General features: G+C 46.4%; 38 protein-coding genes and 1 pseudogene. 11 read left to right on the top strand and 28 right to left on the bottom strand.

Annotated elements, in window-relative coordinates; all coding sequences use genetic code 11:
- Positions 1-118: 118 nt before the first annotated feature.
- The 10 genes and pseudogenes from RID09_RS10200 to RID09_RS10155 form a co-directional block, all read right to left on the bottom strand.
- Positions 119-1,159: a tetratricopeptide repeat protein gene (locus RID09_RS10200; RefSeq protein ID WP_446335833.1), complete on the bottom strand. Its 1,041-nt coding sequence runs from the start codon at positions 1,157-1,159 to the stop codon at positions 119-121.
- A 97-nt stretch (positions 1,160-1,256) separates the two neighbouring features.
- Positions 1,257-1,340, bottom strand: a pseudogene (locus RID09_RS10195) (PIN domain-containing protein); the annotation flags it as partial.
- 106 nt (positions 1,341-1,446) lie between these two features.
- A complete protein-coding gene (locus tag RID09_RS10190; RefSeq protein WP_446335832.1) occupies positions 1,447-1,671 on the bottom strand; it encodes a hypothetical protein in 225 nt (74 codons plus the stop codon).
- Between the two features lie 112 nt (positions 1,672-1,783).
- Complete coding sequence (locus RID09_RS10185; RefSeq protein ID WP_446335831.1) at positions 1,784-2,416, bottom strand: cytochrome c oxidase subunit 3; 633 nt, start codon at positions 2,414-2,416, stop codon at positions 1,784-1,786.
- Between the two features lie 116 nt (positions 2,417-2,532).
- On the bottom strand, positions 2,533-4,218 hold the full coding sequence (gene ctaD / locus RID09_RS10180; protein ID WP_446335830.1) for a cytochrome c oxidase subunit I: 1,686 nt from the start codon (positions 4,216-4,218) through the stop codon (positions 2,533-2,535).
- A gap of 66 nt (positions 4,219-4,284) precedes the next feature.
- Positions 4,285-5,310 carry a cytochrome c oxidase subunit II gene (locus tag RID09_RS10175; protein ID WP_446335829.1) on the bottom strand — a complete coding sequence of 342 codons (1,026 nt, stop codon included), beginning with the start codon at positions 5,308-5,310 and terminating at the stop codon, positions 4,285-4,287.
- Between the two features lie 261 nt (positions 5,311-5,571).
- Complete coding sequence (locus RID09_RS10170) at positions 5,572-9,270, bottom strand: PAS domain S-box protein (protein ID WP_446335828.1); 3,699 nt, start codon at positions 9,268-9,270, stop codon at positions 5,572-5,574.
- Between the two features lie 443 nt (positions 9,271-9,713).
- Positions 9,714-11,036, bottom strand: a complete 1,323-nt coding sequence (locus RID09_RS10165; protein WP_446335827.1) for a CO2 hydration protein — start codon at positions 11,034-11,036, stop codon at positions 9,714-9,716.
- A 122-nt stretch (positions 11,037-11,158) separates the two neighbouring features.
- Complete coding sequence (locus RID09_RS10160; protein ID WP_446335826.1) at positions 11,159-12,673, bottom strand: NADH-quinone oxidoreductase subunit M; 1,515 nt, start codon at positions 12,671-12,673, stop codon at positions 11,159-11,161.
- Between the two features lie 306 nt (positions 12,674-12,979).
- Positions 12,980-14,842, bottom strand: coding sequence for an NAD(P)H-quinone oxidoreductase subunit F (locus RID09_RS10155; RefSeq protein ID WP_446335825.1), 1,863 nt, complete (start codon positions 14,840-14,842; stop codon positions 12,980-12,982).
- A gap of 311 nt (positions 14,843-15,153) precedes the next feature.
- Between RID09_RS10155 and RID09_RS10150 the strand changes: the two genes are divergently transcribed.
- The gene (locus tag RID09_RS10150; protein WP_446335824.1) at positions 15,154-15,441 is read left to right on the top strand and encodes a hypothetical protein; all 288 of its coding nucleotides are present in this window, start codon (positions 15,154-15,156) and stop codon (positions 15,439-15,441) included.
- A 254-nt stretch (positions 15,442-15,695) separates the two neighbouring features.
- Here the strand turns inward: RID09_RS10150 and RID09_RS10145 are convergent, their stop codons facing one another.
- The 4 genes from RID09_RS10145 to RID09_RS10130 form a co-directional block, all read right to left on the bottom strand.
- Positions 15,696-17,234, bottom strand: coding sequence for a hypothetical protein (locus RID09_RS10145; protein WP_446335823.1), 1,539 nt, complete (start codon positions 17,232-17,234; stop codon positions 15,696-15,698).
- A 19-nt stretch (positions 17,235-17,253) separates the two neighbouring features.
- Entirely contained in the window at positions 17,254-19,059 is a 1,806-nt protein-coding gene (gene proS, locus RID09_RS10140) for a proline--tRNA ligase (RefSeq protein ID WP_446335822.1), read from the bottom strand.
- Positions 19,060-19,475: 416 nt separating this feature from the next.
- Positions 19,476-20,315 (bottom strand): hypothetical protein, encoded by an 840-nt coding sequence (locus RID09_RS10135; RefSeq protein WP_446335821.1) that lies wholly within the window; start codon positions 20,313-20,315, stop codon positions 19,476-19,478.
- A 163-nt stretch (positions 20,316-20,478) separates the two neighbouring features.
- On the bottom strand, positions 20,479-20,961 hold the full coding sequence (locus RID09_RS10130; RefSeq protein ID WP_446335820.1) for a hypothetical protein: 483 nt from the start codon (positions 20,959-20,961) through the stop codon (positions 20,479-20,481).
- Between the two features lie 367 nt (positions 20,962-21,328).
- Between RID09_RS10130 and RID09_RS10125 the strand changes: the two genes are divergently transcribed.
- Positions 21,329-21,571 (top strand): helix-turn-helix domain-containing protein, encoded by a 243-nt coding sequence (locus tag RID09_RS10125; RefSeq protein ID WP_446335819.1) that lies wholly within the window; start codon positions 21,329-21,331, stop codon positions 21,569-21,571.
- Positions 21,572-21,595: 24 nt separating this feature from the next.
- Here RID09_RS10125 and RID09_RS10120 read toward each other — a convergent pair whose 3' ends face one another.
- Together RID09_RS10120 and RID09_RS10115 are read right to left on the bottom strand one after the other, a co-directional pair.
- The gene (locus tag RID09_RS10120; RefSeq protein ID WP_446335818.1) at positions 21,596-21,736 is read right to left on the bottom strand and encodes a hypothetical protein; all 141 of its coding nucleotides are present in this window, start codon (positions 21,734-21,736) and stop codon (positions 21,596-21,598) included.
- 99 nt (positions 21,737-21,835) lie between these two features.
- Positions 21,836-22,318, bottom strand: coding sequence for a hypothetical protein (locus tag RID09_RS10115; RefSeq protein ID WP_446335817.1), 483 nt, complete (start codon positions 22,316-22,318; stop codon positions 21,836-21,838).
- 301 nt (positions 22,319-22,619) lie between these two features.
- Between RID09_RS10115 and RID09_RS10110 the strand changes: the two genes are divergently transcribed.
- The 4 genes from RID09_RS10110 (at position 22,620) to RID09_RS10095 (ending at position 27,203) form a co-directional block, all read left to right on the top strand.
- Positions 22,620-22,862: a helix-turn-helix transcriptional regulator gene (locus RID09_RS10110; RefSeq protein WP_446335816.1), complete on the top strand. Its 243-nt coding sequence runs from the start codon at positions 22,620-22,622 to the stop codon at positions 22,860-22,862.
- Between the two features lie 19 nt (positions 22,863-22,881).
- On the top strand, positions 22,882-23,106 hold the full coding sequence (locus tag RID09_RS10105) for a helix-turn-helix transcriptional regulator (protein WP_446335815.1): 225 nt from the start codon (positions 22,882-22,884) through the stop codon (positions 23,104-23,106).
- A gap of 277 nt (positions 23,107-23,383) precedes the next feature.
- A complete protein-coding gene (locus tag RID09_RS10100; protein WP_446335814.1) occupies positions 23,384-23,548 on the top strand; it encodes a hypothetical protein in 165 nt (54 codons plus the stop codon).
- Positions 23,549-24,023: 475 nt separating this feature from the next.
- On the top strand, positions 24,024-27,203 hold the full coding sequence (locus RID09_RS10095; RefSeq protein WP_446335813.1) for a beta strand repeat-containing protein: 3,180 nt from the start codon (positions 24,024-24,026) through the stop codon (positions 27,201-27,203).
- Positions 27,204-27,606: 403 nt separating this feature from the next.
- Here RID09_RS10095 and RID09_RS10090 read toward each other — a convergent pair whose 3' ends face one another.
- Complete coding sequence (locus RID09_RS10090; RefSeq protein ID WP_446335812.1) at positions 27,607-28,173, bottom strand: PEP-CTERM sorting domain-containing protein; 567 nt, start codon at positions 28,171-28,173, stop codon at positions 27,607-27,609.
- A gap of 235 nt (positions 28,174-28,408) precedes the next feature.
- Between RID09_RS10090 and RID09_RS10085 the strand changes: the two genes are divergently transcribed.
- Both RID09_RS10085 and RID09_RS10080 read left to right on the top strand, forming a co-directional pair.
- Positions 28,409-30,133: a flavin monoamine oxidase family protein gene (locus RID09_RS10085; protein ID WP_446335811.1), complete on the top strand. Its 1,725-nt coding sequence runs from the start codon at positions 28,409-28,411 to the stop codon at positions 30,131-30,133.
- A gap of 202 nt (positions 30,134-30,335) precedes the next feature.
- Positions 30,336-30,836, top strand: a complete 501-nt coding sequence (locus tag RID09_RS10080) for an FxLYD domain-containing protein (RefSeq protein WP_446335810.1) — start codon at positions 30,336-30,338, stop codon at positions 30,834-30,836.
- A gap of 129 nt (positions 30,837-30,965) precedes the next feature.
- On the opposite strand, the gene RID09_RS10075 is transcribed toward RID09_RS10080, so the two are convergent.
- The 5 genes from RID09_RS10075 to RID09_RS10055 form a co-directional block, all read right to left on the bottom strand.
- Positions 30,966-31,568 (bottom strand): Uma2 family endonuclease, encoded by a 603-nt coding sequence (locus tag RID09_RS10075; protein WP_446335809.1) that lies wholly within the window; start codon positions 31,566-31,568, stop codon positions 30,966-30,968.
- A gap of 188 nt (positions 31,569-31,756) precedes the next feature.
- Positions 31,757-32,812, bottom strand: coding sequence for an S-methyl-5-thioribose-1-phosphate isomerase (mtnA, locus tag RID09_RS10070; protein ID WP_446335808.1), 1,056 nt, complete (start codon positions 32,810-32,812; stop codon positions 31,757-31,759).
- Positions 32,754-32,879 (bottom strand): hypothetical protein, encoded by a 126-nt coding sequence (locus RID09_RS10065; protein WP_446335807.1) that lies wholly within the window; start codon positions 32,877-32,879, stop codon positions 32,754-32,756. The genes mtnA and RID09_RS10065 overlap by 59 nt, the downstream gene beginning before the upstream one ends.
- 29 nt (positions 32,880-32,908) lie before the next feature.
- On the bottom strand, positions 32,909-33,817 hold the full coding sequence (locus RID09_RS10060; RefSeq protein WP_446335806.1) for an Rpn family recombination-promoting nuclease/putative transposase: 909 nt from the start codon (positions 33,815-33,817) through the stop codon (positions 32,909-32,911).
- A gap of 222 nt (positions 33,818-34,039) precedes the next feature.
- Positions 34,040-35,269 carry an NAD(P)/FAD-dependent oxidoreductase gene (locus RID09_RS10055; protein ID WP_446335805.1) on the bottom strand — a complete coding sequence of 410 codons (1,230 nt, stop codon included), beginning with the start codon at positions 35,267-35,269 and terminating at the stop codon, positions 34,040-34,042.
- A 318-nt stretch (positions 35,270-35,587) separates the two neighbouring features.
- On the opposite strand from RID09_RS10055, the gene RID09_RS10050 reads away from it, so the two are divergent.
- Positions 35,588-36,175, top strand: a complete 588-nt coding sequence (locus RID09_RS10050) for a TetR/AcrR family transcriptional regulator (protein WP_446335804.1) — start codon at positions 35,588-35,590, stop codon at positions 36,173-36,175.
- A 134-nt stretch (positions 36,176-36,309) separates the two neighbouring features.
- Here the strand turns inward: RID09_RS10050 and RID09_RS10045 are convergent, their stop codons facing one another.
- From RID09_RS10045 to RID09_RS10035, 3 genes are all read right to left on the bottom strand, one after another.
- Complete coding sequence (locus tag RID09_RS10045; RefSeq protein WP_446335803.1) at positions 36,310-37,260, bottom strand: DUF1517 domain-containing protein; 951 nt, start codon at positions 37,258-37,260, stop codon at positions 36,310-36,312.
- A gap of 272 nt (positions 37,261-37,532) precedes the next feature.
- Positions 37,533-37,754 carry a sulfur carrier protein ThiS gene (gene thiS / locus RID09_RS10040; RefSeq protein ID WP_446335802.1) on the bottom strand — a complete coding sequence of 74 codons (222 nt, stop codon included), beginning with the start codon at positions 37,752-37,754 and terminating at the stop codon, positions 37,533-37,535.
- Positions 37,751-38,830: a thiamine phosphate synthase gene (locus RID09_RS10035; RefSeq protein ID WP_446335801.1), complete on the bottom strand. Its 1,080-nt coding sequence runs from the start codon at positions 38,828-38,830 to the stop codon at positions 37,751-37,753. Before RID09_RS10035 ends, thiS begins: the two co-directional genes overlap by 4 nt.
- Positions 38,831-39,013: 183 nt before the next feature.
- Between RID09_RS10035 and RID09_RS10030 the strand changes: the two genes are divergently transcribed.
- Together RID09_RS10030 and RID09_RS10025 are read left to right on the top strand one after the other, a co-directional pair.
- On the top strand, positions 39,014-40,606 hold the full coding sequence (locus RID09_RS10030; protein WP_446335800.1) for a DUF1565 domain-containing protein: 1,593 nt from the start codon (positions 39,014-39,016) through the stop codon (positions 40,604-40,606).
- A gap of 51 nt (positions 40,607-40,657) precedes the next feature.
- Positions 40,658-41,605 carry a putative 2-dehydropantoate 2-reductase gene (locus RID09_RS10025; protein WP_446335799.1) on the top strand — a complete coding sequence of 316 codons (948 nt, stop codon included), beginning with the start codon at positions 40,658-40,660 and terminating at the stop codon, positions 41,603-41,605.
- A gap of 47 nt (positions 41,606-41,652) precedes the next feature.
- Here RID09_RS10025 and RID09_RS10020 read toward each other — a convergent pair whose 3' ends face one another.
- The 3 genes from RID09_RS10020 to ndhN all read right to left on the bottom strand — a co-directional run bounded on the left by RID09_RS10020 (position 41,653) and on the right by ndhN (position 43,651).
- Entirely contained in the window at positions 41,653-42,105 is a 453-nt protein-coding gene (locus RID09_RS10020) for a salt stress protein, Slr1339 family (protein ID WP_446335798.1), read from the bottom strand.
- Positions 42,106-42,359: 254 nt separating this feature from the next.
- Complete coding sequence (locus tag RID09_RS10015; protein ID WP_446335834.1) at positions 42,360-42,965, bottom strand: vWA domain-containing protein; 606 nt, start codon at positions 42,963-42,965, stop codon at positions 42,360-42,362.
- 203 nt (positions 42,966-43,168) lie between these two features.
- The gene (gene ndhN / locus RID09_RS10010) at positions 43,169-43,651 is read right to left on the bottom strand and encodes an NAD(P)H-quinone oxidoreductase subunit N (protein WP_446335797.1); all 483 of its coding nucleotides are present in this window, start codon (positions 43,649-43,651) and stop codon (positions 43,169-43,171) included.
- Positions 43,652-43,998 lie beyond the last annotated feature (347 nt).

Below are 43,998 nucleotides of genomic sequence, written 5' to 3'. Positions count from 1 at the left end.
CTCTGGAGTTATCTAAATTAGGCTCAATACTTGGTAGTTTTCTACGGGTGTTTGGTTTAAGTATTGCCGCAAGGATAGATAATTGTAAGGTGTGTCGCGGAACTAAGAATCCCCGCACTTATAGGGCGGGGAGTGTCAATTGTCTAATATTATTGAGAGTTCTGGCTTCTCCCTCTCTATCTCCCACCGCCTGAAATAGGGGCAGGGCTTGATTATAGTAGTCTAAGGCTTGCTGCTTTTGTCCTAATGAGTGGTAGATATAGCCAATATTATTGAGAGTGGCAGCTTCCCCCCCTCTATCTCCCACCGCCTGAAATAGGGGCAGGGCTTGATTATAGTAGTCTAAGGCTTGCTGCTTTTGTCCCAAATCGTCGTAGACTGCGCCAATATTATTGAGAGTAGTGGCTTCCCCCCTTCTATCTCCCACTACCCTACTTAGGGGCAGAGCTCGGTTGTAGTAGTCTAAGGCTTGCTGCTTTTGTCCCAATGAGTCGTAGACTGCGCCAATATTATTGAGAGTGGCGGCTTCCACCCTTCTATCTCCCACCGCCTGTAATAGGGGCAGAGCTTGATTGTAGTAGTCTAAGGCTTGCTGCTTTTGTCCCAAATCGTCGTAGACTTTGCCAATATTATTGAGAGTGGTGGCTTCTCCCCCTCTATCTCCCACCGCCCGTCTTAGGGGCAGAGCTCGGTTGTAGTAGTCTAAGGCTTGCTGCTTTTGTCCCAAATCGTCGTAGACTCTGCCAATATTATTGAGAGTGGTGGCTTCCCCCCCTCTATCTCCCACCGCCTGAAATAGGGGCAGGGCTTGATTGTAGTAGTCTAAGGCTTGCTGCTTTTGTCCTAATGAGGAGTAGACTCTGCCAATATTATTGAGAGATACAGCTTCCTTACCTTGATTACCCGCTTGGCGATAGAGTCTGACGGCTTGCTCAAATTTAGGGATTGCCTGTCGCAATGATTCGGCTGTTCCTTGTTCAAAGAGTTCGACGGCTTCGCCATATATTTGGTCAGCCGCATCAGAGTTAGCCGTCTGTTGGGCTATCCTGGGAGCTATTGGCTCAACCGTTGTGGCGAAGGCTGGTGTGCCTAAGAGGAGACTGGTTATCCCCGATAGTGATATGAGTCCAATTAACCCTAAATGTCTGTGTTTCACCATAGAACCTGATCTCAATTAATTAAGTATTTTTACGGTTATATAAATAAGCTGTTGCTGCATTTAGATTAGAATACCTCAATCCCAAGAAAGGCAACACAAAAACTTCACTAGCTAGCTGAAAAAATGGCTCCCGTTCCAGAAAGAAATCGAGAATAATGTTTGTATCCAGAAGAACTCTCACTTGAGGTAAGCTGTAATGCATTTAAATTGGGTATGAGTAGCGAGCAAGATGCTCGCACTACAAGGATTGCGCCATTATTGATATTAAGGTTTAAATGCCGAACAGCTTACTTCTCCACTAAGCGGTCTTCTCGCATCAACTCAATATCTGTATCGGTTAGGACGGGCTGACCGGGTTTTTTCAGACAACCTCGTAGCTGATTAACAAGGGTACGACGTTCCGATTTTGATGGGTGTCTAACTTTCAACGCTTGAACTAAGGTTTCCAGCAGAACGAATTGCTCTTCAACAGATAATTGGTAAATAGCTCGCTGTAGCTCTGGTAAGGTCATAGCTGTGATTCAAGAACGTTTGTTCAAGGGGTAAGGCAATAGGCAACAGGGAATACACAATTTAAATGGGTTTTAGTAGAGACGTTGCATGCAACGTCTCTACATCTTCGCTTTAAAACAGTGTCAGAATGTAAAGCAGTGTAAACAGAATAATCCAGATAATATCGACAAAATGCCAATAAATTTCTGCCATTTCAATGCCAACATGCTTCGTTTCACCGTAATGTCCGGGACGACGCGATCGCCACAAGACGCCGAGAATCAGTAAAACTCCGATGGTGACGTGCAATCCGTGGAATCCGGTCATTAAATAAAAGCAGTTGGCAAACACATTGGTGGTCAAACCATAACCCAAGCTTAGATATTCATACACCTGACCGCCCAAGAAAATCACACCCATAACAGCGGTAATGATATACCACAACCGCATCCCGGAGAGATTATTCTTTTTAATCGCCACATCTCCTTTATGGATGACAAAACTACTCGACACCAGAATAATCGTGTTAATCGTCGGCAACAAGAGTTCCACCTCTGTGCCTTCGGGGGGCCAGGTTGCGGATACGCCTCTATAGATTAAGTAAGAGGCAAACATCCCGCCAAACATCAAGGATTCAGAGGCGAGGAAGACTATTAGCCCCAAAACCCGATAATCGGGATGTTCCTCATGTGCCGCCACAGTTACCTCAGCCGAGGGTTCTGGGCTTGGCGAGACTTGATATTCGTCAATGGTTGAACCTTGCATAATTTTTTTCCCTATCGCTATATACAACTGATGAACATTAAGTCGGGGCGGGTTTAGTTACATCTGGGTAAACGGGAAACGATAACGGTAAAACCCGCCCCTACAACCTGCAAAATTTACTTCGCTTCTACAACAGGTTCTCCCGATGTCGGCGCACTGGGATTGAGTTTTTTGCCATTGCGACCATTCATGCCATAAGCATAAGGACCATGGCTCAAAACTGGCAGAACTTCCCAGTTTTCGATCGCAGGTGGAGAACTGGTTGTCCATTCCAGGCTCAAGGCATCCCAGGGATTATCACCCACCTTGGGTCCATACATCCAGCTCCAGATTAAATTAATCGCGAAGGGAATGACAGAGAACCCCAACAGAATTGCACCGAAGGTACAAAGCTGATTAATTGCTGTGAATTGAGGGTCATACATCGCCACCCGTCGGGGCATTCCTTTTAAACCCAATTCATGCATGGGTAAAAAGGTGAGATTCGCCCCAATAAAGGTGAGAATAAAGTGAACCCGTCCCCAGGTTTCGTTGTACATCCGACCCGTCATTTTGGGGAACCAGTGATACATTCCGGCATAAAGACCAAACACGGAACCGCCAAAGAGAACATAGTGGAAGTGAGCCACAATGTAGTACGTGTCATGGACGTGAATGTCAAAGGGTGCGGTTCCCAGGGTAACGCCACTTAGTCCGCCCAAGACGAACATACCTAACAAACCAATAGCAAATAGCATTGCTGAGGTGTAGCGGATTTTACCGCCCCAGAGAGTCGCCACCCAGCTAAAGATTTTCACCCCTGTGGGAACTGCCACAATCAATGTGGATATGGTGAAGAACATCCGCATCCAGGGCGGGGTGCCACTGGTAAACATGTGGTGTACCCAGACGAATAGACCGACGATACAGATGGCTAGGGATGAATACGCGATCGCTTTATAGCCAAAGATCGGCTTACGGGCGTGAACGGGTATCACTTCTGACATAATCCCGAAAATCGGCAGAATCATCAGATACACCGCCGGGTGGGAATAGAACCAGAACAGGTGCTGGTACACCACCACATTTCCCCCAGCCTCGGGGCGGAAGAAGCTGGTGCCAAAGTTGATATCAAACAACAGCAGGGTTAATCCAGCCGCTAACACTGGCGTGGAAAACAGGGCTAATAGGGATGTGGCTAAAATCGCCCAACAGAACAAGGGCATCTGATCCCAGCGCATACTGGGAACCCGCATTTTAAAGATGGTGATGATAAAGTTCACCGAACCCAAAATTGAGGAGGTTCCCACTAAGATAATGCTGAGAATCCACATCGATTGAGCTGTACTGGCGGTAATCAGGCTCAAAGGGGGGTAGGATGTCCAACCCGATTGAGCGCCACCGAAGAAGAAACTGCCCAACAGCAAGGCACCTGCTGGGGGGACGAGCCAAAACGCGATCGCATTCAGTTTCGGGAACGCCATATCCCTGGCACCAATCATCAGCGGGATCAGGTAGTTACCAAACCCGCCAATGGCAGCCGGAACGACCCAGAAAAAGATCATGATCGTGCCGTGATTGGTCAGAAAAGCGTTGTAAAGATTGGGATCAAGTAAATCTGAATCGGGGGTATACAGTTCGGCTCGCATGGCGACTGCCATTAATCCCCCGATCAAATAAAACACAAATGAGGTAACTAGGTATTGAATCCCAATGACCTTATGGTCAACGTTGAAGGTGAAATAGTCATACCACTTCCATGCCGTGGGATGGGAGCTGTGTGAAGTGGCTTGAGATTGAGGTGCAATTTCGGTTTGGGTCATCAGAATTTCTTGTGACAACTAAAGAAGCCTGTCCAGATGGACAAATTGAGTGTTATGTGCTTCTGTTTAGGATTCATGCATTGAGTGTAACTGGGTTAACGTTTTTTCATCAACGCCCAGGTTAGCCGCGTAAGGTTCCAGAAACTCGGACTCGGATAAATCAGCCGGATTCACAGCAACGGTTTGATTGGGGTTTTGCTGCTGTGCTATCCGATTTTCCTCTAACCAAGCGTCATACTCCTCTGGGGTATGAACGATAAGCTGTGTCCGCATCGCCCCGTGGTAACCACCACAGAGTTCAGCGCAAACCACGGGATAGGTTCCAGTTTTGGTCGCAACAAACCGCAATTCCGTTTCTTGACCGGGAATGGCATCTTGTTTGAGGCGGAACTGAGGCACCCAGAAGGAGTGAATCACATCTTGGGCGGAGAGGTTCAGTTGCACGTCTTTGCCAATGGGAACATGTAATTCGCCAGCGACAACGCCACTATCGGCATAGTTAAAGATCCAAGCAAACTGCAAACCGGTGACATTAACCACCAAGTCAGCCGTCTGTCCTTCCCGTTGGGGTGCTGCCCCAAAGCCGTATTTAGCCCCCTTGGGTGCTACCGCTTGATCGGACTCCATCCCCTCAGTATCGGCAACTAAAGGCGCCGCCATAGCACTTCCGGGCATACTTGCAATATGCGCTGGGGTATCGGCTTTGGCGACATGGTGATGGGCGGGTTCAAAACCGCCCATGTCTCGATAAACTTCGACGCTGTAGATCCCTAGTCCAATGACGATAATGGCAGGAATGGCTGTCCAAAAGGCTTCTAAGGGTAAATTGCCGATGATGGGTTCGGCATCGGTGTCATCCCCTTTGCGTCGCCGAAATCGGATCATGGCAATCACGATGGCGCCTTCGACGACCAAAAATAGGGCGGTGCCGATAGTCATCATCACGTCAAAAAAGTTATCGACTAACGGCGCTTGTTCTGATACCTGTTCTGGCATCAAGCCGTGGTTTTGACCAACCCACAGACTGACCAGGGTGATAACAATACCAGCGGTCAGCGTGATAATGGCACTTGGTACTTTTTCTTTTTCCATGGCTTATCTCCTTGGCAGCAGTAGCTCTCCACTCAGGTTCGGTGAAATTGCTGCCTGATTCTAACTTGACTAAATTGATCCTAGTTCACATTTCTTTATCGCGCTTGTTTGGGCTATGGCTTTGGTTAAGCTATGATTTTTCAACGCAGAGGGGCGCAGAGGGTTTCGCAGAGGGGCGCAGAGGTGGTTAAAGGATTTGGATGTATAAGACTTAAGAGGTAATTTCTACCTCCATCGCTAGTTTTATTCAGCAGCGCCTAATTATTCCCGTCGATTAATGGTTGCACCCCAATGTGAATTGCCCTGTTCCCTTAACCAGGCGATGGCTTGAATTAAATCCTTGGGGGCAATGGGCTTGGCTAGATGCTGTTGAAATCCGGCGGCTAGGGCTTTTTGCTGATGGGATTCCCCCGCATAAGCCGTCAGTGCGATCGCAGGTATTTTGGCTTGGGTTGAGGGCATTCCCCGAATCTGTTGCAATAGACAGTAGCCATCCATCTGGGGCATACCAATGTCACTCACTAGGATATCAATGTTTAACTGGCTTAACTGGGATAATACCTCCTGTGCGGATGCCATGGTGATTACCTCTGCCCCAGCTTGTTGTAATATGAGCGCGATGAGTTCTCGTGTGTCTGGCTCATCATCGACAACTAAGACTCGTATCCCCTTGAGACGAGGGGTGTCAGACTTTCTTGGGTAAGTATGGGCGTCATGTCTGATTCGTTGCTTTTTATCTGGGAGGAGGGGTAATCTAACTGTAAACGTTGCTCCCTGTCCTTCACCTAGGCTATCTGCCTCGATCATGCCACTATGTAATTCTACAATATGACGCGCGATCGCAAGCCCTAATCCTAATCCTCCAAATTGGCGCGTTATTGAACTGTCCGCCTGACGGAAATAGTCGAAAATATGAGGGAGGATATCAGCAGAAATTCCGATACCTGTATCGCTGACTATAATCTGGGCAAACTCATCCACCGCCGCTAATGTCACCTCAACCTGTCCCCCAGATGGGGTAAACTTAACCGCGTTGGAAAGTAAATTCCAGACCACTTGTTGTAACCGCCCGGAATCACCCTCAACGCAACCCACTGTACCCCTAAAATGGGTCTGAATTTGAATTGATTTCGCTTGTGCCGCCAACCGCACTGTCTCAATCGCCGCTTTAATTGTGATGGATAAATCAACCCGATGACGGGTTAGGGTAACTTTTCCCCGCAGAATTCGGGCGACATCGAGTAAGTCGTCAACTAACTGAATTTGAATCGTAGCATTCCGCTCAATGGTTGCCAATGCCCGATCTGTTGCGGCTTGATCAAACTGACGAGAGCGGAGTAGCTTTGTCCATCCCAGGATGGGATTCAGGGGAGAGCGTAATTCATGAGACAAAATTGCCAGAAATTCATCTTTAATCCGGTTAGCCGATTCTGCCTCTTTACGAGCGGCTTGTTCTCGTGCTAAGAGTTGTTCACGCTCTCGTTCTGCCTGTTTTCTTTCGGTGATATCCACAAATGCCCCAATCACGCCGCGCACTTCACCGGAGTCGTGGTACAGGGGAACGGCTTTGCCATAGATGAAGCGTACTGTTCCATCCTCAAAGACAAATTCTATTTCATCGATAACCTCTTGTCCGGTTCTGGCTGCACGCTGCATCGGTAAGTCTTGGGGGAGATATTTTTGTCCATTTTTATATTGTTTAAAGGGAAGGGAATAGGAACCATCGGCAGGGGTTGCGGTTGCTACTGAACCTGGTGATATGCCCATTAAGTTGTACGCGGTACGGTTAGCGGTCATAGTGTGACAGTGGGGATCATGGGCAATCCAAAGCGCAACTGGAGTAATTTCCATTAATGTTTCTAACTCTTGAACTCTGGCTTGGGCAAAAGATTCACTCATACGTAATGCGGCTTCTACCCGCTTAAGTTCAGTGATATCCATAACCGCGACACCCACTCCCAAAAGTTCACCATCGGGTAAGCAAACGGGAAAGTGATTGGCTAAAGAATGGCGACAAACACCCGGTTGAATTTCACCATTGAATTCAAAGTTCAGCTTAGGTTGCCGACGCTGTAAAACGTCATACAGCATTGGACCCACTTCAGAGGCTACATGGGGCAAAACTTCCCAGATAGTGCGACCTACATGTTGGCTCAGGGGGACTCCATTCATCGTCGCTAAGGCTTCATTGGCATAAAGATAACGCAGATCACGGTCAAAAAATGCCATGCCAATGGGTGAACTGGCAATAAAGGCATTGAGAACCGCCTCACTTTTACGCACCGCTAACTCGACTTGTTTTTGTTCGGTAATGTCGCTAAATGAAATGGCTACGCCATCATCTAACTTAACTGCCATATTCCGAAACCAGCCGACAATTCCCTCGGATTCGTAGCGCACTTCAATATCATGAGGTTCTCCTGTTTCTACGACTGTGACATAGCGCTCAAATAAGTCACTATTGGTTTGGTTTCCTGGAAGAACTTGGAGCAGGCGTTGATCCAGTAACCCAGCAACTGAGTTTTGCAGCATTTTTGCCGCCATGGGATTGACATAAGTCCACTCAAAATCAACGATTTTTCCGGCTGGATTGCGAAGGCTTTGCAGGATGGTAAAACCATCTAAAGAAAGGTCTTGGGCAACCTTAAATCTTTCTTTACTACGGCGTAGGGCTTCCTCTGCTTGTCGTCGTTCTGTAATGTCTCGGCAGATTGATTGAACGGTGGGCAAACCATTAAGTGTAAATAGAGTGGAACTGACTTCAACGGGAATTTTTTGACCGTCTTTGGTGCGATGTACTGATTCGATAACCACTCGTTTATCTTGTAACAATTTCTGGAAACTGATTTTAAGATCCGCTAAGGGTAAGTCCACTACATCCGCAATCGATAAGGTGAGGAGTTCTTGGCGGGTATAGCCTAGCCGTTTACAGGCTGGTTCATTCACCTCAATAAACTGTCCCGGTTGATTGTCGGGAGTGAGGGGATAAACGAGTACCCAGTCTTCCATGCCATTAAATAATGTGCTAAAGCGCTGTTCTCTTTCCCGTAAGGCGGCTTCTGTTTGTTTGAGATCGGTGATATCGTTAATGAAGGCATAGAAGCCTTTCACATTGCCTTGAGGATCAATATCTGGGATATAGTGCCTGCGAACGTAGCGTGACCCCCCCTTTTGAAACGGCATCCACGTTTCAACCTTTATGGGTTCGCCCTCTAGGGCGGCTTCAATATCCCGGCGCATGTATTCATAGACTGTTGCACCCACAAAGTCTGCCACAGATTGACCAATTAGGTGTTCGGCTGGATGTCCAAACCAGGTGGTAAAGGCGCGATTGACGAAGCGGTAACGGCAATCTGAGTCAACGTAGGCAATCAGCGCGGGAACTGCATCTGTAATTAAGCGTAATTCGGCTTCCCGTTGTTTCAGGGTGGCTTCTGTTTGCTGGCGATCGCTAATATCAATGGTGCTACCAATCACCCGAACGGGATTTCCTTGATTGTCTCGTGCAACCACCAGTCCTTGATCCAAGATATGAATGTAGTGATTGCTTTTGTGGAGAACGCGATATTCGATTTGATAGGAGTCTCCCTGACTCAACGCCGTTGCTGTCTCCTGATCCATCCGTTCCACGTCATCTGGATGGATGCGATCGCGCCACCAGTTGAGAGTGGGTTCGGCTTCGGTGAGGGAATAGCCTAAAATGCTGGTGAGTCCGTCGGTGCGTTCCACCCGATCTGTGGTAATCTGCCAATCATAAATTGCATCCTTCGTCGCCCGCAGGACTAAAGACAGGCATTCTTCGGTTTTCTGCAAGCTGGTTTCTAACCTCTGGCGAGTCGCCCGTTCCTGCGCCAGTTGCTGTTCATATTGACTAACCTTGTCCTCCAACTCGCCCACTCGTTGTTGTAATACCACCATTTGATCGAGAAGGGTGTTGTGTTCATTTTCTTCGTTTTTCATGGTTCAACTCTTTCTGACCAAATGTGTGATCACTCAAACTCGATGGGAGTATCTTATTTTAGATTTTAGACGCTTGACTGATTAGTTCATTAAGTCTAGTCATCTTCATACACAAGCCCATCTCCTTTTTTGGGATTGGTCTACTCAATACTTAGCGTAATCCTTTTTAGGACTGGAGAAACTTTGTTTTAAGTAGTTTTACCTATGTCAATGGATATATTTACCACAAATGCGATGTTGAAAGCCCCGGCGCTTTTTTTGCCCGGAGATTAACCATGTACGGGCTTGGTAACCAAGCCCCTACTCTCCCTCACCGTAATTATGGGTATTCAACCGGACATGATATAAATCTTTAACGTAATTTAAACGTTCAAATTCTCATGATAAATCCCCGACTTCTTTAAGAAATCAGGGATTAGGTAGAAGAATTTATCGCCAGTCAATTACCGATAATCCGCTGTCTGAATATTCCGTAACCGCGCCGCATCACGGATTCCATACTCTGGGCGACAGAATCGGTCTAATTGCGCCTCAAAAAACGCTCGATTTGCCTGCAAATGCTTGGGGTTGGGGTCATCTAAGGGATACAACAGTGCCGTTCGCAAGGCTTGAAATACCGCCGATGTTACACAATACATCGATCGTTGAAAGGTGATGCCAATCTGATTCAGGATATCACTTTCGCTGCGACAACGCTTTTCATAGAACCCTTGCAGATAGGGGGGCAGAAAATGTAACATATCCTGCATCAGCAATGTCGGCGGTACTCCAGCAGAACCCACGGGGAATTTATCCGCATAGAGGACACCATAATGGAAGTCCTTCTGATCACTCGGTACTTCCCCTGCTTGGGCATTATAGGACTTCGTACCCCTAAACGGTGCCGTGCGATAGAATACCGACTCCACATAAGGAAGCGCCGCTTCATACAGCCAGGTAAACCCCTTGGACTTGGGAATCACTTCATAGCATTCCCCCTTGACATAAACATGATGATAGATCGGACGACCTGCGATCGCGAATATCCCATTCACCAAAAAATTCATCGCCTCGGGGACAGATGTAATCTTCCCTTCATCATAGAGATCAGACACTTCAAAGAACACCGGCGCCATTACTTCCCAGAATAGCCCTAAGTTACTATAATACGACGCCTGACGACACTGCTCGATAAACATCTCTGGAAACAGCTTATGCCATCCCAGCATGACGGGATTGCCTTTAAAATACGCCTCAATTGCCCGATTCGCATTGTCCTTATATTCTTCAGTATCCAGATAGGGATCAAACTGATTCACCGGGGCGTACATATTTCGATGCCAAAGCATTGCCCGCATACAAGCTTCAGCAAACTCCATATTAATCCGGTCATGCCACAAGTGATGTAATAACTTAGGCATTTTCTGGGTTTCCCCTTTCTCAATAAATGCCACAAGTTCCGGATGCGCCGTCGCTTCACCGCGCCAAATGCGTAAATCCGCATCATCTCCGGCATAATGATTATGGCGTTCTAAATACTCTTTGGGCAGGAAATATTTAAAGAAAGGAAACGGATTTAAAAAGACTTGTTCCCCAATATAGAGCAAATCGCGCCAATAGAAATCCATGGGCACCGCATACGCCTTCCATATTCCGATAATTTGCATCAGATTTTCCGGCGTATCTGGAATCATCGCCCCCCCCGCTTCTAAGCGGTGAACAATATCCGCAAATTCATGCTGAGACGGCGGTAATTTAGTTGCAGGTTTTGTTGGAGTTTGTACCATGGTTAAATAGGTTTAAGTGTTGGCTTTTGAATTTTGAATATGTAGGGGCGGGTTTAACAACTATCGTTTCTTGCCCCACGCAGATGTAACTAAACCCGCCCTTTATTTACGTAAAAGAACGACTAATGACCAATGACTAATGACGCATCCTTCAGCGCCACGTTCTGCTCAACCTGAGTTGACGCGGCAGAAACAATCGAATTCGTCGTCGTTTCTGTCCACCGAACCAACCAAACTGGTTGAATACCCAGGAAGCAAATAATCACCGCCAAAATAATCGCAGGTGCTTTTTCATTCCAGAGAACTTTCGGATAATAAGCCGTACTATTATCCAGCTTGCCAAAACAAGTTCGATTCAGCAAAATCACAAAATAAACCGCTGTCAAACCCGAAGCAAAAATACATAAAATGGTTTGCCAAGGAAACACCACATAACTCCCTTGAAACACCAGAAACTCTGCCACAAATCCCACTAAACCAGGAATACCCGCACTTGCCATTCCGCCTAAAATCAGTAGCGCACTCACCAAAGGTAAACCACGGGTAGGATTCATCAACCCATTGAGCACATCCAACTCACGAGTTCCCACCTTAGTTTCCACTACCCCAACCAAATAAAACAGAATTGCCAGGATAATTCCATGACTCACCATCTGAGTCACACACCCCAAAAGACTTAACGGCGTTAGCGCAGCGGCGGCGACAACAATATACCCCATGTGACCAATTGAACTATACGCCACCATCCGTTTAATATCTTTTTGCGCGATCGCACTCAACCCACCATACAATACACTTACCACGCCAATAATCGACAGTCCCGGCGCTACCAAAGACCAAGTTTCCGGAAACAATTGTAACCCATAGCGTACCAACCCATAAGTTCCCATCTTCGCCACAACACCCCCTAACAGAATCGCCACCACGGGAGACGCTTCCACATAAGCATCGGGTAACCAGGTATGTAAGGGAACCAGGGGAATTTTAATCCCAAATCCCACCAATAGAATCGTCAGCAGAATCAACTGAGTACTTAACGATAACCCTTGGGTGTGAATTGCCTCATAATTAAAGCTAGTCGAATGACTCAGCCACGTAATCCCCAAAAACGCCGCCAGAATCAGAATTCCGGAAACAGCGGTATAGATAAGAAACTTCATCGCCGCATATTCCCGCTTGCTTCCCCCCCAAATTGCAATTAACAGGTACAAAGGAATTAATACCAATTCATAGAACAGAACAAACAGCAACAAATTCTGTGCCAAAAACGCCCCAGTAATCCCCGCATTCACCAACAAAATCAATGCATATTTAAGGCGAACTCGTTCAACATCAATGCGACTGCTAAAAATAACCACCCAATTCAACAAACCACCCAAAGCCAGCAACGGAAACGATAAACCATCCGCCCCCAACTTGTACGACAAACCCAGTTGAGGAATCCACATCAACTCCTCTTGAAATTGCCAACCGGAATAAGTAATATCAAACTTCGTAGCCAACCACAACGTCACCAAAACAATCGCCGTCGCCACCGCCAAAGCAATCGCCCGGAGTCGAGTTTTTGCCACCTTTCCCGGTAAAAACCCGATAACAATCGCACCAACAACAGGTAAACCAATCAGCGTACTCAGCATAATCCCGTCAAAAATTCCAACTCAAAACGCTTCCACTTAATTAGGGCGAGTTTATCAGTATCCAAGTAACCAGAAACCATTCAAATTAAACCCACCCCGAAAACCTCAAACCTCAAGACGCGCCATGGCACATCTCTACATTTAATATCCATCCAAACCGTAATCACATCCTTATCCTTAATCACCTCACTTTACACCTCATCCCAATCTTCCAAACCCCTCTGCGTTCCTCTGCGCTAACCTCTGCGAACCTCTGCGTTAAAAAAACACATCTTTCCCCACCAACAACTCCGACAAAAACGTCAATTATCCGCCAACAATCAGCGAAAGACGCGAAAGAATCGGCAAACTCAACAAAAATCCCAATAACGCCACACCCAACAAAATCGTCAATGCATAAAACTGAGTTTGACCCGAAACATTATACTTCAAGCTTTGCCCACTAAACACCGTCATAAACCCAACTAAATTAACGAACCCATCCACAATATAGCGGTCAACCCAGGAAATCGTTCTCGATATCAAATCAACCAGAAAAACCACCGTTACCCGATATAACTTCTGGGTATATAAATCGTAAGCAAAAAAGTCTTGCAGCGCCTTTGAACCAAATCGTATCGGCTTTTCAACTTGGTTACTCAGATACATATAAGCCGCCGCACCGCCACCAATCGCACTTGACAACACCAACGAACCCGCCACCGTCGGATTCAAGCTTACCCATTCCGGTAAAAGTTGCCAGGTTCCCAGGAGTAAAGGAACGTGCAGGGCAAACCCCATCAGCAGTATCATAGGGAAGACCATGGGCCAATGTACCTCAGGCGATCGCTGTGCCATTTGTTGAGGCTTTCCACCAAAGACTAAACCGAAGACACGGAATAGGCTAAACGAGGCTAAAGCATTCACGACTAACAAAAGGGCAAATAGCTTTAGGTGATTGGTAAACAAAGAGTCCCCCAACTGTAAAAACGCCCAAAATCCTCCCAAAGGTGGAACCGCAATCAAGCCAGCCGCACCCACCAGGTAAGACAACCCACAAGCAGGGCGTTTTGCCCATAACCCGCCCAATTGAGTCACATCCTGAGTAATACTGTTCCAAATAATCGCCCCTGTACTCATCACCAATAACCCCATGGCGACGGCGTAGGTCAACATTAATAACAGGGCGGTTTGGATTTGTCCCGTACCCACCGCAATAAACACCAATCCCAAATAAGCACTCACCAAATAGGATAGGGTACGCTTAATATCAACCTGTGCGATCGCGACCATCGTACCACCTACGGCTGTCACTCCACCAATCCAAATTATGGCGGATACAGCAACGGGAGATATAGCGATAACGGGTTGCAGTTTAATCAACACCCACGCCCCCGTACAAACCACCACGGCATTCCGTAAAATGGTGCTGGGAACAGGTCCTTCCATGGCTTCATCTAGCCACAAATGCAAGGGAAATTGGGCGCATTTACCCATGGGACCGGCAATTAATGCCAAACCCACCAATGTGGCTACTTTCGGATCAACATTAGCGGTACTTGCCCAGTCTGCCAATTGAGAAAAGTCCCAGGTTTTGGACAGGGGATAGATACCAATCACCCCCATTAATAGGACTAAATCTCCCACCCGTTTGGTCAGGAATGCATCTCTGGCACCGGTTACCACCAAGGATTGATTAAACCAAAATCCGACTAAAAGATAGGTTCCCAGAGTGAGAACTTCCAGGATAATGTAGCTAAAAAACAAAGAATTGCAAAGGACAAGGGCGCACATTCCCGCTTCAAACAATGCCAGAAAGGAATAGAACCGCGCCCATCCCCAATCGGTTTCTAGATAACCAATGGCATAAATTTGTGCCAAGAGGTTTAAGCCAGTAATTACCATCGTCGCCCCAATCGTAACGGCCGAGATTTCTAGGGGAATGGATAAATCCAAATCAACCACTTGTAGCCACGGAATCACAACCGATTGGGCAGGTTGATTCCAGATGGCGAGTAATGCCAATAGCCCATGCAAAAAAGCAATGAAGGTCATCAACAGATTAATATAGCCGGCGGGTCTAGGTCCAGTCCGATTGATAATCGCCGGTGACCAAGGGACGGCTAAAATTGCGCCTAATAGGGCATAGCAAGGTATTAACCAGGCAGAGTCAAGGAAAAACTGAGTCATCGGTATGATCTCGTGGGTGTATACAAAGCCTCTCTTCAGTGGTATTGAACCTGAAGAAACCCTGATAGACAGGTATTTTTACTTAACGATTAATTTTTCTTAAGTTTTCTAAGCTTACTGTATAGTGTAATGGGTCGAGGGTAAAGTTTAAACAAAGCAATTAGACAATTTGACAATCGCAGCGATAATCCCCATCTATCAAAGCGCGAGGGTTTACCAGACGCGCCATGGCACGTCTGGGAGTAGGCTAAGAGAACTCACCGACTCTGCCAAGATGCAGACGCGATCGCATAGAAGAAGACGCTTCAGATATGGGAAAATGGATAGGCTTACTGGGATTACTGATATTATCGTGGACTGTGGCATTTCCGGCTGAGGCGTCGGTGTGTCACATGATCAAGGATCACTCGATTTGTATCGTGAGTATCAAGCGCTCCGCCAAGTATTATTGGCAGTATCGAGCCGCCGTGAGTATTGATGGGGTAAAACGCCCGGTAGAGATTTATAATTGTCGCGATCGCACCCGGATTCGCCAGGATGGAATGGTTGTTTCATTTGAACCAGATGGCGCTGGAGAGTTTATTTGTAGTTTCTTTTAGAAAAACTCAAATCTATAATCAAAATGAGTAATAACGTTTTCACCAATTCTAATAATTGGCAGGATTGGCTCGTCGTATGTGGCTATATCAGCTTTACTATTTTTATCCTTTGGCAAGTTTTAAAACCTCGGTAATAAGGAACCCCTTTTTTGCCCTGGCGACTAGAAGTCGCAGCTACACAAACAAAGTCCGCCTGCGCGGACTAGCTTATAATGACACCAATAACTGACGTGCGCCCTACCCTGTGTTCTAGGCTAAGCGTCTTTGTGATCAGAACGTAGTATTTCAGAACCTACCGGATCATCAAGTTTAGGTAACTTGAGCAAAACCCCAGCAAAAAACCAATAATAAATTTCCACCGGCTCGACAGCCAGAGGATAATAATAGGTGTTATAACTAATAAATAAAACAAACACCCAAAGACACAACCCTAAACGTTGTAAAGACGCATCTTGCACCGACCGATATGTCTTAAACGTAAGAAACGTCAGCAATGAAACCAGCGCCAGAAAAGCCACAACCCCAACCGGACCAATTTCATAAAACAATTTGGCATAAAAAGTTTCAATCAGTTGAGTTTCCCCCAAGCGACGCGCCGCATTAGTCGCTCGTCCTAAACCATGTCCTAACCAGCCCTGTTGTTTACTCAACACCCACTGAAATTGATTCAGCATAAACGTAGGAGGTGGAGACGCCTCCCAGCGATCAACTAAACTAATCACCCGTTCTTCCACCTTTCCCAAGGTTTGAGTAATCCAAATCGCTAAAAGAACACCAATTCCTAATTTAATCGGTAGCCATCCTTTATGCTGATCTGTGAGTAATAATAACAGAACAAACGTCGCCGGAACGATCGCCAGAGCAATGCGTTGACCCGAAATTACCGCCACCGCCAAGACTGCAACCATCGCCACCCAACCCACGAGTCGCCACCGACGAGATGGATCACTGACACTCGCCCCGTAAGTGAAAAAAGCGCTGGAAATGAGAAACCAACCCCATTGCCACGGTGCAACAAATGTTCCAGGTAAACGAATTAACCCAACTTTAGGATTGTATAACAGAGAACCGCCGACTAAACATCTTGCCTGTAAACTGGCTCTGTAGACAGCTTCTCCGGTCAAACTATTGCTACTGGGACATAAACCGGTAACCAGCCACAGATATTGGAGAAACGCCAAGCTACAGCAGATAAGGATCACAATAACGTGTAAACGAGTCAGGAAAAATAAATCCGTGCGATCGCGAATGAGATAATATCCACACAGAAGTAGGGGAATATACCCCACCAGCCCTTTTAAACCCAGAATTCCCATCAGAAACGGACTTCCCTGAACCTGGGGATCGAACTGCTGCGGTAAATTAACCAAGCCGAAGGTGATTAACGCCACCGCTAGCACAAGTGCGATCGCGATTAATAAGGGTTTGAAAATCGATTGCGGTAGTAGTTTCCAGAAAGATTCCCGCGACTGAATCAGGGCGATTAGGGCGGGAAGGTAAAACGCATCTTTGATCAGATGAAATAGGGGATGATTTTCGGAGTAGGTGATTCTCTCACCCATTGATTGGTAAACATCGCCTAGAGAATAGATAATGCTACCACTAAAGGGAAGATAGATTAATAGTCCCCATAATCCGATTCGGGGATACTTATAGGAAAGAATTGAGAAAAAAACAATGGCAGTACAGGCAATACCTGTCTGAAATCCACCGACTAGACCCAACATGACACCAATAAAGGCAGAAATATAAAGTGCCACTATAATGAATCGAGTCAGTGCTGCCTTATTCATTTCAGTTTAATTGTGGAGGTTACGTTAATGCCGCATCAAGCCATTGTTTAACCGTAGAAGCCACCTGATCCAAAGGCAATTCTTGAGATTGGTGAGTTGCCCGTTCCACAACTTCCACTTTACCCTGTTTGAGCGATCGCCCAGTGACAATGCGATAGGGAATGCCAATTAGATCAGCGTCTTTGAACTTCACACCCGCCCGTTCATCGCGGTCATCGAATAGAGTTTCTACACCAGCTTGCCATAACTGTTGATAAAGTGTCTCGGCGGCGTCCATCTGTTTGGCGTCGGAGATATTGGGAACGGTAATAATCGCGTGATACGGTGCGATCGCGGGTGACCAAATAATTCCATCCTTATCATAGGATTGTTCAACCGCCGCTTGCGCCAGTCGCGATACGCCTACACCATAACATCCCATATAAAGGGGATTTTCTTCCCCGGCTTCGTTGGTGTACGTCGCCCCCATGGCTTTAGAGTATTTTGTGCCTAACTGGAAGATATGTCCGGCTTCAATTCCCCTGGCGCTGTGTAGAATTTGGCTAGCGTCATGAATCGCGCGATCGCCTGCTTTGGCTGTCCGCAAATCTACCAGATGTTTAGGTAAGGCGAAGGGTTCACCCCAATTCGCACCAACAACGTGATAGTTGGTTTCGTTCGCCCCAGTGACAAAATTTTTCAGTTCAACGGCTGTATTATCGACTAAGCGTAAAAATCGCGGCGCGACATCCCTAGCGGGGCGGATATAATCATCATCTAAATCTGGGGCGATATAGCCGACAGGGAGAGGTTTAGACGCCCATTTTGCCTGGGTGGTGGCGTCGGGAACGGTTAGGGCGATGAGGGCGTTGGCGTTATATTGATCGGCTAAACGAATTAACTCATTTTGTAGTTTCACTTCGTTAACCTCTTGATCGCCTCGGATACTGACGATTACCAGTACCGTCATCCCATTGTCATAAACGGCTTGATAGAGGACGTTTTTCAAGACATTGGTTGGGGAACAGTTGAGGAATTTACACAGGGAGTCGATGGTGGGTGTGTTTGGCGTTTCCCGTTTTTCGTAAGTCTCAAAGGGAGACGGTTCAGGATCAGCCGGGAGGGAACTGGCTTTTTCTACGTTGGCAGAATAGTTACCATCCTCAGTGTAGAGAATCTCATCTTCGCCGATATCCGCCAGAATCATAAATTCTTGGGAACCAGAACCGCCAATCGCCCCTGGATCAGCTTCTACGGCGCGAAAGGCTAAACCGCAACGGCTGATCATGTTGCGATAGGCTTGATCCATGTCCTGATAGGTTTTTTTCAGGCTTTCCTCATCGGCGTGGAAGGAATAGCCATCTTTCATAATGAATTCGCGTCCCCGCATCAGTCCAAAGCGAGGGCGGATTTCATCTCTAAACTTGGTTTGAATTTGGTAAAGGTGGAGGGGAAGTTGGCGATAGGAACGGATCATCTCACGGGCGATGGTGGTGATTACCTCTTCGTGAGTGGGTCCAAGTCCGAGTTCTCGTTCTTGGCGATCGGTGAGGGCGAACATGATCCCCTCTGCTTTAGTATAGGTGTCCCAGCGCCCGGATTCTTTCCAAAGATCTGAGGGTTGGAGTTGGGGAAGTAAGCATTCTTGTGCGCCGGTGGCGTCCATTTCTTCCCGGACGATTTGGGAGACTTTTTGGAGAACGCGCCACATCAGGGGGAGATAAGCGTAGATTCCGCTACCGATGCGACGGATATAGCCGGCGCGAACCAGGAGTTTATGGCTGGGGATTTCGGCTTCGGCTGGGTCTTCCCGGAGGGTGACGAGTAGCATTTGAGAGAGTCGCATCGTTAGGTTCCCTTTTTTGTGATGATCGATCTCTCAGTTTAGAGTATTGGCTGTCCGGGTTAGGCGGGAAGGGGGGATTGGGTCTTTTTTTCTACAATATATGGCGCAATGAAGGGAGATTGTGTAGGGGCGGGTTTCACTACTATCTTTTCGGTTGTACCCAGATGTGACTAAACCCGCCCCGACTTTCGCCGGTTTAGAAACTTCCCCTGAAAAGTCATGATGAGGTGCGGTGCGATCGCAAGTTAGCATGAGTGTAGTACACTGGCAAGGTTAAAACGTTGGTCAAGTATTTTCGCCAAACCCTTATGAGAGTAGCTATCCAGAAAAATTTTACCCACAATTTTAACCTTGCCGATGTAGTAGGGTGGGCAATGCCCACCAGCCTTAAGGAGCGTGCCATTCTACTTAGATTATTATTTAGGAGCAGGATCTATGCCTAGCTTGAGGGATTCGGCTTCAAAATTGTTAATGCAAGATTCTAATATACCTAGCATAAACTTAACACCGAACTCAATTATCGGGGGTGTAGTATAGAAACAGCTCGAGTATGTAGGTTGCTTTTCATGATTGCCAAGCGGGAAACTGTGTGCATTCGTTCCATGTTGTCCCTCATGAATGTACGGGCATCGCATCTCCTTATAAGCAATCGCACCGAAACGAGAAAAAGCTAGCCATTTTTCAAGCTTAGATTTTTCTGCTTCCGGGTATTTTTCTAGCGTAAGTTCAACAATCTCGTCTAGTCGCAAGTCGTCCGAAATTTGGCGGGTTTGTCGTCTTTCCTTATAGTCTAGTCCCGATCCGTCCGAATATTGGTAGGTTTGTCCTGTTTCACGAAAGTCTGGATCTCGCCGTTCTATCTCCTTTAAGAATTTGTATACATCCTTCGGAAGATCGCATTTTTTATTTTTGTTGTCCCCCTTATAACAACACTCTGCTCGATGCCAAATATGCGGCAGTGAAACCATCTGGAATGGTGAGATGGTTTGGTTCTGGTGAGACGCTTTACCAGCGCCAGCATAACGCTCAAGAAATGCGTCGAAAATAAGACTTTTAGGTTGTTTCTTTTGTTGTTCCTTATCTTGTATTTGCCCTATTCCCTTTGCCCAGTGGTTGGAAAGGGTATCAAGAGCTGCCCAGATTAACACATTAGCCTGATAGTAGTTTATGCTGGAATCTAATGCATCAATGAAGTTGTAGTCTTTTCTCCAGAAATTAAAGAAATCTATGATTCTGTCTGACAACTCTTTATTCATAGTGTTTGTACTGAATGGCGTGTACCTAATAAGCTAGTTTGAAATTACCTCAAGCCATTGTAACACAAATGTAACCCAAATACTACAAATAGTTGATTTTCACCCATCTCAACAACTTGAGAGGGCGCACGTCGGTGCGCCCCTACCCAAATGGGATACGATGTCACTCTTGAGCGGTAGAAGTCACCGTATCCACATCGAAAACTACCTCAAATTGTGCATCAGGCATCCACTTTGCCAGAAAGCGCTGGTGATTTTCGGCTTCTGTGCGACTGTAGAATCGAGCAACCGTATAGTGTTGAGCATTGGGCAAAAGCCTCACCAGTGTCCAGGGATAATACTGTTGATTCCAAAAGCTGTGGTTAGACTTGGGTGATGCTTCGGTTGTGCGCCCACATCCCCGATGCTCCAAGATAGAATGAATCATCGCTAAAAGTCGCTCTCGCTGTGGCGTCCCATCATTGGGTAACAAACTCCACTCATTGATTGGCGCGGGTAGCCAAGCCAACTTGTAAGTCACCGCATCTTTACTAATCTGCCAAGATAGGCGGTGTGGCTGTTTGCAGCAGTTGAACCCATCTGAACGAAAAGACGCAACAATCCTGTCGCCTTCAGCTTGCAGGCGAAGCCATTGAGTATGTTTCATTGTTATGATGATTGTGATTGTTTTTTGAGAAAGGGCGATTAGGCATAAACGTAAATATGCGATCGCCCGTTATTTCAGGCAAGGCTTAAAAGTAGCTAGCCCAACCCCGCCGTGGAATCAATTCCACGGCTCATAGCTCAAGTCCATTGAAATGGACTCAAAGCCCCCTCAAGCTAGCCGCATCACCTGTTGCAGCATAAAGTTTCAGCGTCTGGCGCTGTCTTGATCCCTACACTTTGTAGAAAACCAAGTTTGCTATACGCTTCATAGAGTGAGGAAGGGGAAACGAAACAGGAAAACTACCTCCAGGAAGTTTCCCCATCCATGCTTATGTTGTTTAACTCTACAACTTGTAGAGTCACTTAAGATGGTAAACGATAGAAATCAAAATATCAACCCCAATGTGCCAAGCTTAAAAGAAATTCGCCTACGCTTGAGTTTGACCCAAGAGGAATTCGGGAAAGCACTAGGAATGGCAGCGAATACAATCAGCCGCCACGAACGGGGGCAACACAAAATTAGGTTTTCTGTGAGTCAGGTTAAACGCCTGAAGGAACTCCTAGAACAAGCGGGAATGTCAATCGACGACTTACCCGACGATATTGATTGAGACGGTATCAGTTCATCGGGTGTCTCAAGACTGGACAGCAACCGGGATAGAGCAAAACTGAGAGAGAGAATGCGATCGCGTGTTTTGGGGTAGAGAATGCGATCGCGCGTTTTGGGGTGGAGAATGCGATCGCGCCTCAATCCTTCCCACGTTACAAAACAACATAACTGTAGGGGCGTATGGCATACGCCCTTAAACCTATCGTTTAGAACCGCAACCTTAGAGGGCGCAAGCCTTGCGCCCCTACCTAAATTGAATACAATGCTATTCTTTAGCGGTAGAAGTTACCGCATCTGCATCGAAAACCACCTCGAACTGTGCATCAGGCATCCACTTTGCCAGAAAGCGCTGGTGATTTTGGGCTTCTGTGCGGCTGTAGAATCGAGCAACCGTATAATGTTGAGCATTGGGCAAAAGCCTAACCAGTGTCCAAGGATAATATTGTTGATTCCAAAAGCTATTGTTAGACTTTGGGAATGGTTCGGTTGTGCGCCCACATCCCCGATGCTCCAAAATAGAACGAATCATCGCTAAAAGTCGCTCTCGCTGTGGCGTTCCATCATTAGGTAACAGACTCCACTCATTGATTGGTGCGGGTAGCCAAGCCAACCGATAAGTCATCGAATCTTTGCTAATGTGCCAAGACAGGTGGCGTGGCTGTTTGCAGCAGTTGAACCCATCAGAACGAAAAGACGCAACAATCCTGTCGCCTTCAGCTTGCAGGCGAAGCCATTGAGAATGTTTCATTGTTATGATGATTGTGATTGTTTTTTGAGAAAGGGCGATCATTTGGCATAAACGTAAATATGCGATCGCCCCTTATCTATGGAAGGCTTTCTCCGGACTTACGCACGAGGCGATTGAAATCGCAGCTACACATAAGTTTGTACAGCCCCATGCTTGAACATGAGGGCAACGTGCTTCGTGTGAGAAACTACCCATAGAGGGATAGGGAAACAGGAAGTATGGGGACTTCCCTTATGCGTTTCCCTATCACTTGTGTTTGTTTATGGTCATTAAAGTGACCGAATGTCACTTACCTAATAGAATGGTAAACTATAAAAACTCAGAACGCAACCCAGAATTGCCAATTCTTAAGGAAGTAAGAGAGCGACTGGGAATGACCCAGGAACAAATAGCTGACTGCTTGGGAATATCGCGCAGAACAGTCATCCGTCATGAAGCAGGCGAACGAGTCATAAAACTGAACTTTGCTCAGATCCGACGATTGAAAGAACTTCTCGAACAGGCGGGAATGTCAATTGATGACTTACCCGATAATATTGACTGAGGCGATATCAGTTCATCGGATGTCTCAAAACTCTAACTTGCCAACTCTTAGACAAGTTCGTGAACGCCTGAATATGACTCAGGAAGAATTTGCGCGTGAACTGGGGACAACAACCAGAACCATTGGACGTCACGAAAGAGGAGAACACAAGCTGAGGCTGACTTTAGGGCAAATCAAACGTTTGAAAGAGCTTCTGGAACAGGCGGGAATGTCAATTGATGACTTACCCGATGATATTGACTGAGGCGGTATCAGTTCATCCGGTGTCTCAAGACTAGGCAGCAACAGCGATAGAGTGAGGCTGAGAGAGGGTGTGCGATCGCGTGTTTTGGGGTAGAGTGCGATCGCTCCAAAAAGCTTTCCCACGTTACCGTTGCTTTATAATCACAGGAGTCTAACCCTAATCTAGGTGCGCTAAAAATTCAATTGACTACTATTGGCTCCTATCAAGTAAAAGTCCAACTTCAATCTGCTGGTGAGCAATTGGCGGTGCTTTCTCCCGCTACAGAAGAGGAATGGATATGCCTTCAGATTTTTACGAACAGCAGCAGCCACCTTCTGTCAAAGACATGAACGGGAATGGGGAGTCCCAAACCTTCTTGAGTCGTGATCAAGTGAGGGCGGGGACAAAAGTTGTTATGAGTCATGCTCAACGGCAAAACACGATTCACAGAATTTTCACATAAATCCAGCCATTCTTCATCAACGCTTATCCCAGAAGCCTCTGTGGAGCAGTTATGCTACTAGTTAAGACGATATACATCGCTTACTCCCAAGTTGCAATTAGTGTATCTCACTCCTTATCCCGTTCTCAGTGGATCGAGAACGGGATTTTCCATTTAGGGATGGTACCATTTTGCTCAATCAAAAGGGATAGGGTTTTGGGATCAATAACAACGGACAAAGGAGGCATGACCTAACTTTACAGAAACTTTATCGATTTTTTATATAAACTTCATCGCAGCTATACACAACTCCGGCAAATTACATCCATAATAAAAACATAGATGAAATCTTTTTCCCACCCTTGGACAAGTCCCCGAAAGGGGATTTTTTTTTAGCAATGTAACTTAACAGAACTTCAAACCAGAATCCCCTTTACCGGATTCTCAAAACCAATACCTGTAAAAGGGGGTGACGATTGTAATCACCCTCTAATTAATGAAAATCTCCGCTCAAGCCCTCTGTGTTGGATTACTATTTTCTGGAGGGTTAACGTCCCCTGTCATCGCCCAAATGCCTGAGTCTGAAATCGATGCGCCACGTTTACCAACTCAGGGAACTGCCACAGATTTGAGAGTTTTACCCCGTATAGGCGGTGAGTTTACCACTGAAGGCGCAGGCTATCAAGACCCATTTTTTAGTCTGGAAGGCTTTGTTCCGATTACTCAGAATCCCGGAAGTACCCTAACATTTCTAGAGGGACAATTACGCCTGTTAACCGACTCCACGATGGGCGGAACTATCCTCCTCGGACAACGGTTCTACAACTCCTCTCAAAACCGGATTCTGGGAGGCTACCTTTCCTACGATACCCGTGATACAGGAAACAGCATCTTTCACCAAATTGGTGCGGGGTTTGAACGACTAGGAGAGGATTGGGATTTACGAGTGAATGCTTATTTGCCAGTCGGTGAACGCCGCCAAGAAGTGGATGAGTTGTTCTCCCTGCGCGGATTTGGGCAGAATAATTTACTCCTCAATCACCGCCAGCACTTTGAAGCGGCGATGGCTGGATTTGATATTGAAGCGGGGGGACGGTTGTTGCGACTGGGGGAAGGAGATTTACGGGGATATGCGGGGGTTTATTACTACGGTGGGGAGGGAACCGATAATACCATTGGGATTCGAGGGCGCTTGGAAGCACATCCCACGGATTATCTGAATCTGGGCTTATCGGTGCAAACTGACCAAATTTTTGACACTCGGATTGTCCTTAGTTTAGGCGCAACCTTCCCCGGAACCCGCCCCCGTGGGGTTGAACCCGCCAGCGCTTTGGTGCGTATGGGAGAATCGGTGGGACGTATTGCAACTATTATTGTTGATGAACAAACGGAAAATGGACAAGTCGCGGCGATAAACCCCAAAACCGGTCAACCTTGGCAGTTTCAGCATGTCACCTTGGGGATGAGTACAGGAAATGGTACGTTTGAAACGCCCTTTGGTACAGTGCAGAATGCATTGAGTGTGGCTGGGGCTAATGAGATTGTCTATGTGCAGGTGGGTACAACTTCCGAGATGGAGAGTTTTCAGCTAGCTGATGGGGTAGCGGTACTCTCAGCAGGTTCAGTCCAACGCATTGATACTCAGCAACTGGGTACGGTGCAGTTACCTTTATCTGGAAGCGGTCAGTTTCCCACGGTTACGGGAACGGTGACCCTAGGAAATAATACCACCCTTACTGGGTTTGCGATCGCGAATGTCACCGGCAACGGTATCCAAGGCGCGAATATTGAGGATGTGACGATTCAAGATAACCGCATCACTAACGCCACAGGACAAGGGATTAGTCTCATTGATGTCACCGGAACCAGTGCTATTGCCCGTAATAGTATCACAAATAGCGGTCAGCAGGGCATTTTTATTCAAGCTTCGGGAACCACTCAACAAGAACTCACCCTCGATAGTAACCAAATTCGTGATAGTGGCGCTCAAGGTGTTTTTATTCAAGCCTCCGGCGAGGTGCAACAGCAATTAACCGCAACCAATAATCAAATTAGTAATAGTGTTGGTCAAGGATTTTATCTGGCTGCTAATAATAATAGTCGCCAAACTTTTGAGGTTTTTAACACAAGCATCAGTAACACCGCCCTCGATGCAAATGGGGATGGGGGTCAAGGTCTTTTTCTGCAAGCCAATGCCAGCGCCCAGCAAATCTTAACCATAGATACCTTAACGGTTACGGAAAGTGCAGGTCAAGCCATCTTTATCGCGGCAAATGGGAATGAAGATGACCTAACCCAGCAATCTGTCCAAGATTTCAACCTCAGCAATGCCACCGTTAGCGAAAGTACAGGACAGGGGATTTTTATTGCGGCTAATAATAACAGTCAACAAAGCTTTAATATTGATGCCAGTACAATTAACCAGACTCGCCCCGACAGTAATGGGGATGGGGGTCAAGGTGTCTTTATTCAGGGAAATCGCGTCGCGGTTCAAGACTTTATCCTCAACAGTACCACAGTTACCAATAGCGCTGGACAAGGTATTTTAATTGCTACTAATGGCGATGAAAATGACTTAACTGCCCAATCAAGACAGGAGTTTCAACTCAATAACACTCAAATTAGTGATACCGTGGGTCAGGGTATTTTTATTGCCGCGAACAATAACAGTGAACAAGTCTTTAATCTCGACAGCAGCACGATTAGGAATGTTGGACTCGATGCCCAAGGCGAAGGCGGACAGGGGATTTTTGTACAAGGTAACCGTTTGGCAGTCCAGGAGTTCCAAATTAATAGTCCCACGATAACCAATAATGCTGGACAGGGTATTTTTGTTGCCACGAATGGGGATGCAAACGACCTCAGCGTTCAGTCGCGGCAAGAGTTTGGTATCACAGATGCCCAGGTTACCAATAGTACAGGTCAGGGAATTTTCATGAGTGCTAATAACAATGGATCTCAAAAGTTTGAGATTAAAGATAGTACAATTGATGGCACAAGATTAAATGCTCTAGACAGTGGGGGTCAAGCTGTTTTTGTCCAAGCTAATAGTATCGCTAAACAAGACTTCGCGATTGATAATGTCCAAATTAGTGATAGTCAGGGTCAAGGTATTTTTGTCGCGGCGAATGGGGATGAAGAGAATCTAGAACAGCAATCTCAGCAACGGTTTCAGATCAGCAATGTTCAGATTAGTAATAGCACTGGGCAGGGAATTTTTGTATCCGCGAATAATAATAGCAGACAAGAGTTTGACATTGAAACCAGTACAATTAGGGGTACAATTCCTACCAGTGGAACTGATGGGGGTCAGGGTATTTTTGTCCAGGGAAATGCTGTCGCGGTGCAGGATTATCGAGTCACTAATACTACGATTACCGATAATGCTGGTCAAGGTATCTTTTTGCAAGGGAATGGCAATGCTCAAACGATTGCTGATTTTGAGTTGACAATTTTGGACAAAAATGCTATTCCAGGATTTAATGCCGTACTCAATAGCGATCGCACGTTCTGCCTAGCCCTAACTGAGAATACCAGTACGACAGAGTTCCAGCTTCAGCGCAATGATGGCACATTCAAGGTCGTTAATCTCGATAATCTCCCTCAAAGTAATACAGGAACCATTAATTTTGCCCCCAGCCAGGAAGATTTTACCCCCGTTCCCCAGTGTAATTGAAGGTAGAAGGGGAGATGGGGTATTCGTAGGGGCGAAGCATTCGCGCCCAAATCTACCGGTTTTCTACCAAAGTCTCAACGCGAATGCTTCGCCCAATCCCCAACCACCAATGACGAAAAACAAATGACCATTTTGTCAAGATCAGTTTCAGATCAGCAGCGAAGTGCACCAGAACTGATCTAGAAGATCGTATAGCTTATAAGTCATTATAAAAGTAGCAAGACTCCAGATGCAGTCATCAACCAAAAAACTCTGCCTGAAGGAGAAAAGCATACACCCTGATACTTGTCCTCAGCCTTTCACAGAAAGCGCTGAGGTTTTTCGTATATGGGGAATTGCACCTAGTTCATAAACACTAAGCCAGCTTCATGATTTATGGTTCATAGCAATCCGCAATCAACAATCAACGATGAACCCTAAACTTTGTTCTTACCAACCAGCCAAAACCCAAAATGCCAAGCCCTAAAACAGCGCTAGGTTCTGGAACAGAAGCCGAGGGAGGACGCAAGGAGTAGGTTACATTGCCATTGCCCACCTCAAAGGAGGTTTCATCGATATAGTTAAACTCGTCTCCTCCTCCCAAACCAGTTGGGTTGTCGCCAAATATGGAGAAAATAGCGCCATTCGAGACTGTATATTGCAATCCCACTAGGCTTCCCTGGTTAAATTCGACAAAGGGAAAACCAAAGTCAACTAGATTGTCATCAGCTTCGGTATAGGTAACCCCCAAAAAGTCAAAGGAAATCGACAATCCCTCCGCAATTCCCACCGATTCGACCCCACTTCCGGTTAGGGTCGAGTCATCATAGCTAAAAAACCCCTGATATTGGGTATCGGTCAACAGACCTGTGGTCACATCCACCGTGAAATCGTAGGTAATGATTGCCGCTTGTGCCGAGTTAGCCTCTATTGCGGCAAAGCTCAAAGCTAATCCAGCAGTAACAATCGCTAATTTTTGGTAGTTCTTCACCCTATTCCTCCAGTTTGGCTCTGTTGCAATCTGATAGAAAACTTAAATCTTTGTATTTGTTTGATCGTAAAGCTTTAACACCATAACGGCTGGTGGAGAACAAGTCTTTACAAAATCTTCATAAAAGGGTCAAAAATCTTTACAAAATCGGGATGTACAAGTGTTCCTCTACGCCCATATAGTTAATAAATATCAAAACTGAATCAAAAAAATTTAAAACAGGTAAGGGTAAAAAATGGCTAAATCTCCCCTGATCAAAATCCTGCGTCAAGCCTACAAAATTGCTCAGATATCCCGAAAAACAGGTATTCCCCCTGCTGAGGTGATTGGCAACCTGAACCTGAAAACGAAAACATCTCGTCGCCGTTTGTTACAAGGTGGTTTAGCCTTAGCTGGAGCCGCTGCGGCTACGACTTTTCGGCGGGATGGGCATCGTGCTGTGGCACAACCTGGTGTATCCCCCGTCTTGGTGGTGGGTGCAGGAATTGCTGGATTGACCGCTGCCTATCGCTTGCAGCAAGCTGGGGTTCCCGTGAATGTGATTGAAGCAAGGAATCAAGTCGGCGGTCGGATTCGGACTGTGCCTAATGCCATCGATACCCCATTTCTGGTAGAACTGGGTGGAGAATTTATCAATACTGATCACGTTTACATAAAAAAACTGGCAACAGAACTTGGGTTTAACCTGGTTGATCGACAACTCAGTGAGCAAGGATTGATACCAGAAATTTACTTCTTTGAAGGACGCCAAGTTCCGATCGCGCAAATTATCACGGAATTTGCACCTGTTGCGGAACAGATGAACGCCGATTTAGAGGCGATCGACAATTTTGAAAACTACACGACAATCTTTCCAGCAATAAAAACGTTAGATAATCTTTCAATTAGCGCGTATTTAACAGGTGTTGGTGCAACACATCTAATCCAACGGCTCATTGAGGTGGCTTACACCGTGGAATATGGTCGAGAAGCCCAAGAACAATCCTGTTTAAATCTCCTGTATTTGATCGGCACTGAACCGGGTGAATTTAGTCTTTTAGGTACAAGTGACGAGCGTTTCTACATTGAGGGAGGGAATCAGCAAATTCCCCGGCGACTGGCACAGTTATTGGGGCGTTCTGTGGAAACAGGGACGGTTTTAGAATCAATCAGGAGCCGCTCAGATGGCCGTTACCGGGTAGGATTAAGATCTGGGGGTAGAACTGATGAGCGCACCTATGAACGGATTGTGCTGACTTTGCCATTTAGCGTACTACGCACCATTGAGCTGGACGTAGATTTACCGCCAGTGAAACAGTTAGCTATTAATAGTATTGGCTATGGCACGAATTCTAGATTAATCACGGGCTACACGGAAAAAATTTGGCGAACCCGTTATGAATCCATCGGCAATGTCTATGCTGACCTAGGGTTTCAAACTATAAACGAGGTGAGTCATAGTATCTCTACATCCCAGAGTGCTGGCTTGCTCGTTAACTTACCTGGAGGACGCCAAGGCTTAGCGATCGGAACAGCAACGCCTGAAGTTCACGCCCGAAGACTATTACCGCAATTAGAGCAGATTTTCCCTGGTATTAGTGCCACTCGGATTCCAGGTAAAGCTGTCCGCTCCTACTGGCCCGGTGAGCAATATAGCCGTGGGTCTTATTCGTGCTATTTGGTGGGACAATGGACTCAGATGTACGGCGCAGAAGGAGAACGAGTCGGTAATCTCTTTTTTGCTGGCGAACACACTTCCCTGGAATATCAAGGCTATATGGAAGGGGGTTGTGAAACGGGTGAACGTGCGGCTGAGGAAATCTTGGCAGATCTAGCCGGGGCTTCACCCAGAACTCGAGTCAACCGCGTACCCCTAAGGCGCGATCGCTTCCTTCCGTTTAATCGCCAGCAGCGGCAACAGCGGCGGCAACAACGGCAACAGAGTCTACAGCAGCTTCAGCAACTTCAGCCGCGTCGGTAAGATTTCTGCTTCCATCCAAACTTCCTATTCCCTTCCCGGTAGAAGATTACCTATTTTTCTCTTCCCCAGCTCCCCCAGCTCCCAGACGTAGCATGCTACGTCTCTACATTGCTCCCCCAGCTCCCCCAGCTTCCCCTGCTTCCCCTGCTTCCCCAGCTCCCCTTGCTCCGATTTTCAGTGAATGTAGATAGAAGCGGAAACCATGCTGAAACTGAGTTCATTTTTCATCGCTAATCTTGCCTTACTACTGCCAGGACTAATTTTCCATCGTCCCTTATTAGCCGATACGACTGATCCAGGAGGATTAATCCAGCCGTTTGATGCCCCAGTTTGTTATATGGAAACTGGAGATGGCAGGATACTTGATCTGAGTCATTTGTGTCGAACTCAACCTGCAGCCCCTACCAGTCGTTGTATTTCCGGCGCTGATGGAATGGCTTTGAGTCAGGTTAATTACAACGGCAATTCTCTTATCGGTCAAGTAAGCAATCGAACCTGTGTTCCGGTTCAACTCGTCAGAGTCAATTATCAAGTCCTGGATAACCAAGGAAACCCAATTGATAACGGATTCATCTATGCTGAACCAACAATAGTTCCCCCAGGAACAACAGCTTCATTTGAGGGCATTGTTGTCCCTGGTGTCGAAGTCAATGTTACTCATGTCGAGTGGAGTAACACGGAAGCAAGTGACAACGGATTTTAAGAAAAAAGGATCTTCTAGACTAACTATGATAAATTACTAGCAAAAATGCAATTAAGCAGAACCCTTCTTCTAAAATTGTCAAAATTATTAATTTTGTCCGACTACTTATATTCCAGATTACAATTACCCTCAACGAGTGCGGATAGCTTGAATGAATTCGTTTACGGCATCGTACTGATCGGGGTAGGCAATGTAGCGCAGTAACAGCGCCTTATCCAAATCGGGGAAAAATTGACTACGATTCACCTCTTCGTACTCCACAGAAGCGCCCAGAGAGAATATTCTCATCTGATCAGATTTCCAAAACCAGACTTCAGGGACTCTTCTGGGTTTATACAAATCCCGTCTGTTGATAGTTCCACTGGTAACAATAATTTCGATAACAATATCAGGCGTTTCCTTATTGCTACCAATGCAATAAGATTCATCAGGTGTACCGGAAGCATATCCAGGCGATTCCAGCGTAAATCCACCACGCCTGTAAAATCGGATGCCCTTTTCTCTCATGTAAGCTTCTAGCAGCAAGCTAAAAGTGCTTTTTATATTCTCATGAAATGCCCCAATCGGAGACATGATTTCCATTACCCCGGATAAGTAAGTCAGCCTGACACCTTGATTATTCTGCAATTGGGTTTCGATAGCTTTGAACTGTTCCCAGGTAATATCGTGCAAAGTAACCAGTTTTTCGGCTAGTGGTGGTTTGGGTTGCTTGTCTAAAAGGGAGACATTCATGGCTTTTTCTCGCAAACAAGGTAATTTCAGGTAGGGGGGCAAGAGTTATAATGCTTGAAACGAGTCGTGTTATCGTTTGTTGCTCTTGCCCACCTTCAGGTTACTTGGAGTTGATTGCCAGTGTGGCAAGTTCTCAAGTGTACCGATAATCTTGCACCATTTTCAGCCAGCACCTGTCAAGCCAACTATCAAGCCAACTGCTTCACGCGAAACTGCTGCAACTCCTCTGGACGCATCGCTCCTTTTTCGGTAATAATGGCTGAAATCAACTCTGCTGGCGTGACATCAAACGCCGGATTATAAAACTCCACACCCGTGGGACAAATCACCGTCTCACCAACTTGATAAATTTCCGAGGGATGGCGTTCTTCAATCGGAATTAAATCCCCTGTGGGCAACTCAAAATCAACCGTAGATAGAGGGGCGGCGACAAAGAAAGGAATATTATGCGCTTTGGCGAGTAATGCCACACTATAGGTGCCAATTTTATTCGCCGTATCCCCATTTGCGGCAATTCTGTCTGCACCCACCACCACTGCATCAATCAATCCCCGATTCATACAATGGGCTGCCATATTATCGGTAATCAACGTTACCGGGATTCCCTCTTGCACACATTCCCAAGCCGTCAGTTTTGCCCCTTGCAACCGAGGACGAGTTTCACAAGCATAGATTCTGGCTAACCGCTGCTGGCGCCACGTTGAACGCACCACTCCCAAGGCGGTACCATAGCCGGCTGTGGCTAGGGAACCAGCATTACAATAGGTAAGAATACATAATTTTTCTGGAGTCGCGGGCATCGCCGCCAACCCATTATCCCCGATCGCGTTACAGATCTGTAAATCTTCAACCTGAATCCCTTGGGCGGTTTCCAGCAGGGCGGTTTTTAACTGATCCACTGAACCAATGGTTTCATGGGCAGTTTTCAACATCCGCGCGATCGCCCAAAATAGATTCACCGCCGTCGGGCGAGTTTGACGCAGGAGTTTGGAAACCTCTTCGAGTTCAGTTAAAAACGTCTCGCGATCGTCTGTTTTAATGTCTCGCGCCCCCAAGTACATCCCGTAAGCCGCCGCCACACCAATCGCCGGCGCCCCTCGGACAATCATGGTTCTAATTGCCCGTGCCATATCCTCACAGCACTTAATTTCAACGACGGCATAGTTTTGGGGTAAACGGGTTTGGTCAATCAGTAGCACGCGATCGTCGCGCCAAACGATGGGATACACCGGATTGTTGGGCATAGTTACTAAGGGAGTTAACGAACCAGGGAAACTGAGTATAGTTTAACCTGCTTTGGTCTTTTGTCATTTGTCATTTGTCCTTTGTCCTACTCGCTTTCATTGAGAAGCCAGCCAACTTGACAAGTCTTCCAGACTGTTGAAATCAAAAATATTTTCTGTTAAAGTTTCCAACTCTGACAAAGACAAGTCTTCAACTTGGGTGCTTAGTGCTGCCGGAATTTCGCCAAAACGCTTTTTCAGTAAACGCATCACTAGAGCGATCGCTTCAGTTAGTCGCCCTTCTTCTTTTCCTTCTTCTTTGGCATAATTTAGCCGCCCTTTTTCATCTTGGATCATCATTCCTCGCCTATCTATCACTTCAAATTCTTCTACTGTCATGTTCGCTTGATTGGCTATATTTAAGGCGAGTTCGATCTCTGAAACTTCTCCTAACGTATCGGGGATATCTTCCAACATTGCAGCTTCTTTCAAAAAATAAATCCACTTATCTGTCAAACTTGTCAACTGGGATAAAGTCTTTTTTGATTTCGGTAATTCGACAAATATTAGTCGCCATTCACCGCTCATACATTCAAAGTTTTTAATTTCTTCTTTAAACACAAATTTGTTGATTACATCTTCTGTCTCTTTAAACAGGATAAAGTCAGTAATTGTCACCGCGATCGTTGGATTCAGCAGTGGGTAGTTTTCTCCTTTGACCAACTGGTTGCTATAAGCTTTGGCTAGGTTGTAAGCGACTCGTTTGTTAAATGCAGTCATTGATGCGATTTGCATTTCAATGATGACAATCGAGCCATCGGCTAAAACCGCTTTTACATCTAAATAGGTATCTTTTAAGCTGAGGACTTGACCGGGATTGTAGGGGTTGACAATGGTTAAGGATTGAATGACTTTTTCGCCCCCATAAATTATCGCATTGAGAAAGCTGATTAATATCTCTTTGCTCTGCTCAGAACCAAATATTTTTTTAAAGGCATAATCGACTTTAGGGTTGATAAATCTCATCGTTTTCTCCCTTTTTAGTCGCCCGTCATAGAAGATATTGTTATTTTACCACAAAGAAGCCCTATCTGAGGTACGCAGAAGCGAAGCGAGCGCTCACTACGAACGCGATCGCTCCCAGGTGATATGAGCCTTTGGCACGAGCAGTAAGCTCTTAGTTTCTTTCTACAATCTCATTACGCGGCAGGGGAAACTGAGTATAGTTTAACCTGCTTTGGTCATTTGTCATTTGTCATTTGTCATTTGTCCTTGCCCTTTAACTTTCCACCATGATCTAATTTTTCGCATCAGGTAAACGATCAAGCTCTTGGAGAGTTTCTCAAATTTATAGTAAAACAGGATATCCATCATCTCTTGAGTCTCTAGAGGCGCCAGATAAGATACACCTTCATCAATTTTTTGGTCGCTTTCAATTAAATAGCGCTTCATGCCAATTTTTTCTGACAGATTCCAGCTCCGGGAAAATTTCTGATATATTTCTTTTTGATAATCCTGAAAACTGGCTGATTCACCCTTTAAGTACTTCTGAATATGCTTGCCAGCTATTTCGGCACAATGCATGGCATGGCGAATCCCTTCACCACCCAAAAGGTTTACCATTGATACCGCATCTCCAATGGCAATAATATTATCGCGATAGTAAATATCCTGAAGTCCACTAGAATAATGTAGGGTTGACCCATGAATATCGATAATTTTATAGTCTTTGGCTTGTATATACTCGTGAATCAGTAAATCAATATAATATCGAATTGATTCCGTTTGCTTAATAAGTTTGTGGTCTAATCGATAGGATGCAGCCCCCACCTTTAACCGAGGCTTCTCCATTGGAAATATCCAAGAATAGCCTTTTGGCATCCATTTATGCCCTAAGAAAAACCAGAGGGAATTAGCATACTTCTCATAATCATTGTCTGAGACTTCAATTAAATATTCAATTCCAGACGGCTTGAGGAACGCAGGTTTCTCGCTTTCTTTCGTATACATGAGTGCTCTAGCCGGTCCTGTCGCATCCACCAGCACCTGAGTGGTGACAGTAATGGGTTCACCCCCTCGCGGCTTCAGTTCAACCAACGTCTCGCCCTGTTTTTGGGCATATTTTATATATCGATATCCCAGCCAAACGTCACCGCCACAAGATTTAACCTCATCAGCCAGGAATTTTCTCAACTTGGCGAAATTTAAGACAGCCCCTAAGGTTTGCGGAGAATCCCAATTTCGGGTTAAATTAGTGGTAACAATCACCAGATTCTGCCAAAAACTACCGACAACATCCTCAGGCAAGTCAAATTTTTCTAAGGTTTCTAATGGCGTAGCCGCACTCGAGAAATCATTTTTTTCAAAGGTTTCATGCTGCTCGACCAACAAAACATGATAACCGGATTTAGCTAACCACCTAGCACATTGTCCCCCGGCTGGACCTGCGCCAACTACGACAACATCGAAATTTCGCATACTATATTAGTAAAGGGTGTCATGAGTCCAGTCTCTCATACCAGGTTGCAATTTTAGCGGTAACCGTTAATTTTTTTTTTAGCAAAGGGTGAAGGGAAAACAGGCTTCCTTTCCATCTTGCTCCTTTACCCTGTCCATTTGTTACTGCTTTCAAAGAGGATTGGAAATCGGGGATGAGGAAACGTTACATCCTCGATGATTAGTTGAACTATTACTCAGTCCTGAATGACAAACCTGATCTCTCCTTCTACCTTTAGGAGGGGACGTTTGGGCTGCAAAACGCCACTGAGTATCAAATGAACCATTCCATAATTATTCATGAAACCATCTAAACGTGAGCAAATTGCCCAAGCCGCTATGCAACTTTTTATCCAGCATGGCTACAGGGAAACAAGTATGGATCAGATAGCCACCGAGGCAGACGTATCTAAGCATACCATTTACAATCATTTTCACTCCAAAGAAGGATTGTTTATCGAATTGGTGGAACAGTTCATTGATGAGCAGTTTCAGCCAGAGTTCCAGTCTGAACTGTCCGATGAGCCAGCAACAGGGTTACGCAGACTGGCAGAGGCATTTCTATTGAAAATGAATCATCCAGAGTACGGGGCGTTTCTACGTTTATTGATTGCTGAATCGGGTCATTTTCCTCACTTGGCACAATTGTTTATCCGCCGGGTGATTGGGGAAGAAAGTCATAGTCTGAAGCAGTATTTTGAGTCCCATCCGGACTGGCAAATTCGTGATCCGGAGTTGACTGCTTATATTTTTTTGAGTTCTATGTCTTCTTTGGTACTTTTTCAAGAAGTCATGCAAGGAAAGTCAATTTTGTCAATAGAACAAGACCGTTTAATTAACCAGTTAGTTGACTTTGTTAAACCGCCTTGGGTTGAAACCCAAGGCTAAAAGCGAAAGTTGTCTTTAGACAACTAGATAAGAGTTTGAGTCCATTTGAATGAACTTGAACTCTTAGCCCAAAACCGGTAGTTTGAACTCCTCATCGGGTTTCGGGCTTACTGACTCTCGGTGCAAGATGTGAGTTAAACCAGTTTCAGATCAGGATATTCCGCTAATACATCATCTGAGGTTAACGTATCGCCTTCGGCTTGGGGTGTCCAGAGGACTTCAATTGCCAATAAGCGCTCGCTTGACACACCACCTATCTGACGCAAGGCTTGACGCAAGTCATCAGAACTATTGATGGTGGGTAATTCCAGCTTCCCTTGTACGCCGGCTAAAAGGGTGACGATAATGTATTCACCGGGAGCTTGAGATTCAACCAAGGCTCCATTCCCTTCAGCCGCTTTGGCAGTCCCTTGGCGAAGTTGACCCTCATAATTAGATAAGGTTTCTTCGGCAAATTTACTGCGTTCTGCTAAAGAGAGCTGATTAAACCGGGCTTCGGCGGCGTCTAAAGCAATCTGTTGGGATTGCGCTGCACCATAGACCCAGTATTCAGGATGGCGTAGTAAGGCTAAAGTAGACTCTTGCAGCACTTGCGCTCGTCCTTGAGGTGAATCGGTATCAGCTTGTTGAGCTAACTCGTCAAGTTCCTGCTGAAGATTACGCGCACTGGCAAGTAAACCCACTTGCAAGCGTCCCACGGAAACCTTGGGATTGATCGTGTTAGGGATATCATTTCCGCCTCCTTCACCCAGACGACGGAAAGACTGTACCAAGAAATTCGCGATCGCAAAGAAGATCAGAATCCCAAACAGACTACCCATACCACCGAAGCCGAAGAAGGGTAAGAGGAAGGGAAAACCAATTCCTCGCCCACCATATCCATAACCGCCACCGGGAGCGCGATACCCTCCACCAGGGGGAGAATAGGTGCGACTCGGAGCGCGGAAGGAACCGCCACCAATTCTACCACCACTGCGAGCAGCTAAGGCGTCACTGGCATTCCCCAGGACTAAGGTAAAAATGAGACCAAAAACGAGCAGAGACTTTAAAAGGGGTTTGAGCTTTGAAAAAGGATGGTTACGCATAGGTTAATTAAGACTATCCCAACTGAGGTGAGTTTCCAACTGCTTACATTAGCCATCTGCAGTCTCTTTCCACTCCTGAATCTAAACTAAGGAAGACGAATCACCTCAAGCTGGGTGGGTATGAATGACTACACTTCCACTGTATCGCTCTCTTTCATCAGCTCAAACATCCTAAGAGTCGAGATTACCGATTCGTCATTTGTCAGGGAACACCCAGACGTAGCATGCTACGTCTGGAACACCCCCCAGCTCCCCCAGCTCCCCCAGCTCCCCTACCCACCACCGACAATCGTCACCACTTCTAAGTGATCCCCTTCCTTAATCTGAGTCGTTGACCAAAACTGGCGGTGGAGAATCTCACCATTGTACTCAACCGCCACTAAGCGCGGATTTAGGTCAAGCTGTTCCAACAGCTGAGGCAATTTGGTGTCAGCCGCACAGGTACGGGATTCACCATTCACTTGTAGAGTAATTTGATCGCGAGTGTTGGTCATAATTGAGGAGTACTGGCTTCAATACGACGCAGGTTTTGTTCTTTGGTGAGTTGAGAGAGGAAATACTGGGTAACCAATGTTGGTTGTTCCGCTTGCATGATCGCACGCACGATCGCGACTCTTTTTGCTCCCGCCCCTAAGACCTCATGAATATTATTCGGATCAATGCCACCGATCGCAAACCAGGGAATTGATGCCTTTTGTGCCGCGTACTGCACATAGTCTAAACCCGCCGCCGCTTTGCCGACTTTGGTGGGGGTTTCATAAACAGGTCCTACGCCAATGTAATCGGCGCCTTCTGCAATTGCCCGTTGCATTTCGTCAGAATTTGTGGTAGATCGACCAATAATCCGATGAGGTCCGAGGAGTTTTCTCGCTACAGCAATGGGCATATCCTGCTGTCCTAAATGAACGCCATCGGCATCAATCGCCAGAGCCAAATCCACGCGATCGTTCATAATAAATAATGCCCCGTAATGGTGGCACATCTGGCGCAGTTTCTGGGCTTGAGCGAGTCTGACCAAATCTTCAGCCCCCTTTTCCCGATACTGAACTAACGTCACTCCCCCTTGTAGCGCGGCTTCTACCGTGGGTAAGAGTTGGTCTGAGGGTGAGGTGACTAAATAAAGCTGCGATCGCTTCAGCAGTTGATAGCGGTGGTAGATGAGCAACTGACTCTCTAGGGTATAGACCCGATAGCGCATTTGTTTGCAAGCGACTCCCATACTGGGGCTATACAGTTTACCATATTCCTCTAGTACCCGTAAGGCTTCCTGAACCCGACACAGGTTAGCTTGCAAAACTTGTTGGATATTGGCACGTTGTTCTTCCTGGGGATGAGACAGTTCCGTCCCTAGATCACCAGGGGTATCCCGTTCGGCGCGAATCTCTCGACTATGCCAACGGGCAAGTTCTTGGCGCATCTGCTTGCATTCACTTGCCATCTGCACGCTATTTAGACCAAAGCGACACCACTCTTCTATAATCCGTAAGCCTTCTCTGGCTCGGTCTAAATTCGCATCTAAAATCCGGCAAACTGCTGGTTCTTGACCCATCCAACCGTTGTACCCGCTCATCGCCAACTGCTCCACGTTATTTCTTATCCTAACAGGGTGACGGCTTTTAATTCTTGACCGAGTATGATGTGGTTCATAAGTGTTGGAAATTTTCCATATTGTAGAACTGTTGTTGATTCGTTATTCTAATGCAACTAAGTACAGTAAACTCAAAACATGAGGTTGAGATTCACAGCGCCGGAAATGATTAAGCCCTACCCAATTCAACAGTTTCGCCACCCACACTTAGTCCGGTGTGGGTTCGGTGCGCTTGCTGTGGTTTCTCTCGGCTGCATCACCCTGACTCCTCTGGGTTTGCCCCAAGCTATGGCACAGTTAACCTTGATTCCCCAGGGACTTGTTGCCCAGAATCAGCAAGACACCCCAGTGTTGTTGGTCAACCCCATGACTGGGGATGATATTAATGGTAATGGTAATATGGATTCCCCGTTCAAAACCATTGCCAAAGCTTTACAAGTGGCTCAACCGGATACGGTGATAAGATTAGCGCCCGGTATCTATAGTTCTCAAACCGGCGAAACCTTTCCCTTAATTTTGCCCCCCGGCGTCACGTTGCAAGGGAATCCCCGAACTAGAGGGGAGAATATTATTATCCAAGGGGGAGGTCTATTTGAGAGTCCCACCCTATCCCAGCAGAATATTACTATTCTGGCAGCTAACCCCGCTACGGTAACCGGGGTGACGATTACTAATCCCAATCCTCAAGGGTATGGGTTATGGATTGAATCGAGTTCACCGGTGGTGGTGGATAATACCTTTACAGAAAATACCAGCGCCGCAATTGTGGTGAAGGGAAATAGTGCGCCAACCATTCGCAGCAATTACTTTTATAACAATGGTGGCGAGGGTATTCTCGTGGCGGGGACATTACAGGCAGATGTGCGGGAAAATGTGTTTATTGACCGGGATAACCCTAGCTTGGAATTGAGTCGCACCCTTCCCTCAACCCCAGCTGAATCCCCCACAACTCCCAGTATTCCCGAAACGGAATCGGGATCTCAACCCGTTGAAACCAGGGCGAATCCTTCCCCAACTCCGAGTATTCCCGAAACTGAATCGGAACCTCAACCCGTTGAAACCACGGCGAATCCTTCCCCAACTCCTGAACAGGTTTCCCCCATCGTTGAACCCGATAGGAGTATCTCCCAGTTAGAAATACTCCCCACCACATTCCCCTCAAACGGAACAACCCTATCGGTAGCGAATCCCAAAGAATTAACCGAGACTCAACCCGCAGCCATGGCTCAAACAGCCCTATCCCCCTCAACCTATTCCATTTCCGCCGCGTCTTTTCCGGTTCCCTCTAGTCTCCAGTCTCAAGAGAACCCAACGAATCCAGCGACACCAGCCGCAACTGTTCCCCAGATCATCGATATTTCTGTCCCCTCGCCAACCGAGACAGAGATACCCGATACGTCCACACCAGCCGCCTCTGAACCTGAAGCTGAAATAGGAGATGTCACGGTTAATTCTCCAGAGTTCCCCCGCCGGGATTCTGTTCCCGTACTCAATAGCAACAATCCACCCGCTATTCCCCAGGAACAGCCCCCAAAAACCCTACAGGGAGGGCGCTATCGGGTATTAGTCGCCGCCAAAACTGACGATCAACAAACCTTGGTGCGATCGCTGATTCCTGGATCATTCCGTACTTCTTACAATGGGACGTTGATGATGCAAGTGGGATTATTTATTAGCCGCGAAAATGCCCAACAGATTCTGGATTTGCTTAAGGAGCAGGGATTAACCGTTACTATTGAGTCCGATTTCCCCTTCTAGCCAACCCAATTTTTTGATATAAATCAGGAGTAGAATCAAGGGATTCAGCCGATGGGAAGAGATTACGCCGTGATTGGCACAGGCGCGATCGGAGGTTTTTACGGCGCTTGCTTGCAAAAAGCTGGACTCGATGTCCATTTTCTCCTCCGGCGCGATTATGACTATGTAAAAGAGCATGGTTTGGCAATTTCGTCAACCTTCGGAGACTTTACCTTACCCCAGGTGAATGCCTACAACCATGTCAAAGATATGCCCCCAAGTGATGTCGTATTAATCGCCCTAAAAACCACCCAAAATCATCTCCTTCCTCACCTGCTTCCGCCTCTTATCAAACCTGGAACCGTAGTTCTCACCTTGCAAAATGGCTTAGGGATTGAACCTGAAATTGCTGCCATAGTTGGGGAAACCGTGGAAGTTTTAGGGGGACTCTGCTTTGTCTGTTCAAATAAAATTGGTTTGGGTCAAATTCATCACCTTGATTATGGTCAAATCCAGCTCGGCGCATACAGCAAAAACCACCAACCCCAAGGAATTAGCCCAACAATGCGTCAGATTGCGGCTGACTTTGAGCAAGCCAATATTCCGATTCAGCTTTCTGAGAATTTATTCCTTTCCCGGTGGAAGAAATTGGTGTGGAATATTCCCTATAATGGTCTATCTGTCGTATTAGATGCCACAACTGATGCAATTATGAAGGATAGTCATGGGTATCAGATGACGGAACAACTGATGCGAGAAGTTGTAGCCGGGGCGGCGGGGTATGGTTTAGAGATAAAAGAGAGTTTTGTTCAAAAGATGCTGGATTATACGATGAAGATGAAACCCTATCGTACCAGCATGAAGATCGACTATGATTGTCATCGTCCGTTGGAAGTCGAAGCCATGTTTGGCAACCCAATCCGGGCGGCGCAAACGGTTGGGGTTGCGGTTCCCCAAATAACCCTACTCTATCAACAATTAAAATTCCTAGATACCAGAAATATCACGATTGGTGATTAATATCAACGTTTCAGCGGAACGCCTCTACAAGCTCCCTCATCTCCCGCTCAAGGAGTTTCCCGCAGCGCTTGCAGATAATCCATCGCGGCTTCGAGTTTGGAGGGATAGCTATAAGAAAACTCTTCAAACCAAAGCCCTTCCTCAGAATGGGGCTTTAAATTATTTAACCATTCTTGGGCTTGTTGCTTCAGGGCTTCCCGTTTGCGCTGTTGTCGCTGTTTTGCCTTGATTTGTTCCTCTTGCAGTTGCTGCTGTCGTTTCCGTTGGGCTTCGTGCTCTTTCTCCTCAAACTCAGCCTTCAATTCTGAGAGTATACTATCTTCTACAGGCGATCGCGAGGATGGGGAAGAGGAAATGGGTTGATACGTGGACGAATTCGTTGTGGGCGACTTCAAGTCGTCCTCATCCAACAGAGGTTTTTTTTCAGGGGGTTTTCCCTGATCTTTTTCTTGATATTCTGTTTTGATTTGGGCTAATAAGTCATCAAGGGATTCTGCCATAAGACTAGACTCTCAGTGACGAGAGATGTTGTTATCAACAATTATAGTGAAGGACACATCCCAAAAGGTCATGTCCTGTATATCTTCTATTCTAATCCGCTTTGCTTTTGCCCACTCTGACACGGAATCCCTTGACACCTGCTCTCGATTGATCGCCTGACTTAAGGATCGGATACTCCACCAGGAGACGGCATAATACTCACAGATGAGGTAAATGCACCCCCTGTGTCAGAAAACCCACTAAACTTGGTTGCCTAATCGATTACAGCATTGAGCAACACGTCTGTTAAGGTCATATCCTCCATATCCTCAATGGTTACTGTATCCACAATGTCAAATTTTGCGCCAGCACTTTCGAGTTCATCATCAAGAATTTTGAGGAACTTCGTTGCTTGAGAATCACTGCCAATTTGGATAAAGGAAATGGCTAACTCTTCATCCTTATCCATTTTGCGTGACGCTTCGATAATCACCTTCATCACAGCTTTGCGGTCATCGGGTTCCCCATCGGTAACCACCAGTATGGTTTCACCATTCAACTTCGTCTGACCGCTAGTCTTACGCTGAAAATAGTTGTTAAGGGCATCCTGCAAGACAGATGCCAAGTCAGTGCGCCCTGATGGCTCATTTTCCTGGAATACCTGGATAACTTTATTAGCCGTCACACCGTCATAGCGTTTGAAACGACCAGAAAAGAGGTAAATGGTGATACCATCGGGATCAAATTCTTCGCATTTATTCGCTAAAGCCAGGGTAGACTCTTGCATAACATCCCAGCGGCTTTTCCCAGAATACTGATCCCGAATGGACATACTGCCGCTTTTATCAATGATTAAGGTATAATCTCGTTTCTCTAGCATAAAAACGTTCCCAAATCTACTACAGTCCTTCTCAAGATTATCAAACCCACAAATCGGCGATCGCAAACTGTAAGGTGGCGACAGTTCGGGAGCCGGACTGTAGGGGCGGGTTTTCCCGATAACATTTTGGCACAAACCGTTTTCCTAGAGGAGCGCCCGCCCTTTTAAGTTGTACAGACGTTGCCTGCAACGTCTCTACCGCGTTAGGATGCCCACTGGGATACAGTCTCCTGAAGCGGCTGCCAACGGAAATAGCGCTCGCCTCCCATTTCAAGCGCCACTTTCACACGCTTCTCCTGTTTAGGTAAAGTGATGAAATATTCAATTTCTTGGCGGGATAGACTAGCGCCCTCGATTAGCCACAGTACCATCCCTTTCGACTTAGCCGGTAGATTTTCCAATTGATACGTCAGGATAGGCGGGACAAAGTAAACCGGACCCACAGCAGCGCTTTGACCAATTGTTTTCTTGCCCAGATGCGGTGGACGGACACCGTGAACATCCGTCAAATAAGCGGCTGGATCGCCTAATCCTTTCACGGAGAAAGAAATCGTCGTATAACCCGCCGCCCGCAGTCGTCGCCGATAACGCCCTTCAAATCCTCCCTCTAAGGGAGCGTATAATGCCAATGCGCCGGACTGCTCTAAATCCCTAATGAACGTCTTTCCGGTGGTGATCAGTGCCATTTATTTCTCCGATTCCGCCTTAAGTTTTGTTAATTCTTATCAGCCAATTATATAGCCTTTATTACCGCTTCTAAAAACCTAGACAAACCTACCCATAAGTAATTCTGCCTTGGTATAAGTCCACGGTGTAACTTTTGGTCGATAACCGTTAACGCTTACGCTTGGCTGATACCCGGCATTGTTGCTCGATATCAGCCTTAACCAATGGCTCCCAGTTAGAGACACTATAGTAATCGTGTCTACGATTGACTACAGGGCATCGACCCATAAAATTATTAAATTGATATAGAGCGCTCCATACGTGCTTTCTCGGATTCACTCCGAGATAGGCGGACACAGAGCGCGGC

This window comes from Coleofasciculus sp. G1-WW12-02 (assembly GCF_040219735.1).
Taxonomy (GTDB): Bacteria; Cyanobacteriota; Cyanobacteriia; order Cyanobacteriales; family Coleofasciculaceae; genus Coleofasciculus.
The sequence above is the reverse complement of the archived record's forward strand: the minus strand, read 5'-3'. Positions and strand labels throughout refer to the sequence as shown.

Bases quoted from the DNA above. Each gene is read 5' to 3' on its own strand.
- RID09_RS10050 (WP_446335804.1), top strand. From the start codon at position 35,588: ATGAAACCATCTAAACGTGAGCAAATTGCCCAAGCCGCTATGCAACTT.
- RID09_RS10065 (WP_446335807.1), bottom strand. From the start codon at position 32,879: ATGACAAAAGACCAAAGCAGGTTAAACTATACTCAGTTTCCCTGGTTC.
- RID09_RS10100 (WP_446335814.1), top strand. From the start codon at position 23,384: ATGCCTTCAGATTTTTACGAACAGCAGCAGCCACCTTCTGTCAAAGAC.
- RID09_RS10145 (WP_446335823.1), bottom strand. From the start codon at position 17,234: ATGAATAAGGCAGCACTGACTCGATTCATTATAGTGGCACTTTATATT.
- RID09_RS10170 (WP_446335828.1), bottom strand. From the start codon at position 9,270: ATGAAAAACGAAGAAAATGAACACAACACCCTTCTCGATCAAATGGTG.
- RID09_RS10055 (WP_446335805.1), bottom strand. From the start codon at position 35,269: ATGCGAAATTTCGATGTTGTCGTAGTTGGCGCAGGTCCAGCCGGGGGA.
- thiS (WP_446335802.1), bottom strand. From the start codon at position 37,754: ATGACCAACACTCGCGATCAAATTACTCTACAAGTGAATGGTGAATCC.
- RID09_RS10165 (WP_446335827.1), bottom strand. From the start codon at position 11,036: ATGGTACAAACTCCAACAAAACCTGCAACTAAATTACCGCCGTCTCAG.
- RID09_RS10025 (WP_446335799.1), top strand. From the start codon at position 40,658: ATGGGAAGAGATTACGCCGTGATTGGCACAGGCGCGATCGGAGGTTTT.
- RID09_RS10175 (WP_446335829.1), bottom strand. From the start codon at position 5,310: ATGGAAAAAGAAAAAGTACCAAGTGCCATTATCACGCTGACCGCTGGT.
- RID09_RS10190 (WP_446335832.1), bottom strand. From the start codon at position 1,671: ATGACCTTACCAGAGCTACAGCGAGCTATTTACCAATTATCTGTTGAA.
- RID09_RS10150 (WP_446335824.1), top strand. From the start codon at position 15,154: ATGGGAAAATGGATAGGCTTACTGGGATTACTGATATTATCGTGGACT.
- RID09_RS10135 (WP_446335821.1), bottom strand. From the start codon at position 20,315: ATGAATAAAGAGTTGTCAGACAGAATCATAGATTTCTTTAATTTCTGG.
- RID09_RS10095 (WP_446335813.1), top strand. From the start codon at position 24,024: ATGAAAATCTCCGCTCAAGCCCTCTGTGTTGGATTACTATTTTCTGGA.
- RID09_RS10075 (WP_446335809.1), bottom strand. From the start codon at position 31,568: ATGAATGTCTCCCTTTTAGACAAGCAACCCAAACCACCACTAGCCGAA.
- RID09_RS10200 (WP_446335833.1), bottom strand. From the start codon at position 1,159: ATGGTGAAACACAGACATTTAGGGTTAATTGGACTCATATCACTATCG.
- RID09_RS10085 (WP_446335811.1), top strand. From the start codon at position 28,409: ATGGCTAAATCTCCCCTGATCAAAATCCTGCGTCAAGCCTACAAAATT.
- RID09_RS10030 (WP_446335800.1), top strand. From the start codon at position 39,014: ATGATTAAGCCCTACCCAATTCAACAGTTTCGCCACCCACACTTAGTC.
- RID09_RS10115 (WP_446335817.1), bottom strand. From the start codon at position 22,318: ATGAAACATTCTCAATGGCTTCGCCTGCAAGCTGAAGGCGACAGGATT.
- mtnA (WP_446335808.1), bottom strand. From the start codon at position 32,812: ATGCCCAACAATCCGGTGTATCCCATCGTTTGGCGCGACGATCGCGTG.
- RID09_RS10105 (WP_446335815.1), top strand. From the start codon at position 22,882: ATGTCTCAAAACTCTAACTTGCCAACTCTTAGACAAGTTCGTGAACGC.
- proS (WP_446335822.1), bottom strand. From the start codon at position 19,059: ATGCGACTCTCTCAAATGCTACTCGTCACCCTCCGGGAAGACCCAGCC.
- RID09_RS10080 (WP_446335810.1), top strand. From the start codon at position 30,336: ATGCTGAAACTGAGTTCATTTTTCATCGCTAATCTTGCCTTACTACTG.
- RID09_RS10110 (WP_446335816.1), top strand. From the start codon at position 22,620: ATGGTAAACTATAAAAACTCAGAACGCAACCCAGAATTGCCAATTCTT.
- RID09_RS10035 (WP_446335801.1), bottom strand. From the start codon at position 38,830: ATGAGCGGGTACAACGGTTGGATGGGTCAAGAACCAGCAGTTTGCCGG.
- RID09_RS10155 (WP_446335825.1), bottom strand. From the start codon at position 14,842: ATGACTCAGTTTTTCCTTGACTCTGCCTGGTTAATACCTTGCTATGCC.
- RID09_RS10120 (WP_446335818.1), bottom strand. From the start codon at position 21,736: ATGTTGTTTTGTAACGTGGGAAGGATTGAGGCGCGATCGCATTCTCCA.
- RID09_RS10060 (WP_446335806.1), bottom strand. From the start codon at position 33,817: ATGAGATTTATCAACCCTAAAGTCGATTATGCCTTTAAAAAAATATTT.
- ndhN (WP_446335797.1), bottom strand. From the start codon at position 43,651: ATGGCACTGATCACCACCGGAAAGACGTTCATTAGGGATTTAGAGCAG.
- RID09_RS10020 (WP_446335798.1), bottom strand. From the start codon at position 42,105: ATGGCAGAATCCCTTGATGACTTATTAGCCCAAATCAAAACAGAATAT.
- ctaD (WP_446335830.1), bottom strand. From the start codon at position 4,218: ATGACCCAAACCGAAATTGCACCTCAATCTCAAGCCACTTCACACAGC.
- RID09_RS10045 (WP_446335803.1), bottom strand. From the start codon at position 37,260: ATGCGTAACCATCCTTTTTCAAAGCTCAAACCCCTTTTAAAGTCTCTG.
- RID09_RS10160 (WP_446335826.1), bottom strand. From the start codon at position 12,673: ATGCTGAGTACGCTGATTGGTTTACCTGTTGTTGGTGCGATTGTTATC.
- RID09_RS10015 (WP_446335834.1), bottom strand. From the start codon at position 42,965: ATGCTAGAGAAACGAGATTATACCTTAATCATTGATAAAAGCGGCAGT.
- RID09_RS10185 (WP_446335831.1), bottom strand. From the start codon at position 2,416: ATGCAAGGTTCAACCATTGACGAATATCAAGTCTCGCCAAGCCCAGAA.
- RID09_RS10130 (WP_446335820.1), bottom strand. From the start codon at position 20,961: ATGAAACATACTCAATGGCTTCGCCTGCAAGCTGAAGGCGACAGGATT.
- RID09_RS10125 (WP_446335819.1), top strand. From the start codon at position 21,329: ATGGTAAACGATAGAAATCAAAATATCAACCCCAATGTGCCAAGCTTA.